At 61.1% G+C, this 54,432-nt stretch carries 56 protein-coding genes; 19 read left to right on the top strand and 37 right to left on the bottom strand.

What is annotated here, in order from left to right; genetic code table 11:
• Window positions 1-101: 101 nt before the first annotated feature.
• The 10 genes from hisC to QMX97_RS14950 all read right to left on the bottom strand — a co-directional run bounded on the left by hisC (window position 102) and on the right by QMX97_RS14950 (window position 8,157).
• Window positions 102-1,154: a histidinol-phosphate transaminase gene (hisC, locus tag QMX97_RS14995; RefSeq protein WP_282397152.1), complete on the bottom strand. Its 1,053-nt coding sequence runs from the start codon at window positions 1,152-1,154 to the stop codon at window positions 102-104.
• Window positions 1,155-1,157: 3 nt separating this feature from the next.
• A complete protein-coding gene (hisD, locus tag QMX97_RS14990) occupies window positions 1,158-2,483 on the bottom strand; it encodes a histidinol dehydrogenase (protein ID WP_065900740.1) in 1,326 nt (441 codons plus the stop codon).
• Window positions 2,484-2,611: 128 nt separating this feature from the next.
• Window positions 2,612-3,247 (bottom strand): ATP phosphoribosyltransferase, encoded by a 636-nt coding sequence (hisG, locus tag QMX97_RS14985; RefSeq protein ID WP_003188599.1) that lies wholly within the window; start codon window positions 3,245-3,247, stop codon window positions 2,612-2,614.
• Between the two features lie 232 nt (window positions 3,248-3,479).
• The gene (gene murA, locus QMX97_RS14980) at window positions 3,480-4,745 is read right to left on the bottom strand and encodes a UDP-N-acetylglucosamine 1-carboxyvinyltransferase (protein WP_065900737.1); all 1,266 of its coding nucleotides are present in this window, start codon (window positions 4,743-4,745) and stop codon (window positions 3,480-3,482) included.
• A gap of 23 nt (window positions 4,746-4,768) precedes the next feature.
• Complete coding sequence (locus QMX97_RS14975) at window positions 4,769-5,008, bottom strand: BolA family protein (RefSeq protein WP_017845972.1); 240 nt, start codon at window positions 5,006-5,008, stop codon at window positions 4,769-4,771.
• A 114-nt stretch (window positions 5,009-5,122) separates the two neighbouring features.
• Window positions 5,123-5,428 (bottom strand): STAS domain-containing protein, encoded by a 306-nt coding sequence (locus QMX97_RS14970; protein ID WP_106805143.1) that lies wholly within the window; start codon window positions 5,426-5,428, stop codon window positions 5,123-5,125.
• Window positions 5,425-6,072, bottom strand: a complete 648-nt coding sequence (locus tag QMX97_RS14965; RefSeq protein WP_065900730.1) for an ABC transporter substrate-binding protein — start codon at window positions 6,070-6,072, stop codon at window positions 5,425-5,427. Before QMX97_RS14965 ends, QMX97_RS14970 begins: the two co-directional genes overlap by 4 nt.
• 11 nt (window positions 6,073-6,083) lie before the next feature.
• Complete coding sequence (gene mlaD / locus QMX97_RS14960; protein ID WP_003171814.1) at window positions 6,084-6,551, bottom strand: outer membrane lipid asymmetry maintenance protein MlaD; 468 nt, start codon at window positions 6,549-6,551, stop codon at window positions 6,084-6,086.
• Window positions 6,551-7,348 (bottom strand): lipid asymmetry maintenance ABC transporter permease subunit MlaE, encoded by a 798-nt coding sequence (gene mlaE / locus QMX97_RS14955; protein ID WP_060754952.1) that lies wholly within the window; start codon window positions 7,346-7,348, stop codon window positions 6,551-6,553. Before mlaE ends, mlaD begins: the two co-directional genes overlap by 1 nt.
• Window positions 7,348-8,157, bottom strand: a complete 810-nt coding sequence (locus QMX97_RS14950) for an ATP-binding cassette domain-containing protein (RefSeq protein ID WP_065900728.1) — start codon at window positions 8,155-8,157, stop codon at window positions 7,348-7,350. The genes mlaE and QMX97_RS14950 overlap by 1 nt, the downstream gene beginning before the upstream one ends.
• A gap of 311 nt (window positions 8,158-8,468) precedes the next feature.
• On the opposite strand from QMX97_RS14950, the gene QMX97_RS14945 reads away from it, so the two are divergent.
• The 10 genes from QMX97_RS14945 (at window position 8,469) to QMX97_RS14900 (ending at window position 15,533) form a co-directional block, all read left to right on the top strand.
• Entirely contained in the window at window positions 8,469-9,443 is a 975-nt protein-coding gene (locus QMX97_RS14945) for a KpsF/GutQ family sugar-phosphate isomerase (protein ID WP_065900727.1), read from the top strand.
• Window positions 9,444-9,968, top strand: a complete 525-nt coding sequence (locus QMX97_RS14940; RefSeq protein WP_034118123.1) for an HAD family hydrolase — start codon at window positions 9,444-9,446, stop codon at window positions 9,966-9,968.
• A gap of 8 nt (window positions 9,969-9,976) precedes the next feature.
• Complete coding sequence (gene lptC, locus QMX97_RS14935; protein WP_065900725.1) at window positions 9,977-10,549, top strand: LPS export ABC transporter periplasmic protein LptC; 573 nt, start codon at window positions 9,977-9,979, stop codon at window positions 10,547-10,549.
• A complete protein-coding gene (gene lptA / locus QMX97_RS14930; protein WP_282397151.1) occupies window positions 10,536-11,111 on the top strand; it encodes a lipopolysaccharide transport periplasmic protein LptA in 576 nt (191 codons plus the stop codon). The genes lptC and lptA overlap by 14 nt, the downstream gene beginning before the upstream one ends.
• Complete coding sequence (gene lptB / locus QMX97_RS14925) at window positions 11,111-11,836, top strand: LPS export ABC transporter ATP-binding protein (protein ID WP_016974288.1); 726 nt, start codon at window positions 11,111-11,113, stop codon at window positions 11,834-11,836. Before lptA ends, lptB begins: the two co-directional genes overlap by 1 nt.
• Window positions 11,837-12,034: 198 nt before the next feature.
• Window positions 12,035-13,528, top strand: a complete 1,494-nt coding sequence (locus tag QMX97_RS14920; protein WP_065900722.1) for an RNA polymerase factor sigma-54 — start codon at window positions 12,035-12,037, stop codon at window positions 13,526-13,528.
• Between the two features lie 75 nt (window positions 13,529-13,603).
• Window positions 13,604-13,909 (top strand): ribosome-associated translation inhibitor RaiA, encoded by a 306-nt coding sequence (raiA, locus tag QMX97_RS14915; protein WP_003171804.1) that lies wholly within the window; start codon window positions 13,604-13,606, stop codon window positions 13,907-13,909.
• A 10-nt stretch (window positions 13,910-13,919) separates the two neighbouring features.
• Window positions 13,920-14,384 (top strand): PTS IIA-like nitrogen regulatory protein PtsN, encoded by a 465-nt coding sequence (ptsN, locus tag QMX97_RS14910; RefSeq protein WP_065900720.1) that lies wholly within the window; start codon window positions 13,920-13,922, stop codon window positions 14,382-14,384.
• A 2-nt stretch (window positions 14,385-14,386) separates the two neighbouring features.
• Complete coding sequence (gene rapZ, locus QMX97_RS14905; protein ID WP_065900719.1) at window positions 14,387-15,244, top strand: RNase adapter RapZ; 858 nt, start codon at window positions 14,387-14,389, stop codon at window positions 15,242-15,244.
• A 16-nt stretch (window positions 15,245-15,260) separates the two neighbouring features.
• Window positions 15,261-15,533: an HPr family phosphocarrier protein gene (locus QMX97_RS14900; protein WP_016974292.1), complete on the top strand. Its 273-nt coding sequence runs from the start codon at window positions 15,261-15,263 to the stop codon at window positions 15,531-15,533.
• 87 nt (window positions 15,534-15,620) lie between these two features.
• On the opposite strand, the gene QMX97_RS14895 is transcribed toward QMX97_RS14900, so the two are convergent.
• The 6 genes from QMX97_RS14895 to pmbA all read right to left on the bottom strand — a co-directional run bounded on the left by QMX97_RS14895 (window position 15,621) and on the right by pmbA (window position 20,889).
• A complete protein-coding gene (locus QMX97_RS14895; protein ID WP_065900716.1) occupies window positions 15,621-16,514 on the bottom strand; it encodes a ZIP family metal transporter in 894 nt (297 codons plus the stop codon).
• Window positions 16,515-16,548: 34 nt separating this feature from the next.
• A complete protein-coding gene (locus tag QMX97_RS14890) occupies window positions 16,549-17,160 on the bottom strand; it encodes a superoxide dismutase (RefSeq protein WP_065900714.1) in 612 nt (203 codons plus the stop codon).
• 1 nt (window position 17,161) lies between these two features.
• Window positions 17,162-17,605 carry a hypothetical protein gene (locus QMX97_RS14885; RefSeq protein ID WP_065900711.1) on the bottom strand — a complete coding sequence of 148 codons (444 nt, stop codon included), beginning with the start codon at window positions 17,603-17,605 and terminating at the stop codon, window positions 17,162-17,164.
• 27 nt (window positions 17,606-17,632) lie between these two features.
• A complete protein-coding gene (locus QMX97_RS14880) occupies window positions 17,633-19,009 on the bottom strand; it encodes a class II fumarate hydratase (protein WP_282397150.1) in 1,377 nt (458 codons plus the stop codon).
• Window positions 19,002-19,397: a FagA protein gene (locus tag QMX97_RS14875; RefSeq protein WP_282397149.1), complete on the bottom strand. Its 396-nt coding sequence runs from the start codon at window positions 19,395-19,397 to the stop codon at window positions 19,002-19,004. Before QMX97_RS14875 ends, QMX97_RS14880 begins: the two co-directional genes overlap by 8 nt.
• Window positions 19,398-19,542: 145 nt before the next feature.
• The gene (pmbA, locus tag QMX97_RS14870; RefSeq protein WP_282397148.1) at window positions 19,543-20,889 is read right to left on the bottom strand and encodes a metalloprotease PmbA; all 1,347 of its coding nucleotides are present in this window, start codon (window positions 20,887-20,889) and stop codon (window positions 19,543-19,545) included.
• Window positions 20,890-20,997: 108 nt separating this feature from the next.
• On the opposite strand from pmbA, the gene yjgA reads away from it, so the two are divergent.
• On the top strand, window positions 20,998-21,519 hold the full coding sequence (yjgA, locus tag QMX97_RS14865) for a ribosome biogenesis factor YjgA (RefSeq protein WP_065900703.1): 522 nt from the start codon (window positions 20,998-21,000) through the stop codon (window positions 21,517-21,519).
• 45 nt (window positions 21,520-21,564) lie between these two features.
• On the opposite strand, the gene tldD is transcribed toward yjgA, so the two are convergent.
• The 8 genes from tldD to mreB all read right to left on the bottom strand — a co-directional run bounded on the left by tldD (window position 21,565) and on the right by mreB (window position 32,799).
• Complete coding sequence (gene tldD / locus QMX97_RS14860; protein ID WP_282397147.1) at window positions 21,565-23,007, bottom strand: metalloprotease TldD; 1,443 nt, start codon at window positions 23,005-23,007, stop codon at window positions 21,565-21,567.
• Between the two features lie 16 nt (window positions 23,008-23,023).
• On the bottom strand, window positions 23,024-23,872 hold the full coding sequence (locus QMX97_RS14855; protein WP_106805147.1) for a carbon-nitrogen hydrolase family protein: 849 nt from the start codon (window positions 23,870-23,872) through the stop codon (window positions 23,024-23,026).
• A gap of 48 nt (window positions 23,873-23,920) precedes the next feature.
• Window positions 23,921-27,736 carry a YhdP family protein gene (locus tag QMX97_RS14850; RefSeq protein ID WP_282397146.1) on the bottom strand — a complete coding sequence of 1,272 codons (3,816 nt, stop codon included), beginning with the start codon at window positions 27,734-27,736 and terminating at the stop codon, window positions 23,921-23,923.
• Between the two features lie 76 nt (window positions 27,737-27,812).
• Window positions 27,813-29,270, bottom strand: coding sequence for a ribonuclease G (gene rng, locus QMX97_RS14845; protein WP_010213134.1), 1,458 nt, complete (start codon window positions 29,268-29,270; stop codon window positions 27,813-27,815).
• A 71-nt stretch (window positions 29,271-29,341) separates the two neighbouring features.
• The gene (locus tag QMX97_RS14840) at window positions 29,342-29,938 is read right to left on the bottom strand and encodes a Maf family protein (RefSeq protein WP_282397145.1); all 597 of its coding nucleotides are present in this window, start codon (window positions 29,936-29,938) and stop codon (window positions 29,342-29,344) included.
• A 51-nt stretch (window positions 29,939-29,989) separates the two neighbouring features.
• Window positions 29,990-30,478 carry a rod shape-determining protein MreD gene (gene mreD / locus QMX97_RS14835; RefSeq protein WP_003171788.1) on the bottom strand — a complete coding sequence of 163 codons (489 nt, stop codon included), beginning with the start codon at window positions 30,476-30,478 and terminating at the stop codon, window positions 29,990-29,992.
• Window positions 30,479-31,621 (bottom strand): rod shape-determining protein MreC, encoded by a 1,143-nt coding sequence (gene mreC, locus QMX97_RS14830; protein ID WP_201146303.1) that lies wholly within the window; start codon window positions 31,619-31,621, stop codon window positions 30,479-30,481.
• Window positions 31,622-31,761: 140 nt separating this feature from the next.
• Entirely contained in the window at window positions 31,762-32,799 is a 1,038-nt protein-coding gene (mreB, locus tag QMX97_RS14825) for a rod shape-determining protein MreB (RefSeq protein ID WP_002555108.1), read from the bottom strand.
• Between the two features lie 210 nt (window positions 32,800-33,009).
• On the opposite strand from mreB, the gene gatC reads away from it, so the two are divergent.
• The 6 genes from gatC (at window position 33,010) to QMX97_RS14795 (ending at window position 38,222) form a co-directional block, all read left to right on the top strand.
• A complete protein-coding gene (gatC, locus tag QMX97_RS14820; RefSeq protein WP_282397144.1) occupies window positions 33,010-33,297 on the top strand; it encodes an Asp-tRNA(Asn)/Glu-tRNA(Gln) amidotransferase subunit GatC in 288 nt (95 codons plus the stop codon).
• A gap of 16 nt (window positions 33,298-33,313) precedes the next feature.
• Window positions 33,314-34,765, top strand: a complete 1,452-nt coding sequence (gene gatA, locus QMX97_RS14815; protein ID WP_065900689.1) for an Asp-tRNA(Asn)/Glu-tRNA(Gln) amidotransferase subunit GatA — start codon at window positions 33,314-33,316, stop codon at window positions 34,763-34,765.
• A 10-nt stretch (window positions 34,766-34,775) separates the two neighbouring features.
• Entirely contained in the window at window positions 34,776-36,221 is a 1,446-nt protein-coding gene (gene gatB, locus QMX97_RS14810; RefSeq protein ID WP_106805151.1) for an Asp-tRNA(Asn)/Glu-tRNA(Gln) amidotransferase subunit GatB, read from the top strand.
• A 144-nt stretch (window positions 36,222-36,365) separates the two neighbouring features.
• Window positions 36,366-36,737 carry a septal ring lytic transglycosylase RlpA family protein gene (locus QMX97_RS14805; RefSeq protein ID WP_106805152.1) on the top strand — a complete coding sequence of 124 codons (372 nt, stop codon included), beginning with the start codon at window positions 36,366-36,368 and terminating at the stop codon, window positions 36,735-36,737.
• Between the two features lie 58 nt (window positions 36,738-36,795).
• Window positions 36,796-37,842 carry a calcium/sodium antiporter gene (locus QMX97_RS14800; RefSeq protein WP_177343924.1) on the top strand — a complete coding sequence of 349 codons (1,047 nt, stop codon included), beginning with the start codon at window positions 36,796-36,798 and terminating at the stop codon, window positions 37,840-37,842.
• Entirely contained in the window at window positions 37,839-38,222 is a 384-nt protein-coding gene (locus QMX97_RS14795) for a carboxymuconolactone decarboxylase family protein (RefSeq protein WP_065900684.1), read from the top strand. Before QMX97_RS14800 ends, QMX97_RS14795 begins: the two co-directional genes overlap by 4 nt.
• A gap of 799 nt (window positions 38,223-39,021) precedes the next feature.
• On the opposite strand, the gene QMX97_RS14790 is transcribed toward QMX97_RS14795, so the two are convergent.
• From QMX97_RS14790 to kdgD, 5 genes are all read right to left on the bottom strand, one after another.
• Window positions 39,022-39,963, bottom strand: coding sequence for an AEC family transporter (locus QMX97_RS14790; RefSeq protein ID WP_021491890.1), 942 nt, complete (start codon window positions 39,961-39,963; stop codon window positions 39,022-39,024).
• 187 nt (window positions 39,964-40,150) lie between these two features.
• Complete coding sequence (gene garD, locus QMX97_RS14785; RefSeq protein WP_106805154.1) at window positions 40,151-41,704, bottom strand: galactarate dehydratase; 1,554 nt, start codon at window positions 41,702-41,704, stop codon at window positions 40,151-40,153.
• An 11-nt stretch (window positions 41,705-41,715) separates the two neighbouring features.
• On the bottom strand, window positions 41,716-43,080 hold the full coding sequence (locus QMX97_RS14780; RefSeq protein WP_065900680.1) for an MFS transporter: 1,365 nt from the start codon (window positions 43,078-43,080) through the stop codon (window positions 41,716-41,718).
• 181 nt (window positions 43,081-43,261) lie between these two features.
• A complete protein-coding gene (locus QMX97_RS14775; protein ID WP_065900678.1) occupies window positions 43,262-44,707 on the bottom strand; it encodes an aldehyde dehydrogenase family protein in 1,446 nt (481 codons plus the stop codon).
• Between the two features lie 54 nt (window positions 44,708-44,761).
• Window positions 44,762-45,673: a 5-dehydro-4-deoxyglucarate dehydratase gene (kdgD, locus tag QMX97_RS14770; RefSeq protein WP_034102171.1), complete on the bottom strand. Its 912-nt coding sequence runs from the start codon at window positions 45,671-45,673 to the stop codon at window positions 44,762-44,764.
• A gap of 245 nt (window positions 45,674-45,918) precedes the next feature.
• Here kdgD and QMX97_RS14765 point away from each other — a divergent pair, with 245 nt between their 5' ends.
• Complete coding sequence (locus QMX97_RS14765) at window positions 45,919-47,076, top strand: phospholipase (protein ID WP_262135817.1); 1,158 nt, start codon at window positions 45,919-45,921, stop codon at window positions 47,074-47,076.
• A gap of 128 nt (window positions 47,077-47,204) precedes the next feature.
• Here the strand turns inward: QMX97_RS14765 and QMX97_RS14760 are convergent, their stop codons facing one another.
• From QMX97_RS14760 to rplM, 8 genes are all read right to left on the bottom strand, one after another.
• On the bottom strand, window positions 47,205-47,954 hold the full coding sequence (locus QMX97_RS14760) for a FadR/GntR family transcriptional regulator (RefSeq protein ID WP_025856285.1): 750 nt from the start codon (window positions 47,952-47,954) through the stop codon (window positions 47,205-47,207).
• A 158-nt stretch (window positions 47,955-48,112) separates the two neighbouring features.
• A complete protein-coding gene (locus tag QMX97_RS14755) occupies window positions 48,113-48,532 on the bottom strand; it encodes a ClpXP protease specificity-enhancing factor (RefSeq protein ID WP_065900671.1) in 420 nt (139 codons plus the stop codon).
• Between the two features lie 17 nt (window positions 48,533-48,549).
• A complete protein-coding gene (locus QMX97_RS14750; RefSeq protein ID WP_010213164.1) occupies window positions 48,550-49,167 on the bottom strand; it encodes a glutathione S-transferase N-terminal domain-containing protein in 618 nt (205 codons plus the stop codon).
• 146 nt (window positions 49,168-49,313) lie between these two features.
• On the bottom strand, window positions 49,314-50,093 hold the full coding sequence (locus QMX97_RS14745) for a cytochrome c1 (RefSeq protein ID WP_282397143.1): 780 nt from the start codon (window positions 50,091-50,093) through the stop codon (window positions 49,314-49,316).
• Window positions 50,093-51,304: a cytochrome bc complex cytochrome b subunit gene (locus QMX97_RS14740; protein ID WP_065900667.1), complete on the bottom strand. Its 1,212-nt coding sequence runs from the start codon at window positions 51,302-51,304 to the stop codon at window positions 50,093-50,095. The genes QMX97_RS14745 and QMX97_RS14740 overlap by 1 nt, the downstream gene beginning before the upstream one ends.
• On the bottom strand, window positions 51,304-51,900 hold the full coding sequence (petA, locus tag QMX97_RS14735) for a ubiquinol-cytochrome c reductase iron-sulfur subunit (RefSeq protein WP_065900662.1): 597 nt from the start codon (window positions 51,898-51,900) through the stop codon (window positions 51,304-51,306). Before petA ends, QMX97_RS14740 begins: the two co-directional genes overlap by 1 nt.
• A gap of 266 nt (window positions 51,901-52,166) precedes the next feature.
• On the bottom strand, window positions 52,167-52,559 hold the full coding sequence (gene rpsI / locus QMX97_RS14730; RefSeq protein ID WP_002555064.1) for a 30S ribosomal protein S9: 393 nt from the start codon (window positions 52,557-52,559) through the stop codon (window positions 52,167-52,169).
• 14 nt (window positions 52,560-52,573) lie between these two features.
• Window positions 52,574-53,002 carry a 50S ribosomal protein L13 gene (gene rplM / locus QMX97_RS14725; RefSeq protein WP_003171742.1) on the bottom strand — a complete coding sequence of 143 codons (429 nt, stop codon included), beginning with the start codon at window positions 53,000-53,002 and terminating at the stop codon, window positions 52,574-52,576.
• A 248-nt stretch (window positions 53,003-53,250) separates the two neighbouring features.
• Here rplM and QMX97_RS14720 point away from each other — a divergent pair, with 248 nt between their 5' ends.
• Window positions 53,251-54,291, top strand: a complete 1,041-nt coding sequence (locus QMX97_RS14720; RefSeq protein ID WP_101266500.1) for an NADP(H)-dependent aldo-keto reductase — start codon at window positions 53,251-53,253, stop codon at window positions 54,289-54,291.
• Window positions 54,292-54,432: the final 141 nt, after the last annotated feature.

The following is a 54,432-nucleotide window of genomic DNA, read 5'->3' as shown; positions in this document are numbered from 1 at the left end:
GGCTTGCTCGCGAAAGCGCAGTGTCAGTCGACAGCTATGTGACTGATACAACGCCTTCGCGAGCAAGCCCGCTCCCACATTTTTTTAAGCCTCAGTGTGGCTTAGAGCTCGCCCAACGCATCAATCAGCGCCTGGTTCTGCTCCGGCGTACCGATGCTGATCCGCAGGAACTGGGCAATCCGCTCCTGCTTGAAGTGCCGCACGATCACGCCCTGCTCACGCACCTTGGCGGCAAGACCCGCCGCGTCGTGCCGTGGGTGACGCGCAAAGATGAAGTTGGCCGCTGACGGCAACACCTCAAAACCCTTCTCCTCCAATTGAGCGACCAGCTTGTTACGGCTATCGACAACCAATCGGCAGGTCGCCTCGAAGTACTCACGGTCCTCGAACGCCGCCGCCGCGCCGACAATCGCCAGGCGATCCAGCGGATAGGAGTTGAAGCTGTTCTTGACCCGCTCCAGCGCTTCGATCAGGTCCGGGTGGCCCACGGCCAGGCCCACGCGCAAACCGGCGAGTGAGCGCGATTTGGACAGGGTCTGCGTCACCAGCAGGTTCGGGTAGCGGTCCACCAGGCTGATGGCGGTTTCACCGCCGAAGTCGATATAGGCTTCATCGACCACCACCACCGAGTCCGGGCTGGCCTTGAGGATCTGCTCCACCGCGTCCAGCGCCAGCACGCAGCCGGTCGGCGCGTTCGGGTTGGGGAAGATGATCCCGCCGTTGGGCCTGGCGTAGTCCGACACGCGGATCTGGAACTGCTCGTCCAGCGGCACCGGGGCGGACTTGATGCCATAAAGGCCGCAGTAGACCGGATAGAAGCTGTAGCTGATATCCGGGAACAGCAGCGGCAGATCGTGCTGGAACAGGCCATGGAAAATGTGCGCCAGGACTTCGTCGGAACCGTTGCCAAGGAACACCTTGCCGGCGTCGATCCCGTAATACTTGGCCACCGCCTGCTTGAGCAGGTCGCTGTTGGGGTCCGGGTACAGGCGCAGGTTGTCGTTCAACTCGGCTTGCATCGCGGCGAGCGCCTTGGGCGACGGGCCGTAGGGGTTTTCGTTGGTGTTGAGCTTGACCAGCCTGGTCAGCTTGGGCTGTTCGCCAGGCACGTAAGGCACCAGGTCCTTGACGAAGGGGCTCCAGAATTTGCTCATGTCTCAGTTCCCCTGCTTGTCTTCAAGGATGCGATATTCGGCGCTGCGGGCATGCGCGCTGAGGGATTCACCACGGGCCAGCACCGACGCGGTCTTGCCCAGCTCGGAAGCGCCTTGTGGCGAGCAGAAGATGATCGACGAACGCTTCTGGAAGTCATACACCCCAAGCGGCGAAGAGAAACGCGCGGTGCCCGAGGTCGGCAACACGTGGTTGGGGCCCGCGCAGTAGTCGCCCAGGGCTTCGCTGGTGTGGCGGCCCATGAAGATCGCACCGGCATGACGAATCGATGGCAGCCAGGTTTGTGGGTCGGCAACCGACAGCTCCAGGTGCTCCGGCGCAATGCGGTTGGCCACCTCGATAGCCTGTTCCATGTCACGCACCAGGATCAGCGCGCCACGGCCATTGATCGACTTCTCGATGATCTCGGCGCGCTCCATGGTCGGCAGCAATTTATTGATGCTGGCGGCTACCTTGTCGAGGAATTCGGCGTCGGGGCTGACCAGGATCGCCTGGGCGTCTTCGTCGTGCTCGGCCTGGGAGAACAGGTCCATGGCAATCCAGTCCGGATCGGTCTGGCCATCACACACCACGAGGATTTCCGACGGGCCAGCGATCATGTCGATACCGACCTGGCCAAACACGTGGCGCTTGGCCGTGGCTACGTAGATGTTGCCCGGACCGACCACTTTGTCGACTTTCGGCACGCTCTCGGTGCCGTAGGCCAGCGCGGCAACAGCCTGCGCGCCGCCGATGGTGAAGACGCGGTCGACCCCGGCGATGCAGGCCGCAGCCAGCACCAGCTCGTTGATTTCGCCGCGCGGGGTCGGTACCACCATGACCACTTCGGTCACGCCCGCCACTTTGGCCGGGATCGCGTTCATCAGCACCGACGACGGGTACGACGCCTTGCCGCCCGGCACGTACAGGCCGGCACGGTCCAGTGGCGTGACCTTCTGGCCCAGCACAGTACCGTCAGCTTCGGTGTAGCTCCAGGAATCCTGCTTCTGCTTTTCGTGGTAGCTGCGCACCCGCGCTGCGGCGACTTCCAGGGCTTCGCGCTGCGGCGCAGTGATGCGCGTCAGGGCCAGTTCGAGGCGTTCGCGCGGCAGGATCAGGTCGGCCATGGACTTCACGTCCAAGCCGTCGAACTGGCGGGTGAAGTCCACCAACGCCGCGTCACCCCGTTCGCGCACGGCCTTGATGATGTCGAGCACACGCTGGTTGACCGAATCGTCGGACACGCTTTCCCAGCTCAGCAGATGATCCAGATGATGGGCGAAATCCGGGTCGGCAGCGTTGAGTCGGGCAATTGCAGTGGACGTGGTCATAGCGAGGGCCTCAATAGAATTGGCAAAAACTCAGGCGCCCTAAACTAGCAGTCGTTTCCGCTTGGGCACCTGAGAATTCTGGCTATGAGGCGGATAGACGGGCGCAGCCTTCCGGCTACGCGGGTGAGTCAACCGCGGTGTCGAGACTCCACTGCCTTGCGCAGGGTGTCGATCAACGCCTGGATACGGGCGTGCTGCATTTTCATCGAGGCTTTGTTGACGATCAGGCGAGAGCTGATGTCGGCAATGAAATCCTGCGGCTCCAAACCGTTGGCGCGCAGGGTGTTGCCGGTGTCGACCACGTCGATGATCTTGTCGGCGAGGCCAATCAGCGGCGCCAGCTCCATCGAGCCGTAGAGCTTGATGATATCGACCTGGCGGCCTTGCTCGGCGTAGTAACGCTTGGCGACGTTGACGAACTTGGTGGCCACTCGCAGGCGCCCCTTGGGCTCGACGTCACCGACACGGCCGGCAGTCATCAGCTTGCACAGGGCAATGCGCAGGTCCAGCGGCTCGTACAGGCCCTGGCCACCGTATTCCATCAGCACGTCTTTGCCGGCGACACCCAGGTCGGCCGCGCCATGTTCCACGTAGGTCGGCACGTCGGTAGCCCGCACGATCAACAGGCGCACGTCGTCCTGGGTCGTGGGGATGATCAGCTTGCGGCTCTTGTCCGGATTCTCGGTCGGCACGATGCCCGCTTCAGCCAGAAGCGGCAAAGTGTCGTCAAGGATGCGGCCCTTGGACAGTGCGATGGTCAACATGGGAAACGTCAGTCCTTCATCAGGCTATTGCGGTCCGGTCACAAACGGCGCCAGACACAGATCGAGGCCATTACAGCCTCGATTTGAAACAAACCATTTAACAACAAAGACCTTCCCGTGGCGAGGACGCTTGCTCGCGCCGGGGCGCGAAGCGGCTCTGGAAATGGGACTGCCGCGCAGTCCAGCGGGAGCAAGCTCCCTCTCCACAGTGAAGGTGTTTGCAGTGCCGGGACTAGCCCGGTACGCGGCGGATTTTCGCGCCGAGCATCTGCAGCTTTTCTTCGATGCACTCGTAACCACGGTCGATGTGGTAGATGCGGTCGATCAACGTGTCACCTTCGGCGATCAGCGCCGAGATCACCAGGCTGGCCGAAGCGCGCAGGTCGGTCGCCATCACTGGCGCGCCCTTGAGCTTCTCGGTGCCGGTAACGATAGCGGTGTTGCCTTCGACCTGGATCTTCGCGCCCATGCGGTGCAGTTCGTACACGTGCATGAAGCGGTTTTCGAAGATGGTCTCGATCACGGCACCGGTACCTTCGGCAATCGCGTTCAGGGAGATGAACTGCGCCTGCATGTCGGTCGGGAACGCCGGGTACGGAGCGGTACGCACGTTCACGGCTTTTGGCCGCTTGCCATGCATGTTCAGCTCGATCCAGTCGGCACCGGTAGTGATTTCAGCACCGGCTTCCTTGAGTTTTTCCAGCACGGCTTCAAGGATGGTCGGATCAGTGTCCTTGACCTTGACGCGACCACCGGTGACGGCAGCGGCAACCAGGTAGGTACCGGTCTCGATGCGGTCCGGCATCACCTTGTAGGTGGCCGAATGCAGGCGCTTGACGCCTTCGATGGTGATGGTGTCGGTGCCGGCGCCGGTGATGTTGGCACCCATGGCGATCAGGAAGTTGGCCAGGTCGACCACTTCCGGCTCGCGCGCGGCGTTTTGCAGGACGCTGCGACCGTTGGCCAGGGCAGCCGCCATCATGATGTTCTCGGTACCGGTCACGCTGACGGTATCGAAGAAGAAATTGGCACCGCGCAAGCCGCCTTCCGGCGCCTTGGCCTTGATGTAGCCGCCTTCGACGTCGATGGTTGCCCCCATGGCCTCGAGGCCACGGATGTGCAGGTCAACCGGACGCGAGCCAATCGCGCAACCGCCAGGCAGGGCTACTTCAGCTTCGCCGAAACGGGCAACCATCGGGCCCAGCACCAGGATCGACGCACGCATGGTTTTCACCAGTTCGTACGGAGCGATCAGGGTCTTGATGGTGCGCGGGTCGATTTCAACGGCCAGTTTCTCGTCGATCACCGGCTCAATGCCCATGCGACCGAACAGCTCGATCATGGTGGTGATGTCATGCAGGTGCGGCAGGTTGGCCACGGTCACCGGGCCATCGCACAGCAGGGTCGCTGCCAGGATCGGCAAGGCGGAGTTTTTCGCACCGGAGATGCGGATCTCGCCATCAAGGCGGGCACCGCCGGTAATAATCAATTTATCCATAAGAATCTCGACGCCTTGGGGGCTCAGGTGCGCTCGGCCCAGGCCGCGCGGCTGAAAAATTTCATAGTGACCGCGTGGATGCTGCCATCGGTGATCCACGGGTTCAAATGGGCATAGACCTGCTGTTGACGCTTGACCGGGCTCAATGCCGCCAGTTCATCGCTAATCACGTTCAGCTGGAAGTTGCAGCCTTCGCCTTCAACTTCTACGTTCGTTTCCGGCAGCTTTCCTTCAAGGAAGCTTTTAACTTCTAGGGCCTGCATGCTCAACCTCTATCGGCGCCCAGTGCGCACGGGTCGCACATCATACAAAAAAGCCCCGCACCTGCGAACCCCGCATAGCAGGACTCTGACGGGGGGCTTCTTTAATAATGTGTATTAAGGATGCGCCAACAGTTCGGTCAAACCGGAAACTTCGGCAATTTCACGCATGTCTTCGGGCAATGCACGGATGCTGACCGGCTTTTTGGCCGCCTCTGCATCGCGCATGAAGCACAGCAGCAACGACAAACCGACACTGCTGGACTTGGTCACCGCCGAACAATCCAGCACCAGCGCAGGCGCGGTGCTGGTCTTGATCAGCGCCTGGCCCTGCTTGCGCAGGTCAGGCCCGGTGCGGTAATCCAGCACGCCGCTGATGAACAGCTCGCCAGCGTCGCCGAGACGAACAGCCGACTCGGTCATTGCGCGGGCTTCCCGGCGGCTTTGTCGGTCTCTTCCTTGGCCTTGGCGACTTCACCGGCCCAACCATTGATGGTTTTGTCCAGGTCGTTGCCATTGCGCTGCATCGCGTCAGCGAACTGGTCACGGAACAGCTTGCCGATGTTGATACCGTTGATGATCACGTTGCGCAGTTTCCACTCGCCGTTGACCTTCTCCAGGGTGTACTGCACAGGATAGACCGCGCCGTTGTTGCCCTTGACGGTCATGCCAACGCTGGTGCGATCGCCCGACTCATCCTTGGCTGGATCAACGGTGATGCCCTGGTTGTTGTACTCAAGCAGTGCATTGCCGTAGAACTGGAACAGGCCTTTCTTGAAGTTTTCCTGGAACGTCTGCATCTGCGCAGGCGTCGCCTTGCGCGAATACTTGACGGTCATGATGCTGCGCGAAATACCTTCGGCGTCGACGACCGGGCCGACGATGGTGTTGAGCGCGTCGTAGAACTTGCTGGGATCCTGCTTGTACTGCTCTTTATGGGCAGTCAGGTCGGCCAGCATCTTGTTGGTCGTGTCCTGCACCAGATCGTGCGCAGAACCCGCCGCGTTAGCCATCAACGGCAGCGCCGCCAGCAGTACCAGGAGGCCACGTCGCAAGGTAGAGATCATGTACAGATTCCTCATTTGGCGTCTTTATTGACCGTATTGAGCAGGAATTTACCGATCAGGTCTTCAAGTACCAACGACGACTGTGTGTCGTGGATTGTCGAGCCATCCTTGAGCAAGGCTGTTTCCCCGCCCACGCTGACACCGATGTACTTCTCGCCCAGCAGACCCGCAGTGAGGATAGATGCAGTGGAGTCGGTCGGCAGATTATCTACCTTCTTGTCCAGCTGCATCGTCACTCGACCGGTGAAGCTGTCGCGATCCAGATCGATTGCCGTGACCTTGCCGATGGTGACACCGGCCATGGTCACTTTAGCTCTGACAGTCAAACCGGCGATATTGTCGAAGTACGCGTAAAGTTTATAAGTGTCGGCGGTGGGGCTCGCCGAAAGACCACTGACTCGCAGGGCCAGCAACAATAAAGCCAGGATGCCAGCCAGCAAGAAAAGGCCGACACCGATTTCCACAGTGCGGTTTTGCATCAGAAATCTCCAAACATCAAGGCGGTCAAAATGAAGTCAAGGCCCAGTACCGCCAGCGAGGCGTACACAACGGTCTTGGTGGTGGCGCGACTGATCCCTTCTGAAGTGGGCTCACAGTCGTAGCCTTGGAATACGGCGATCCAGGTCACTACAAAGGCGAAGACGATGCTTTTTATGATGCCGTTGAGCACGTCGCCGCTGAAGGTCACGCTGTTCTGCATGTTGGCCCAGTAGGAACCGTCATAGACGCCCAGCCAGTCCACCGCCACCCATGAACCGCCCCAGATACCCACCACGCTGAAGATCATCGCCAGCAATGGCAGGGAAATGAAGCCGGCCCACAGGCGCGGGGCAACAATGTACTTGAGTGGGTCCACGCCGATCATTTCCAGGCTGGACAACTGCTCGGTGGACTTCATGTTGCCGATTTCAGCCGTCAGCGCCGAACCCGCACGCCCCGCGAACAGCAGCGCGGTGACCACCGGCCCGAGTTCACGCAGCAACGTCAGGGCAACCATCTGCCCTACCGCCTGCTCCGAACCGTAGCTGGAGAGGATATTGAAGCCCTGCAGCGCCAGCACCATGCCGATGAACACACCGGAGACCACGATGATCACCAGGGACATGACGCCCACGGCATGCAGTTGCTTGACCAGCAGGCCAAAGCCGCCACCGATGCCGCCGCGACCGAGCAAGGCGTGGAACAGGAAAATCGTCGAGCGGCCCAGGACTTCGACAATGTCGATGCCGGAGCGACCGAAAAGGCGGACCTTTTCGATAAGAGATGTCTTGCGCATCAGCGCTTCCCCAGAAGATCTGAGCGGTAATCCGCTGCCGGAAAGTGAAAAGGCACCGGGCCATCGGGGTCGCCGGTCATGAATTGGCGAATGCGCGGATTGTCTGCGTTCATCAGTTCTTCTGGCGTGCCCTGGCCCAGTACCTGGCCATCGCCAACTACATAGAGGTAATCGGCAATGCTCGCGGTTTCTGCAAGGTCGTGGGACACCACGATGCTAGTGATGCCGAGGGCGTCGTTGAGCAGGCGAATCAGGCGTACCAGCACCCCCATGGCAATCGGGTCCTGGCCGACGAAGGGCTCGTCGTACATGAGGATCTGCGGATCGAGGGCAATCGCGCGCGCCAGGGCGACCCGGCGCTTCATGCCGCCGGACAGTTCGTCGGGCATCAGGTCGATGGCACCGCGAAGGCCGACGGCCTGCAGTTTCAGCAACACGATGTCACGAATCATTTCGTCAGACAGCTGCGTATGCACCCGCAGCGGAAAGGCCACGTTCTCGAACACATCGAGGTCGGTGAACAGCGCGCCGCTCTGGAACAGCACACCCATGTGCTTGCGCGCATCGAACAGATCGCTGCGCGACAGCGTCGGCAGATTCTGGCCGTTGACCCACACTTCGCCGGCGCTGGGACGCAATTGCATGCCCATCAGGCGCAACAGGGTGGTCTTGCCGCAACCGGAAGGCCCCATGATGCCCGTGACCTTGCCGCGGGGAATGCGAATATCGACGTTCTCAAAGATGCTGCGCGTCCCGCGCTTGAAGGTCAGTCCCTTCAGCTCGACCGCGTAGGCGTTATCGGCACTCATCTAAACTCCTTGGGATGCAGCCTCTCACTCAGACACCACGCTTGCGACAAACGTTTGCAACGATTGCGCAATTGATAGCCACATGGGCTGGGCGGACCGAACTGGCGGCGAACTATATCACTGCTGGTACAACGCGCCCAAGGCCGGAACTGCGCTTGTTCAGATTGGGGACAGCGAAAAAACGTTGCCGGCTGTGTTACTGAAGAAGGAATCTCAGGCATCAGGTGAATAAAGCCTGACGAACTTGCGTGAGGGAATCGATCATTACCGTTATAATCGCCGACTTTTCGTCAGGCTATACGATTTCAGACATGAGCCAATCCAGCGACCTTATTCAATCCGCACAACGCACCATCCGCCTAGAGCTTGAAGCCGTGGAAGGCTTGCTGGCGCATATCGACGCGGATTTCGTACGCGCTTGCGAGATGATTCTGGCCAGCAAAGGCCGCGTTGTCGTGGTCGGCATGGGCAAATCAGGTCACGTCGGCAACAAGATCGCCGCGACCCTGGCCAGCACCGGGACCACCGCATTTTTCGTGCACCCGGCCGAAGCCAGCCACGGCGACATGGGCATGATCACCAAGGATGACATCATCCTGGCACTGTCCAACTCCGGCACCACCAACGAAATCGTGACCCTGCTGCCGCTGATCAAGCGCCTGGGCATCCAGATGATCAGCATCACCGGCAATCCGGAGTCGACGCTGGCCAAGGCCGCCGAAGTGAACCTCAATGTTCACGTGGCCCATGAAGCCTGCCCGCTGAACCTGGCGCCGACCTCCTCCACCACCGCTGCCCTGGTGATGGGCGATGCGCTCGCCGTGGCATTGCTGGAAGCACGTGGTTTTACCGCGGAAGACTTCGCATTTTCCCACCCAGGCGGCGCCCTGGGCCGGCGCCTGCTGCTCAAAGTGGAAAACGTCATGCATTCGGGCGATGAATTGCCCCACGTCCCGCGCGGCACTCTGCTGAAGGACGCGCTGATGGAAATGACCCGCAAGGGCCTGGGCATGACGGTCATCCTGGAAGCCGACGGGCGCCTGGCCGGGGTCTTCACCGACGGCGACCTGCGCCGCACCCTGGACCGCACTATCGACATCCATACAGCGACCATCGATGCCGTGATGACGCCCCATGGCAAGACCGCGCGCCCGGACATGCTGGCCGCCGAAGCCCTGAAGATCATGGAAGACCACAAGATTGGCGCACTGGTGGTGGTCAATGCCGACGACCGCCCGATCGGCGCCCTGAACATGCACGACTTGCTGCGTGCAGGAGTGATGTAAATGACCAGCGACCTGTTGCAACGCGGCAAAAACATCAAGCTGGCGATTTTCGACGTTGACGGCGTGCTGACCGATGGCCGCCTGTACTTCCTCGAAGACGGCAGCGAATTCAAGACGTTCAACACCCTCGACGGCCAAGGCATCAAGATGCTGATGGCAGCGGGCGTGCAAACCGCGATTATCAGCGGCAGAAAGACTCCCGTTGTGGAACGTCGCGCACAAAACCTGGGGATTCCTCACCTGTATCAGGGCCGCGAGGATAAACTGGTGGTCCTGGACGAGCTTCTTGGCCAACTCAACCTAAGCTATGAGCAGGTCGCTTACCTGGGCGATGACCTGCCTGACCTGCCGGTCATTCGCCGAGTGGGCCTGGGCATGGCCGTCGCCAATGCGGCGGCCTTTGTCCGCGAGCACGCCCATGGCATCACCACCGCGCGTGGTGGCGAAGGTGCCGCCCGCGAGTTCTGCGAGCTGATCCTGCGTGCCCAGGGCAGCCTTGAAGCGGCCCACGCCGCCTACTTATAGAGCGTTTTATGCTGAGTAAAAAGATTCGCAACTTCCTGCTATTCGGGGTCATCGCCGCGCTGTTCCTGGCGGTGGGCTACTGGAATATCAGCCCGGAGCGCTTTCTCGACCAGCCTGCTGCGCAGGTCGACGAAGGGGCTATCGACTACTACGCCATCAATGCCAAGAGCGTGCAGTTCCTGCCCGATGGCAAGGTGCAGTACGAGATGACGTCGGACAAGGTCGAGCATTTGAAGGCCACCGAAGTGACCCTGCTGACCAACCCGGACATGAACATCTACCGTGGCACCGAGTTTCCATGGCACGTCACCAGCAAGCGTGGCGAGGTCAACCCGGACGGCACCCAGGTAGAACTGATCGACTCGGTACGTGTTGCACGCACCGATGCGAAAAACCGCGACACCGTGATTACCAGCAGTCGCATGACCGTATTCCCGCAGAAGCAATATGCGCAGACCGAGCAAGACGTTAGAATCGACGGCGCTGGCGGTGTATCGACTGGCAAGGGAATGAAAGCGTATTTGAAAGAAAGCAGGATACACCTGCTATCGAACGTAAGAGGACAGTATGAGGCTCGTTAAAACTCTCCCTATTTTGCTCGGTCTGGGCGCAGCACTGGGAAGCGTGAGCGCCTGGGCTCTGCCGAACGATAGCCAGCAACCGATCCACATCTCGGCCGACGATGCGCAGCTGGATGACAAGCAAGGCGTCGCCACCTACACCGGCGCCGTGATCATCATCCAAGGCTCGATGAAGATCACCGGCAACACGGTGACCCTGACTCGCACCCAATCCGGCGACATTGACGTGGTGACGTCAGTGGGCAACCTGGCTTACTTCGAACAGAAGCAGTCCGCGACCGATACCGGCCCGATGAAAGGCTATGGCAAGACCATCCAGTATCACGCCCAGCAGAATCGCATCGTGCTGATCGACCAGGCCAAGGTGCTCAGCCCCGACGGCAACTCCACGGAAGGTGAAAAGATCACCTATGACACCGTGAAGCAGGTCGCCAACGCCGGCCGCGCCACGGGCAGCAAGCTCAGCGCACCGCGTCCACGCATCGACATGGTTATCCAGCCGAAGAAGAAAGACGGCGCTGCCCAGCCTGCGCCTAAACCCGATGCGAAGAAGGCGAACTAATGGCAACCCTGAAAGCCCAGCATCTGGCCAAGGCTTATAAAAGCCGCCAGGTCGTGCGCGACGTCAGCCTGTCGATCGACAGCGGCCAGATCGTCGGCTTGCTCGGCCCCAACGGCGCCGGCAAGACCACCTGCTTCTACATGATCGTCGGCCTGGTCCAGGCGGACCAGGGTCGCGTCCTGATCGACGACCTCGACGTCAGCCACCAGCCGATGCACGGCCGCGCCCGCGCGGGCATCGGCTATCTTCCGCAAGAAGCGTCGATCTTCCGCAAGCTGTCGGTTTCCGACAACATCATGGCGATCCTCGAGACCCGCAAAGAACTCGACCGTGACGGCCGTCGCAAGGAGCTGGAAAGCCTGCTGCAGGAATTCCATATCAACCACATCCGCGACAACCTCGGCATGAGCCTGTCCGGTGGTGAGCGTCGCCGCGTGGAAATCGCCCGGGCGCTGGCCACTGCACCCAAGTTCATCCTGCTGGACGAACCGTTTGCCGGTGTCGACCCGATCTCGGTGGGTGATATCAAGCAGATCATCCACCACCTCAAGGCCAAGGGCATTGGCGTGTTGATCACTGACCACAACGTCCGTGAGACCCTCGATATCTGCGAAACCGCGTATATCGTCAACGATGGCCAGCTGATCGCCGAAGGCGACTCCGCCACTATCCTGGCCAACGAACTGGTCAAGGAAGTGTACCTGGGTCACGAGTTCCGCCTGTAAGCCTGCCTGTTTGAAAAAGGCGGTGGCAGGCCGTTCGCCAAGGTGCGCGGGAGTCAATGAAAACCTCCGGATTTTTATTGTTACCGCGCTCTAGGCAAAGCCCCCGATATCAGGCATATAATTTGCTTATGTTTGGCGCTCACGCGCCCTGTCGTGGATGGCGCATTGCGCCGGCGAATAAGGTGTTAAGCCCCTGCCATGAAACCATCGCTAGTCCTGAGAATGGGCCAGCAGCTGACGATGACACCGCAGCTGCAACAGGCCATCCGCCTGCTCCAATTGTCGACCCTGGACCTGCAACAGGAAATCCAGGAGGCCCTGGAGTCCAATCCGATGCTCGAACGCCAGGAAGAAGGCGACGACTTCGATAATGCAGACCCGCTGGCCGACAACATCGAGCAAAAACCCAATTCCGACGTGCAGGAACCCTCCTACCAGGAAACCGCCCCAACGGTGGATAACCTTGAGGAAGGCGACTGGAACGAACGCATCCCCAACGAACTTCCCGTGGACACCGCCTGGGAAGACGTCTACCAGACCAGCGCCAGCAGCCTGCCCAGCAACGACGATGACGAATGGGACTTCACCACGCGCACCTCAGCCGGCGAGAGCCTGCAGAGCCATCTGCTGTGGCAACTGAACCTGGCGCCGATGTCGGACACCGATCGCCTGATCGCCGTGACCCTGATCGACTGCATCAATAACCAGGGTTATCTGGACGAAACGCTCGAAGAGATCCTCGAAGCCTTCGATCCGGAGCTGGATATCGAGCTGGACGAGATTGAAGCCGTCCTGCACCGCATCCAGCAGTTCGAGCCCGCCGGCATTGGCGCGCGCACCCTCAGTGAATGCCTGTTGCTGCAACTGCGCCAACTGCCAGCCAAGACCCCTTGGCTGGTCGAGGCCCAGCGCCTGGTGACCGACTATATCGACCTGCTCGGCAGCCGCGACTACAGCCAGCTGATGCGCCGCATGAAGCTCAAGGAAGACGACCTGCGCCAGGTCATCGAACTGGTGCAGAGCCTCAACCCGCGTCCGGGCTCGCAGATCGAGTCCAGCGAAGCCGAATACGTGGTGCCTGACGTGATCGTGCGCAAGGACAACGAGCGCTGGCTGGTGGAGCTGAACCAGGAATCCGTGCCACGCCTGCGGGTCAACCCGCAATATGCCGGTTTTGTGCGCCGCGCCGACACCAGCGCCGACAACACCTTCATGCGCAACCAATTGCAGGAAGCGCGCTGGTTCATCAAGAGCCTGCAAAGCCGCAACGAAACCCTGATGAAAGTCGCCACCCAGATCGTCGAGCATCAGCGCGGCTTCCTGGAATATGGCGACGAAGCAATGAAACCGCTGGTCCTGCACGACATCGCCGAGGCGGTGGGCATGCATGAATCGACGATCTCGCGGGTGACCACGCAAAAATTCATGCATACCCCACGCGGTATATATGAGCTGAAATACTTTTTCTCCAGCCATGTCAGCACCTCTGAAGGCGGCGAATGCTCGTCCACGGCGATTCGCGCGATCATCAAAAAACTGGTTGCCGCGGAAAATCAGAAAAAGCCGTTGAGTGACAGCAAGATCGCTGGTTTACTGGAGGCACAAGGCATTCAGGTCGCCCGTCGAACCGTCGCCAAGTACCGCGAATCCCTTGGGATCGCGCCTTCCAGCGAGCGAAAGCGTTTGATGTGACGGGCGGGCCAAAGCGTTCCAGTGGCAGGCACCCCGGCCTGCCGCTTTATGCACTGGCAACGAAGGAGAAGCTGTATGCAAGTCAACATCAGTGGACACCAGCTGGAAGTCACCAAGCCCCTGCGTGAGTACACCGAGAGCAAGTTGAACAAACTTGCGGGGCATTTTGACAAGATCACCAACGTGCAGGTCATCATGGAGGTCGATAAGCTCAAGCAGAAAATCGAGGCCACCCTGCACGTACCGAATGCCAAGCTCGTCGCCAATGCGGAACATGAGGACATGTACGCGGCGATCGACTCGCTCTACGACAAGCTGGACCGCCAACTCATAAAGCATAAGGAAAAGAATCTGCACCTGATGCAAGGTACAGGTCGTTAACTCTCCCCCCATGATCCGACTTGAAACCATCCTGACCCCCGGCCGTTCCCTCGTGAACGTGCCGGGCGGCAGCAAAAAGAAAGCCCTCGAAGAAATTGCCAAACTGATCCATGGCCAAGTGCCTGAATTGGATGAGCAAGTTGTCTATGAGTCGCTGATCGCCCGTGAAAAACTGGGTTCGACCGGTTTTGGTAACGGCATCGCCATTCCACACTGCCGCCTGCAAGGCTGTGAAACACCTGTCAGCGCCTTGCTGCACATGGAAAAACCTATCGATTTCGACGCCATCGACGGCGCCCCGGTCGACCTGCTGTTTGTACTGCTGGTCCCACAGGCTGCCACCGATGCGCACCTGGAGCTGCTTCGGCAGATCGCCAGCATGCTCGACCGCAAGGAAGTACGCGACAAACTGCGCAGCGCTGCCACCAGTGAGGCGCTCTATCAGGTTGTCCTGGATGAACAAAACGGGCAGTAATCATGCGTTTGATCATCGTCAGCGGCCGCTCCGGCTCGGGTAAAAGCACCGCCCTCAATGTTCTTGAGGACAACGGTTTCTATTGCATCGACAACCTGCCCGCCGGCCTGCTGCCGGAATTGGCGGAACGTGCGTTGATCCACACCGAACTGGCGCAACCCCTGGTCGCTGTTTCGATTGACGCCCGCAACCTGCCCAGCCACCTTGAGCGCTTTCCGCAATTGCTCGAGGAAGTGCGCGCCAAACACATTCATTGCGATGTGCTGTACCTGGACGCCGACGAAGAGACGCTGCTCAAGCGCTTCTCCGAAACCCGCCGACGCCACCCGCTCAGCAGCCCTCATCGCTCGCTGGCTGAAGCCATCGAAGATGAGACCAAGTTGCTGGGGCCGATCATCGACCTCGCCGACCTCAAGATCAACACCACCAGCCTCAACCTGTACCAGCTGCGCGATGCCATCAAGCTGCGCCTGCTGAATCAGCCGGAGCCTGGCACCGCATTTCTCGTGGAGTCTTTTGGCTTCAAGCGGGGCATGCCGGTGGACGCCGACCTGGTGTTCGATGTGCGTTGCCTGCCCAACCCCTACTGGAAACCGGAACTGCGTGATCAGTCCGGGCTGGATCAGCCGGTGGCCGATTACCTGGCAGCGCAGCCGGATGTGGAGGAGATGTTCCAGGACATCTCCAGCTACCTGCTCAAATGGCTGCCGCGCTTTGCCGCGAGCAACCGCGCCTATGTCACCATCGCCATCGGCTGCACCGGCGGCCACCACCGCTCCGTCTACCTGACCGAGCGCCTGGGCCAGGTGCTGCAACAAACCCTCAAGAACGTCCAGGTTCGCCACCGCGACCTTAGCTGAAAGGAACACCCCCGCGATGCCCGCTCTGGAAATTGAAATCATCAACAAGCTGGGCCTGCACGCCCGCGCCTCGGCCAAATTCGTCGGTGTTGCCGGGCAGTTTCCCTGTCAGATCCGCGCCGGGCGCACCCCGGAATCCATGGTCGACGGCAAGAGCATCATGGCCATGATGATGCTGGCTGCCGGCAAGGGCACCAAGATTCATCTGAAGACCGAAGGTGAGCAGGAAGACGAAGCAATGGCCGCACTGGTGGCATTGATCAATAACTTCTTCGACGAAGGCGAATAACCTTCCGTAGGAGCCCGGCTTGCCGGCGATAGCATCCTTCAAGACCGCGACCGAGCGCCGGCGAGCCGACGCCTAACCGGGAGCGGTTTACCCCAGGGCTGTATCCATCACCATCATCAAGCAGAACCCGATGCACAATCCCAGGCTGGCGAGCTTCTCATGACCATTGCGCCGCGACTCCGGGATCACTTCGTGGGTCACCACCAACAGCATCGCGCCAGCAGCCAGGGCCAGGCCCAACGGCAACAGCACCTCGGCCAAACTCACCAGCCATGCGCAAAGCACTGCAAATACCGGCTCCACCAAGCCTGACGCGGCTCCGATCAGGAAGGCCTTGACCCGCGACATCCCGGCCCCGGCCAATACCAACGCAATCACCAGCCCTTCGGGCACGTCCTGCAAGGCAATGCCCATGGCCAAGCTGTCGGCGTCCGGCATGCCGCCGCCGGCGGAAACGCCCACCGCCATGCCTTCCGGAATGTTGTGGGCAATAATGGCAAACACGAACAGCCAGATGCGCGGCGGGATCACCGGGTTGTCCGGCGTGCCCACCAACATTTCCGGGCTTGCGCCGGAGACCTTGCGGTCAACCAGATACAACCCGAATGCACCCAGCATGATGCCGAAGCTGATCAAGCCACTGGCGCCCCAGGGCGAGAGCCCGAGGCCTTCAGCCGCGGCAATGCCCGGCACGATCAGCGAAAACGCCGTCGCCGCCAGCATTACCCCGGCGCCAAAGCCCAGCAATGTATCGCTCAACGCCACCGGCATCCGCCGAATCACCAACACCGGCACCGCGCCGAGTGCCGTGCCGAGTGCACAGATTGACCCGCCCTGCAGGGCGCGCAAGATACGCGGCTCCAGGTCCAGCCAGGCCAGCCCATGGGCCACCAACAATGCAGTACCTGCCAATAGCAGCAGCGAGCCAAACGCATAACGAAACATTCGTCCGCTGCTGATCGCCAGTGTTTGCGTGCCCATAGTCGGCCTTAGATCGGGTTATGAAGGGTGAAGATCAGGCCAGGGCGGCCTGATAGCGCGCGGCAACTTCCGGCCAGTTAATAACACTGTAGAAGGCATTGATGTATTCCGGGCGACGGTTCTGGTACAGCAGGTAGTAAGCGTGTTCCCAGACGTCCAGGCCCAGGATCGGCGTATTGCCGTTCATCAGCGGGCTGTCCTGGTTACCACTGCTTTCCACCACCAGGGTCTTTTGCGGTGTCACGCTCAGCCAGGCCCAGCCACTGCCGAAACGCGTCAACGCGGCTTTGGTGAACGCCTCCTTGAAGCTGTCGAAACCGCCCAGTTGCTCGTCGATGGCCTTGCCCAGCGCGCCTTCTGGCTTGCCGCCGCCCTTGGGCGACATCACCGCCCAGAACAACGAGTGGTTGGCGTGGCCACCGCCTTGGTTGATGACCGCCGCACGCAGTTTTTCCGGCAGTTGTTGCACGCTGGAGACCAGTTTCTCTACCGGCCAGCCGGCGAACTCAGTGCCCTCGACCGCAGCATTGAGGTTATTGATGTAGGTCTGGTGGTGCTTGGTGTAGTGAATCTCCATGGTTTGCGCATCGATATGCGGTTCCAGGGCATCGTAGGCGTAAGGCAGGGCAGGTAAGGTGTAGGACATTTCAATGTGCTCCGTAATAAGGACTATTGCGAGTCGACGCATCCGAGGGCGCCGCCGTGCTGCCCAGCAGCCGATGAGTACGCGGGTACTCGCCGTGGTCGCTGATGAAATTCAACAGCTCGACGTAGGTCTTGCTGCTCTGGCGCAGGGCCGCTTCACGCAATTGCGGGCTCAGGCGCGGGTCCTGCATGGTCTGCAAGAGGCGCTGGTGGATCGCGCAAAGGTATTCGGCGCTCTCCTCCGGCTGGTTCAGGCGCAGGTGCAGGTCCGCCAGGTTGTGATGGGAAATGACGCAAGCCGCCACCGCTTCGTCGGCATCCGCCCAGCGCTCGAACAACACCTGAGCCAGGGCCAGGGCCTGTAGATAGGCCTCGCGAGCGTCTACCAGCTCGCCCTGCATAAAGCAGCGATTGGCCCGTTCGATCGTGCGTTTCCAATGCTCCATGGTGAGCCTCCAAAGCAGTGTCGGTGATTACACGCCGCCGGCCGTGAGCTTTTCCGGGTCCAGCAGGACCTCCAGTTGGCTGCGCGGCAAGTCGGTGTGCTCGAGGGCGACATCAATCACCGGGCGGCCTTGCTGATAGGCCTTCTTGGCGATTTCAGCGGCCTTTTGGTAACCAATGATCGGGTTGAGTGCGGTGACCAGGATCGGGTTGCGCGAGAGCGCTTCCTTGAGCTTGGCTTCGTTGACCTTGAAGCTGGCGATGGCCTTGTCCGCCAACAGGCGACTGGAATTGGCCAGCAGTTCCAGGCTGCTGAGCAGGTTCTGCGCGATGATCGGCAACATCACGTTCAGCTCGAAATTGCCCGACTGGCCGGCGATGGTGATCACACTGTCGTTGCCGATCACCTGCGCGGCGACCATCGCAGTCGCTTCCGGGATCACCGGATTGACCTTGCCGGGCATGATCGACGAGCCAGGCTGCAGGCCCTCCAGTTCGATTTCACCGAGGCCGGCGAGCGGGCCGGAGTTCATCCAGCGCAGGTCATTGGCGATTTTCATCAGCGAGACGGCAACGGCTTTCAACTGGCCCGAGACGGCGACGGCGGTGTCCTGGGAGCCAATCAACGCGAACAGGTTCTTGCCCGGGGTGAACTTCACACCGGTCAGGCTGCTCAGTTGCTGGCTGAAGCGTGCAGCAAATTCCGGGTGCGCATTGATCCCCGTGCCCACCGCCGTACCGCCCTGGGCCAGGGCCTGCAGGCTCGGCAGCAGGTCCTGCAAATGACCGATATTGGCCTTGAGCTGCTGCGCCCAACCGTTGAGCACCTGGCTCATGCGCACGGGCATGGCGTCCATCAGGTGAGTACGGCCGGTCTTGATGAACGGATGGACTTCTTCGGCCTTCTGCTCGATCACCTGTACCAGGTGCAGCAGTGCCGGCAATGTTTGCTCGTGCAGCACCAGCGCGGCGCTGACGTGGATCGTGGTCGGGATGATGTCGTTGCTGCTTTGCCCGCAGTTGACGTGATCATTGGGATTGACCGCTTCGCCGAGCAAACGGCTGGCGAGGGTCGCGATCACTTCGTTGGCGTTCATGTTGGAGCTGGTGCCGGAACCGGTCTGGAAGATGTCCACCGGGAAGTGCTGCATGAAATCGCCTTCGAGCAAGCCCTGGGCGGCATCGACGATGGCCTTGCCCTGCCCTTCGCTGATTTGCTTGAGGTCGACGTTGACCTTGGCGGCCGCCGTCTTGGCCAGGATCAGGGCGCGGATGAACTGCGCCGGCATACGCTGATGGCTGATCGGAAAGTTGTTCACCGCACGCTGGGTTTGCGCACCGTACAAGGCCTCGGCCGGTACCTGCAGTTCGCCCATGCTGTCGCGTTCGATACGGGTGTTACTCATCGTTAGATCCTTGCACCAGGTCGGAGTGAGAAATAGACGGCAGCAATTCGCAGGTCGCCAATTGCCAGGCAAAGGTCTGCCAGCGCTTGAGGCGGCAGGCACAGCGGGAGAGTTTTTCCAGGTCGCGCAGCGGGCGCCAGGCCTGGTCCAGGCACAGGGATCGCCAGTGCCAGGGCAAGGCGATATCGCTGGCGGTGTCGATCAGCAGCCGGAATGACGTTTCAGCGATCGTCCACGGATGGATGGCCGTGCAACACGCCAGGTATCGCCCTTCATTGAGGTAATGTTCGATCAGGCGAGGTTCATTCGGATCCAGGCCACAGCGAATCTGACGACTCATCCAGCGCCAGCTCTCCAGGTACGGATCCTCATGCAGGACAGAACTCATGATCCACACTCATTCGGTAATGATATTTATTATTAAATGATATTGAGAATCAACGCAATGGCGGCGGAGTAATCGACCTGTCAGGCAGGCATAAAAAAAGCGCGCTATCCGTGGGATAACGCGCTTTGGTTGAACCTCGCTACGGTCAGCTGCCGGCGACGGTCATCCGTTCGATCAATACCGAACCCGTGCGAATGTTGCTGCGCAGTTCCAGATCATTGCCGACCGCAACGATCTGCTTGAACATGTCGCGCATATTGCCGGCAATGGTGACTTCCTGGACGGCAAATTGAATCTCGCCGTTTTCGACCCAGAACCCCGCCGCACCGCGCGAATAATCCCCGGTGACCATGTTCAAGCCCTGGCCCATTAACTCGGTCACCAGCAGGCCACGGCCCATGCGCCGCAACAACGCCGCCTGGTCTTCGTCGCCGTGGGTGACGAACAGGTTGTGCACGCCACCGGAGTTGGCAGTGCTCGGCAGGCCGAGTTTGCGGCCCGAGTAGGTGCCCAACACGTAGGACACCAATTCACCTTTCTCGACGAACGGCTTGGCATAAGTCGCCAGGCCATCGCCGTCGAACGCCGAACTGCCCATGGCCCGCATCAGGTGCGGACGTTCGTCGATGGTCAGCCACTCCGGAAACAGCTGCTGGCCGATCGCGCCTTCCAGGAACGATGATTTACGGTACAGGTTGCCACCGGAAATCGCCCCCAGGAAACTGCCGAACAAGCCGCCGGCCAGCTCCGCGGAAAACAGCACTGGCACTTCGCACGTCGTCACCGGGCGCGCGCCCAGGCGGCTCGCGGCACGTTGTGCAGCGCGCTGGCCAATACTGGCAGGGTCCGCCAACAAATCGCCCTGGCGGTTCACGTCGTACCAGTAGTCACGCTGCATCTGGCCATTGGCCTCGGCGATCATCACGCAGCTCAAGCTGTGTCGAGTGGATGCATAACCGCCGATAAAACCATGGCTGTTGCCATACACGCGGCAGCCCTGATGGGTGCTCAACGTGGTGCCATCAGCGTTCTTGATGCGGGCATCAGCGTCGAACGCCGCCGCCTCGCAGGTCAGTGCCTGCTCGATGGCTTGCTCGGGGGTGATGTCCCAGGCATGGAACAGATCGAAGTCCTTCAGGTCCTTGGCCATCAGCGCTTTATCGGCCAGGCCCGAGCTTTCATCCTCGGAGGTGTGCTTGGCGATTGCCAAGGCGGCGGCCACGGTTTCGCGAATCGCCTCCGGACCACTCGCCGAAGTGCTGGCCGAACCCTTGCGCTGGCCCACGTACAAGGTGATGCCAAAGCCCTGGTCACGGTTGAATTCGACGGTTTCGACTTCCCGCTGGCGTACCGACGTCGACAGCCCCTGCTCCAGCGACACCGCAACTTCACAGGCGCTGGCCCCCTGGCGCTTGGCCTCGGCAAGGATCTGCTCGACTTGTTCCTGCAGTGCCGGTAACGCTTGCGGACCGACGCTTTGGGCTGCACTCATGGTTTTCTCCACTCAAATTCTGCTTTCGGTTAAGGCCATCGAGCGACCGGGCCGGACAAGCGGCCCCCGACTGGTTATCATGGCGGCGTTTCTTTGCGGACTGCCACCATGGTTGATTCTTACGACGACTCCCTCGATGGGGAGAAAAGCAAATCCCAGGTCAAACGTGAGCTGCATGCTCTGGTTGACCTCGGCGAGCGCCTTACGACGCTCAAGCCGGACTTGATTGCAAAACTGCCACTGACCGACGAAATGCGCCGGGCCCTGGCGGATGCGCCCAAGCACACCGCGAATATCGCGCGTAAACGGCACATCTCGTTTATCGGCAAACTGATGCGCGACCAGGACACTGACGCCATTCTGACCTTGCTCGATCAACTCGATGCCTCCACTCGCCAGTACAACGAACGTTTCCATAACCTGGAACGTTGGCGTGACCGCCTGATCTCGGGCGATGACGCTGTACTGGAGAAGTTTGTAGTGGATTATCCGGACGCGGACCGCCAGCAACTGCGCTCCCTGATTCGTCAGGCCCAGCACGAACTGGCGCAAAACAAGGCTCCGGCCACCAGCCGTAAAATCTTCAAGTACATCCGTGAGCTGGACGAGACTCAACGCGGCCTGCGCTGATCCTCTTCCCCGGGTGGCGACCTTCGCCACCCGGCGCTCCACGACTTACGACCCCGTGCCACCCACGGTGATCGCATCAATCTTCAGCGTTGGCTGGCCGACACCCACCGGCACCGACTGCCCATCTTTCCCGCACGTGCCCACGCCGCTGTCCAGCGCCAGGTCGTTGCCGACCATCGACACCTTGCTCATGGCTTCCGGGCCGTTGCCAATCAACGTTGCCCCCTTGACCGGCGCGGTAATCTTGCCGTCTTCGATCAGGTACGCCTCGCTGGTGGAGAACACGAACTTGCCACTGGTGATATCCACCTGGCCGCCACCGAGGTTGGCGCAGTAGATACCGCGCTTCACCGAGGCGATGATTTCCGCCGGATCGCTTTCGCCACCGAGCATGTAGGTGTTGGTCATGCGCGGCATTGGCAGGTGCGCATAGGACTCGCGACGGCCGTTACCGGTGCGCGCCACGCCCATCAGGCGGGCGTTGAGCTTGTCTTGCATGTAGCCCTTGAGCACGCCGTTTTCGATCAGGGTGGTGCACTCGGTCGGAGTGCCTTCGTCGTCGACACTCAGCGAGCCACGGCGACCGGACAGGGTGCCGTCATCGACAATCGTGCACAGCTTGGACGCGACCATCTCGCCCATGCGCCCGCTGTAGGCGGAGCTGCCCTTGCGGTTGAAGTCGCCTTCCAGGCCATGACCGACCGCTTCGTGCAGCAACACACCGGACCAGCCCGACCCCAGCACCACCGGCAACGTGCCGGCCGGCGCCGGAATCGCCTCCAGATTGACCAGCGCCTGGCGCAGCGCCTCACGGGCATACCCCATGGCGCGGTCATCGGTGAGGAAATAACGATAGTCGGTACGCCCGCCGCCGCCATGGCCGCCGCGCTCGCGACGGCCGTTCTGCTCGACGATCACACTGACATTGAACCGCACCAGCGGGCGCACATCCGCCGCCAGGCCACCGTCGGTGGAGGCCACCAGGATGCGCTCCCACACACCGGCCATGCTCACGGTGACTTGCTGGATACGCGGGTCGAGGGCGCGGGTGGCCGCATCGATACGCTTGAGCAAATCGACTTTTTCCGCGCGGCTGATCACTTCCAGGGGGTTATCCGGCGCATACAATTGCGCCACATCCTGGGTGCTGAACGCCTGCACGGTGCCGTTCTGGCCGGCGCGGGAAATCGAACGCGCAGCACGCGCGGCCAGGCCGAGGGCCTCCAGGGTGATTGCGTTGCTGTAGGCGAAGCCGGTTTTCTCACCGGACTGCGCACGCACGCCCACGCCTTGGTCGAGGTTGAAACTGCCTTCCTTGACGATGCCATCTTCCAGCGCCCAGGACTCGGAAATCTGCCCCTGGAAATACAGGTCGGCGGCGTCGATGCCGGGCCCGGCCAGATCGCCGAGCACGGTTTGCAGACTTTCGATGGTCACGCCACCGGGTGCCAGGAGGTGTTCACTGACTGAGGACAACAACTCGCTCATAGGTTTGGCCTTAAATTCATCGTTCTGAAGCAGGTCGCTGCGCGCCCTGCGAGAAAAAGCGCCGATGGTTGACCACCGGCATGCGCGCCCGTATCGACGCCTGTTCACTGCTGTCGCGTGCGGCCAGCAACACCGCTTCGCCTTGATCCTGTTGTGTCAGCACACGCCCCCACGGGTCGACGATCGCCGCGTGGCCGTAAGTTTCCCGAGGGCCCGGATGTACGCCCCCCTGGGCTGCCGCCAGCAAGTAGCACTGGGTCTCGATGGCGCGTGCGCGAATCAGCACGTCCCAGTGCGCGGCGCCGGTCACTGCGGTGAAGGCCGAGGGCGCCGTAATCAATTCAGCCCCCGCCGCACGCAACTCGCTGTACAACTCCGGAAAGCGCAGGTCGTAGCACACGGTCAGGCCCAACCGGCCCACCGGCGTATCCGCCACCACCACGTTGCCACCGAAAGCATAGTCGTCGGATTCGCGATAACGACCCCGGGCATCCGCCACATCCACATCGAACAGGTGCAACTTGTCGTAGCGGGCAACGATCTCGCCCTGATCATCGATCAGCAGCGAGCAGGCATTGACCTTGGCATCCGGATGGTCCCTGGGCGGCAACGGTACAGTGCCGGCCACTATCCATAAGGTGAGGTCGCGGGCGGTCTGTTTCAACCATGGCAGGATCGGGCCTTCACCCAATGCCTCGGCGCGACCGATAGCGGCCACGTCGCGGCGGCCCATGGCGGCAAAGTTTTCCGGCAATACCGCCAGTTTCGCACCGCCTGCCGCCGCTTGCTCCAGCAAACGCCGGGCCTGGGCGAGATTGGCCAGCACATCACTCTGGCTGACCATTTGAATTACCGCAAAGGACATGGGCCGCTACTCCATAGAAGGCATGCGGCCATGCTACTCCACAGGCTCTCAGTTTGGTTTTTCAAATGGCTTGTCGAAGGTGATTTTTGGATCCTTCCACGGGCCTTCCACCTTGTATTGCACGCTGGCAAAGCGCGCCACACGGTCGCCGATCAGCTTGTCGATCAGGAACAACGCGCCGCCAATGGCCGGCGCCCCCACGATCAGCGCAGCAATCGGCAGGTTATTGGTGACGGGCAGGGTCACCAGCAACTTGGCGTCGACCCGATCGGCCACCAGGTCCAGGGTGCCGTTGAGCTCCAGGTTGGTCGACGGCCCGGTCATGGTGATGGGCTCACGGGTCACGAACACGCCATTGCTGGCGGCCAACAAGCCTTTGACCCGGTCATAGCTCAGGCCTTTGCCGAGCAGGTCGGAGAAGTCCAGGCGCAAACGGCGGCCGATGGAGTTGAAGTTAAGCAGGCCGAACACCCGCAGCGCCTGGGCGCCGCCTTCCACTTCAACGAACTGGCCGCTGCGGAAAGCCGCGTCCAGGCTGCCGGAGAAACGCTTCGGCCCGACATAAGCCGGCGAGCCGGGCCAGCGACCGTCCACATCCAGGTGGAAGTCCTTGCTGGTGACCGTCGGCGCGTAGCCCCAGCCCTTGAGCACATCACCGATGTTCTTGCCATCCAGGCGGCCCTTGTACCAGCTGCCGCTGGCTCCCGGCGCACCTTCCCAGCCACCGGCGCCCTTGAGCTGCATGCCCTTGAGCCCCAGGTCCAGGTTGTTGAAGGCGAGGCCCTTGGCGGTCGGACGGATTTTCAGTGACCACGCCCCGACAAGGTCGGGCCCTTGGAACAGTTGATCAATCGCAATATCCAGGGCCGGAATGTCCTTGGGGTCGACGTCGGCCAATGGGTCCGGGGCGTTCTCGTCGGCCTGCACCGTCGGGTCCACCGCCGGCAGTTTCACGTATTGCAGGTTGACCGCAATCGGAGCGCCCTTCGCGTCCGGTAGGTTCACCGTGCCTTTGGCTTGCTGGCTGTCGAGCTGCAGGCCCCAGGCGGCAGGCTTGCGGTCCAGTTGCAGGCTGACCTGATCAAACTGGGTGCCAAAGCCGGTCAGTTTGCCCACCTTGAAGTCTGCGCCGCTGAGCAATTGCTTGGCGCTGCCGCCCGGGTCCTTGCCCGCATAGCGGTCGACCAGTTTTTTCCACGGGTCGATATCCAACTCGGAGAGCACACCGCGAATCCGCAGGCCCTTGCCTGCGGGCAGCACCGCATCGCCATCGCCGAGGAACAACTCGCCGCGCCCGTCATTGAATTTGTCCGGCGGCGCGGCAAAGGTAAAGTTCGCCAACTCGCCATAGTCAAACCAGTAGCGCCGCTCGGCACCCTGCAAGGTCATGCGGAACGTGCTGTCGCGGCCCTGGCTGGCCGGCATGCCGAACGGAGCCGGCAGGTCCACCGCCACGCCCTTGAGGTTGGAACTGACCATCAACTGGCTGTCGGCGCCGTCCAGGTTGACCTGCAGCTGGTACGGGATATCCCCGGATACCGGCAATGGCTGGCTGATTTTCAGCCAATCGGTCAGCCGCTTGACCGTGACCTGCCCCTTGGCCGTCACACGGGTGCTGATACTACCCGGCTTGCCATCGGCGAAAATCTGCGCGGTGATCGGCCGGTCAAACGCCTGCGCCGTGATGTTCTGGCCGCTCAGGCCCTTGGCACTGTCAAAACGGAAATCGCCCTTGAGCTGGGTCAGGTCCAGGGTCGGCTCAGCCAATTGCAGGCGCGCCTTGTCGGTCTGGAAATCCACCACGATCTTGGGCTCGGTGCCCTTGGCCAATGGAATATCCAGGTCGAGCTTGCCTTTCAGGTCGCCCTCGCCTTTCCAGCCGGCAAAGGTCGATGCCGTACCGATCGGAGCTTCCTGCAGGATCTTCAGGCCATCGCCAAGCCCGCCGGCAAATTCGCCGGTGAGCAACAGGTGGCTGTCCTTGCCCTCAGGCGCGTGCGGAATATTGACGTAGACGTCCTTGACCTTGGTGTCGAGCAGTTGGCCCTTGCTGGCCAGGATGCGCACCCCGCTCTCTTCGACGAACACTTCGCCCTTGACCTTGCTCACATGCGGCCAGCCAGGCTGGAACGCCAGCTCGGCGTCGTGCACCTTGAAGAACAGGCTGATGTTGCGTGAAGCCGGCAATGCGTCGTGGTTCAGCGAACCCTGGTACTGGAAGAAACCCTGGTCGACCGCGCCCTTGAGAATCGCCGTGCGCAGCCATTCGTCCAGGGCCGGGCTCAGCACCGCGGGCAAATACTTGGGGGTGAAACGCCCATCGCCGTCGACCATGCCGACCCGCAGATCCATGTAGTCTTCCTGGGCATGGTCGAAATGCAGGCGAATCAGGAAATCCGCTGCGATCTTGCCTTCCTCACCCAGCACCTTGATATACGGGGCGATCAGGGTGAAACCCTGCTTGTCGAGTTTCCAGGTCAGGCGTGCATTGGCCTGGAGGTACTGCCAGGACTTGGCGAAAATCGGGTCGAGGTGCAGGGAAAAGTCCTTGCTGTCCATGCGCAGCTCGCCATGGCCCAAGTCACCGCTGATGCTGCCGGACACGTTGCGCGCAGCCGGCGCGCCGAAGTACGCATCAAAACCCACACGTTCGAGATTGGCGGCGAAGCTGACCTTCTGGTCGGTGCTGTCCTGGGGACGGAAATCCACCAGCACATTACGCAGCAAGCCGGTGGCCTTGAGGTGTTCGATAGTCTTGGCGAAGCCTTCGGGCAGCGGCGCCAGGGCATTCAACAGTGGGGTGATCGGCGTGAGGTCCAGGCGGTCAGCCTGCAGCTTCCAGACCTCCTGCGCGGTGTCGGTGGGCAGGCTTTGCTGCAGCTGCAGGCGCGACTCCCAGCGGGTGTCCCCCAGGTTCATGGCCAGCGAGTCGAACAACACCTTGAGACCGCTCTCGCTGCGCTGCACGTACGCTGTCAGCGCGAGGTTTTCGATATGCACGGGCTTGCGGTCGGCGTAGCTGCCCTTCACCTGTGGCGAATTAAGGCGCACCACCGCGCTCTGCACGGTGCGCTGGCCCCAGCTCAACCAGAATTCGCCGCCGGCCTTGAATTGGGTGAGTTTCCACTGCTGGGTCAGCCGGGCCGGAATCCACTTGGCCCAGTCGCTTTGTGGCAGGCTCAGGTAGGCATCGACGGCACCGTCTTTCCACTGGCTCGCGCGAATGCGACTGCGCAGGCTCAGGGCCAGCGGTTGGCCGTCGGGCAGTGTCAGGCGGGCATCCAGGCGCTGGCGTGTGGCCCCCGTGTGCAGGCTCAGGCCCACGTACGTCAGGGTCAGCGATGCCTGGCCGTACGGCTGCAACGTGACCTGGCTGTCGAGCAAAGACACGCGCTTGACCCTCTGCATGCGCGTGAGCACCTGCTCCGGGTCCAATGGCTGGTCATCCTGCACCGGCAAGCCTTGCAAGGCCCAATGGCCGTCCTTGTCTTCCTTGACGCTCAATTGCAGGCCACTGACTTCCAGATGGGCAATACGCACTTCGCGCGCCATCAGGCTGGCCCAGAGGTCCGGCACCACTTCGACCTGGTCCAGGCGCAAGGCACTGCTGCCCTCGCCGACCATCACGTCATGGGCCAGCAGCACCGGCGCAAAACCGCTCCAACGCCCTTCGAGGCTGCCGATCTGCAGCGGCATGTCCACCGCAGCCTGGGCCTTGGCTTCAATTTCTGCGCGGTATTCAGCCACCAACGGGGTCAATTCACGACCCAGGCTCACGTACACCGCCGCCAACACCAGCAGCAAAGCGCACAGGCCCAGGCCCCAACGGGTCAAAGCGGCAAAAAAGCGTATCAGACGCTCCATGTCAGGCGACCCTCAAGGCAGTAGACGGACAGCAGATCAAGGTCTGCAGGCCTCGTAAAAAGAAAACGATTGGGGATCAGAGCAGCACCACGTCGTATTGTTCCTGGGAATACATGGTTTCAACCTGGAAGCGGATCGTGCGCCCGATAAAACCTTCCAGTTCTGCCACGTTGCCGGACTCCTCGTCGAGCAACCGGTCGACCACTTTCTGGTTGGCGAGCACTCTATAGCCTTCGGCCTGGTAGGCACGCGCCTCCCGTAGGATTTCGCGGAAAATCTCGTAGCAAACCGTTTCCGGGGTCTTCAACTTGCCGCGCCCCTGGCAGCTGCTGCAAGGCTCGCACAGCACTTGCTCCAGGCTTTCGCGCGTGCGTTTGCGGGTCATCTGCACCAGGCCCAGCTCGGTAATGCCGATGATGTTGGTCTTGGCGTGATCGCGTTCCAGCTGTTTCTCCAGGGTGCGCAACACCTGGCGCTGGTGCTCTTCGTCTTCCATGTCGATGAAGTCGATGATGATGATGCCGCCCAGGTTGCGCAGGCGCAGTTGACGGGCAATCGCGGTGGCCGCTTCGAGGTTGGTCTTGAAGATGGTTTCTTCGAGGTTGCGGTGACCGACAAACGCCCCGGTGTTGACGTCGATGGTGGTCATGGCTTCCGCCGGGTCCACCACCAGGTAGCCGCCCGACTTGAGCGGGACCTTGCGTTCCAGGGCTTTCTGGATTTCGTCTTCGACGCCATACAGGTCAAAGATCGGCCGCTCGCCCGGGTAATGCTCCAGGCGGTCGGCAATTTCCGGCATCAATTCGGCAACAAATTGCGTGGTTCGCTGGAAGGTTTCCCGCGAGTCGATGCGAATTTTCTCGATCTTCGGGCTGACCAGGTCGCGCAAGGTCCGCAGGGCCAGACCGAGGTCTTCGTAGATAACGCTGGGCGCACCGATGGTCTTGATCTGCGCGCCGATCTGGTCCCACAGGCGTCGCAGGTAGCGGATATCCATGAGGATTTCATCGGCACCGGCGCCTTCGGCAGCCGTGCGCAGGATAAAACCGCCGGCTTCCTTGATACCTTCGGCCGCCACACAGTCGCTGACCACCTTTTTCAGGCGCTCGCGCTCGGCTTCGTCTTCGATCTTCAGGGAAATGCCGACATGCGCGGTACGCGGCATGTACACCAGGTAGCGCGACGGGATCGACAGCTGGGTTGTCAGCCGTGCGCCCTTGGAGCCGATGGGGTCCTTGGTGACTTGCACCACCAGGCTCTGCCCTTCGTGCACCAGGGCGCTGATGCTTTCGACTGCCGGGCCCTCGCGCAGGGAAATTTCCGAGGCGTGGATAAACGCAGCACGGTCCAGGCCGATGTCGACGAATGCGGCCTGCATCCCCGGCAGTACTCGCACCACCTTGCCCTTGTAGATATTGCCGACGATCCCGCGCTTCTGGGTGCGCTCGACGTGCACTTCTTGCAGAACACCGTTCTCTACCACCGCCACGCGCGATTCCATCGGCGTGATATTGATCAGAATCTCTTCACTCATGGCTGGGTCTCGTTCAGGCATTTTCACAATAGTGACCGATCGCTTAAGGCTGGGCGCGCAATTAAAGGCGTTCAGCGCGCGGTAAGGTGTTGCCAACAGGGTATGCCGAATTCGGCGAGCAGTTGCGCGGTTTCGCACACCGGCAGGCCCACCACGGCGGAATAACTGCCATTGAGACCGGCAACGAACACCGAACCCAGGCCCTGGATAGCATAGCCGCCCGCTTTGTCCTGGGGTTCGCCACTGTGCCAGTAGGTTGTAGCCTCTTCGACAGAAATCCCGCGAAACCGTACGCGACTGCTTACACAGTGGGTTTCGCAGCGCTGGCCGTCAGTCAGGGCAATGGCGGTCAGCACTTCATGCTCACGCCCCGCCAGGGCCATCAGCATCGCCAGCGCGTCGGCCTGGTCTACCGGCTTGCCGAGGATCTTGCCGTCCACAATCACGGCGGTATCGGCGCCCAGCACACAAGCGCCGGCGGTGTGTTCAAGCGCAGCAAAACCCGCCGCTGCCTTGCCGCGAGCGAGACGCTCGACGTAGGCAACGGCGGTTTCGTTGGTAAGAGGGGTTTCATCAATGGCGGCGCCGACCACGGTGAAAGGCACACCGATCTGGGTCAGCAGTTCACGCCGCCGCGGGGAGCCCGAGGCCAGGTAAAGCGAATTCATTGCAGACTCTCCCTGTAGAGTTCGATAACCAGGCAGAGCCTCGCAATCCATTCAATTGATTTTATAGCGACGACGTAACCCACGCAGGCCGAAACTGATCCATGGCCACAACAAGGCGCTGACCAGGGCCGGCAGCACCAGTGCCAGGGTTGGCTGGCGATTGCCGGTCAGGGCACTCAGCCAGAGTTGCACCAGTTGCGCCAGGCCGAAGATCACCAGGATCACCAGGCATTGCTGCCACATGGGAAACATGCGCAGGCGTTGCTGCAACGACAGCACCAGGAAAGTGATCAGCGTCAGGATCAAGGCGTTCTGGCCCAGCAAGGTGCCATACAGCACATCTTCCGCCAAGCCCAGAAACATGGCCGTGACCATGCCGACTTTGTGCGGCAGGTTCAGCGACCAGAAAGCCAGCAACAACGCCAGCCAGAGCGGACGCAGGATTTCCATGAATTGCGGCAGTGGCGAAACACTGAGCAACAAGCCGATGGCGAACGTCAGCCAGACGATCCAGCCATTGCGCGAATGAGTACCGGCCATTTATTCCTCCCTCTGCCGTGTGGTCGCCGGAGCGGTGGTCGCTGGGCGGGCGGCCGGTGCCGTCACGGGCGGCTTGGTCGCCGGTGCAGCAGCTGGCGTTGACGCAGGGGGTTTGGTCGCCGCCGGTTTAACCGGGTGCGCGGTGTGCGTCGCGGGCTTCACGGCGGTCGCCACAGGTGCTGCAGCTGGGGCCACCGCGGGCGTAACCGGTGCAGCAGCGGCAGGCTTGGGCACGGTCGCAGGAATGATGGGCGTGGTGCCGTTCTTCTTGTCTTCCGCTTCCTGGGCCTGGGCAGCTTCGTTGGCGCGCTCTTCCGGGGTACGGTTGTCACTGAACACCAGCAGCAGGTAGCGGCTGCGGTTCAAGGCGGCAGTCGGCACCGCGCGCACAATGGCGAAGGGCTGGCCGGAATCGTGGATCACTTCCTTGACCGTCGCCACCGGGTAACCCGCCGGGAAGCGCTGGCCCAGGCCGGAACTGACCAGCAGGTCGCCTTCCTTGATGTCGGCCGTATCGGCGACGTGGCGCAATTCCAGACGTTCCGGGTTGCCGGTACCGCTGGCAATCGCGCGCAGGCCGTTACGGTTGACCTGCACGGGGATGCTGTGGGTCGTGTCCGTCAGCAACAGCACCCGCGAGGTGTAGGGCATCAACTCGACCACCTGCCCCATCAGGCCACGCGCATCGAGCACCGGCTGACCGAGCACCACGCCATCGCGCTCACCTTTGTTGATGATGATGCGGTGGGTAAAGGGGTTGGGGTCCATGCCGATCAACTCGGCCACTTCGACCTTTTCGTTGACCAGTGCGGAAGAGTTGAGCAACTCGCGCAGCCGAACGTTCTGCTCGGTGAGGGCCGCGAGCTTTTGCATGCGCCCCTGCAACAGCAGGTTTTCGGTCTTGAGTTTTTCGTTCTCGGCGACCAGCTCGGTGCGGCTGCCGAATTGGCTGGCCACGCCCTGGTACAGACGTTGCGGCAGGTCGGTGATCCAGTATGTCTGCATCAACACCAGCGACATCTGGCTACGCACAGGCTTGAGCAGTGCAAAGCGGGCATCGACCACCATCAGCGCGACCGAAAGCACGACCAGCACCAGCAGGCGCACGCCCAATGAGGGGCCTTTGGCGAAAAGCGGTTTAATAAGCCGCTCCTCCCAGGCAAATGTTCTCTTTATTCATACGGCATCTAACCGGCCTGGATGCAGATTGAAGAAGATAAACGCCAACAGGCAGCACTGCAAAGTGCTGCCTGCGGGCGAAACATGGGCAAACCAGCAAACTCTTATTCGCTGGAGAGCAGGTCCATGGTGTGTTTATCCATCATTTCCAGTGCACGGCCACCGCCACGAGCGACGCAGGTCAGCGGGTCTTCGGCAACGATCACCGGCAGGCCGGTTTCCTGGGCCAGCAGCTTGTCGAGGTCGCGCAGCAAGGCGCCACCACCGGTCAGCACCAGGCCACGCTCGGCGATGTCGGAAGCCAGTTCCGGCGGCGATTGCTCCAGGGCGCTCTTCACAGCCTGAACGATGGTGGCCAGGGACTCTTGCAGAGCTTCCAGCACTTCATTGGAGTTCAGGGTGAAGGCACGTGGAACGCCTTCGGCCAGGTTGCGACCGCGAACATCGACTTCGCGAACTTCGCCGCCCGGGTAAGCGGTACCGATTTCCTGCTTGATGCGCTCGGCGGTGGATTCGCCGATCAGGCTGCCGTAGTTGCGACGCACGTAGGTGATGATCGCTTCGTCGAAGCGGTCGCCGCCAACCCGTACGGATTCGGCATACACCACACCGTTCAGGGAGATCAGGGCGATTTCAGTGGTACCGCCACCGATATCCACCACCATCGAACCGCGGGCTTCTTCAACCGGCAGGCCGGCACCGATCGCAGCGGCCATTGGCTCTTCGATCAGGAATACTTCGCGGGCACCGGCACCGAGCGCCGATTCACGGATGGCACGACGCTCCACCTGGGTGGACTTGCATGGAACGCAGATCAGCACACGAGGGCTGGGCTGCAGGAAACTGTTTTCGTGAACCTTGTTGATGAAGTACTGCAGCATCTTCTCGCAGACACTGAAGTCGGCGATCACGCCGTCTTTCATCGGACGAATGGCAGCAATATTGCCTGGTGTACGGCCGAGCATGCGCTTGGCCTCGGTGCCAACGGCAACGACACTTTTCTGATTACCATGGGTCCGAATGGCCACAACCGATGGCTCATTCAGGACGATACCGCGCTCGCGCACGTAAATAAGGGTGTTGGCAGTGCCCAGGTCAATGGAAAGATCGCTGGAAAACATGCCACGCAGTTTCTTGAACATGGGAAAGGGACCCTAGGCAACGCGTGGGTAAAAAAGTGCGGCAAACTCTAACAACGACAGGGATTTTGGGCAAGGCGCCAATGTGCTAAATTGGCCGACTTTCTGTGCACCAACCCCCACAATCGCGGCCGTAAGACCGTAGAAATGCGGTAGTGTTCCGACAATCTAACACACGGACAGCCTCCGTTCTGTTTTCCACTGGAGATTCCCATGGCGCTTGAACGCTCCGACGTGGAAAAAATCGCTCATCTGGCCTCGCTTGGCCTGAATGAAGCCGATCTTCCACAGACCACCGCAGCCCTGAACAGCATTCTCGGGCTGGTTGACCAAATGCAGGCCGTGAACACCGACGGCATCGAGCCCCTGGCTCACCCGCTGGAAGCCAGCCAGCGCCTGCGCGCAGACGTCGTGACCGAGAGTAATAATCGCGAGGCCTACCAGTCCATCGCGCCAGCGGTCGAAAACGGCCTGTACCTGGTTCCGAAAGTCATCGACTAAAGGGAAAGAGCCTGCAATGCATCACATGACTCTGGCCGAGATCGCCCGCGGTCTCGCCGATAAAAAGTTTTCTTCCGAAGAGCTGACCAAGACCCTGCTGGCGCGCATCGCCGAGCACGATCCAAAGGTCAACAGCTTCATCAGCCTCACCGAGGAACTGGCCCTGAGCCAGGCCAAGGCCGCCGACGCACGTCGCGCCAACGGTGAGAACGGTGCCCTGCTGGGCGCGCCGATCGCCCACAAGGACTTGTTCTGCACCCAGGGCATTCGCACCAGCTGCGGCTCGAAGATGCTCGACAACTTCAAGGCGCCCTACGACGCCACCGTGGTGTCCAAGCTGGCTGCCGCCGGGGCCGTGACCCTGGGCAAGACCAACATGGACGAATTCGCCATGGGCTCGGCCAACGAGTCGAGCTACTACGGCGCGGTGAAAAACCCATGGAACCTGGAGCACGTGCCCGGCGGTTCGTCCGGTGGTTCGGCTGCGGCCGTGGCGGCTCGCTTCCTGCCGGCTGCCACCGCCACCGATACCGGCGGCTCGATCCGCCAGCCGGCGGCCTTCACCAACCTCACCGGACTGAAACCGACCTACGGTCGTGTTTCCCGCTGGGGCATGATCGCCTACGCATCCAGCCTCGATCAGGGCGGCCCCCTGGCTCGCACCGCCGAAGACTGCGCGATTTTGTTACAAGGCATGGCAGGCTTCGATAAACAGGACTCCACCAGCATCGATGAGCCGGTGCCGGACTACAGCGCCAGCCTCAATACCTCGCTCAAGGGCCTGCGCATCGGCGTGCCGAAGGAATACTTCAGCGCCGGCCTCGACCCGCGTATCGCCGAGTTGGTGCACAACAGCGTCAAGGAGCTGGAAAAGCTCGGCGCCGTGATCAAGGAAATCAGCCTGCCGAACAACCAGCACGCGATTCCTGCGTACTACGTGATCGCGCCCGCTGAAGCCTCCTCCAACCTGTCGCGCTTCGACGGCGTGCGTTTTGGCTATCGCTGCGAAAACCCGAAAGACCTTACCGACCTGTACAAACGCTCGCGCGGCGAAGGCTTCGGTGTCGAAGTACAACGCCGGATCATGGTCGGTGCCTACGCGCTGTCGGCCGGTTACTACGATGCGTACTACCTCAAGGCGCAAAAAATCCGTCGCCTGATCAAGAACGACTTCATGGCGGCCTTTGAAGAAGTCGACGTCATCCTCGGCCCAACCACGCCCAACCCGGCCTGGAAGATCGGCGCCAAGACCGGCGACCCGATCGCCGAATACCTGGAAGACCTGTACACCATCACCGCCAACCTCGCGGGCCTGCCGGGCTTGTCCATGCCCGCCGGTTTCGTAGATGGCCTGCCGGTCGGCGTGCAACTGCTCGCCCCGTATTTCCAGGAAGGCCGCCTGCTCAATGTGGCGCACCAGTACCAGTTGCACACCGACTGGCACACCCGCACCCCTACCGGCTTCTGAGGAGAACACTATGCAATGGGAAGTTGTGATCGGGCTGGAGATTCATACCCAGCTCGCCACCCAATCGAAGATTTTCTCCGGTAGCGCCACCACGTTTGGCTCCGAGCCCAATACCCAGGCCAGCCTGGTCGACCTGGGCATGCCCGGTGTCCTGCCGGTGCTGAACCAGGAAGCGGTGCGCATGGCGGTGATGTTCGGCCTGGCGATCGACGCCGAGATCGGCCAGCACAACGTGTTCGCGCGCAAGAACTACTTCTACCCGGACCTGCCCAAGGGCTACCAGATCAGCCAGATGGAATTGCCGATCGTCGGCAAGGGCCACCTGGACATCCCGCTGGAAGACGGCACCATCAAGCGTGTCGGCGTAACCCGCGCGCACCTGGAAGAAGACGCCGGCAAGAGCCTGCACGAAGAGTTCCCGGGCGCTACCGGTATCGACCTGAACCGCGCAGGCACACCGTTGCTGGAGATCGTGTCCGAGCCGGACATGCGTAGCGCCAAGGAAGCCGTGGCCTACGTCAAGACCATCCACGCGCTGGTGCGCTACCTGGGCATCTGCGACGGCAACATGGCCGAAGGTTCGCTGCGTTGTGACTGCAACGTGTCGATCCGGCCCAAGGGCCAGGTCGAGTTCGGCACCCGTTGCGAGATCAAGAACGTCAACTCGTTCCGTTTCATCGAGAAGGCGATCAACAGCGAAGTGCGTCGCCAGATCGAGCTGATCGAAGACGGCGGCAAGGTCATCCAGCAGACCCGCCTGTACGACCCGAACAAAGACGAAACCCGCGCCATGCGCAGCAAGGAGGAAGCCAACGACTACCGTTACTTCCCCGATCCGGACCTGTTGCCGGTCGTCCTTGAAGATTCGTTCCTCAACGACATCCGCGCCACGCTGCCGGAATTGCCGCAGCAGAAACGCGAGCGCTTCCAGGAGCAGTTCGGCCTGTCGGTCTACGATGCCAGCGTCCTGGCTTCCAGCCGTGAACAAGCCAACTACTTCGAGAAAGTCGTAAGCATCGCCGGTGACGCCAAGTTGGCGGCCAACTGGGTGATGGTTGAGCTGGGCAGCCTGCTGAACAAGCAAGGCCTGGAAATCGACGAAGCGCCGGTGTCCGCCGAGCAATTGGGCGGCATGCTGCTGCGCATCAAGGACAACACCATCTCCGGCAAAATCGCCAAGACCGTGTTCGAAGCGATGGCCAGCGGTGAAGGCAGCGCCGACGAAATCATCGAGAAACGTGGCCTCAAGCAAGTCACCGACAGCGGCGCGATCTCGGCCGTGCTGGATGAAATGCTGGCGGCCAACGCCGAGCAGGTCGAGCAGTACCGTGCGGCAGACGAAGCCAAGCGCGGCAAGATGTTCGGTTTCTTTGTCGGCCAGGCCATGAAAGCCTCCAAGGGCAAGGCCAACCCGCAACAGGTGAACGAATTGCTGAAGAGCAAGCTCGAAGGCTGACACGTGCAGGACCCGGCTTCTGTGGGAGCCGGGCTCGCCCGCGATGCAGGCGCCTCGGAGCATCAGTTACACCGGGGTGAAGCCATCGCAGGCAAGCCAGCTCCCACGCAAGCCAACTCCAACATTTGTAATGGGACTCCTTGCATGAAGCGTCTACTCGGCCTGCTGGCCCTGTTCTCCCTACTGGCCGGTTGCGCCAGCGGCATCATCAACCCCAACGGCTACGACGAAACCGGCACCGCCTCCTATTACGGCGCCAAACACCATGGCAACAAGACCGCCAGCGGTGAACCCTTCAACCAGAACGCCCTGACCGCGGCCCATCGGCAACTGCCCTTCGGCACCCAGGTCAAGGTCACTAATCTGGACAACGACAAATCCGTCGTGGTCCGCATCAACGATCGCGGCCCGCATACGCGTGGGCGCTTGATCGACCTTTCACGCAAGGCTGCCGAACAACTGGGCATGCTCGGCAGTGGCACTGCGCGCGTGCGCGTGCAAGCCATGAGCAACTGAAGGCGCAGCCGTGGCCATTTTCGGATTGACCGCCCTCTCGCCCTGGAGCCTGCTCGAACTGGTCAGCGGCCTGCTGCTGCTGATCGTCGGCGCCGAGGTCCTGGTGCGCGCCGCCGTGCGCCTGGCCGCGAGCCTGAAAGTGCGGCCGCTGATTATCGGCTTGAGCATCGTCGCCTTTGGCAGCAGTGCGCCACAGATGACCGTCAGCCTGCAGGCCACCCTGGCCGGCAACACCGATATCGCCGTGGGCAGCGTGATCGGCAGCAGTATCTTCAACATCCTCGTGACCCTGGGCCTGTCGGCGCTGATCATTCCCCTGCGCGTCTCACGCCAACTGGTGCGCGTGGATATCCCGGTGATGATCCTCGCCGGGCTGCTGGTATTCACCCTGGCGGCCAATGAAGAACTGACACCCGTCGACGGCTTGTGGTTGCTGTTGGCGCTGGTCGCCTACCTGGGCGTGCTGCACTACCAGACGCGCCATTCCCGCCGCCCGCGCACCCTCGACACCGTGGCCCGCGCGCCGTGGCTCAGCAGCGTTCTGCTGATGCTCGCAGGCCTGCTGGTGCTGGTCCTGGCCGGGCACTTGCTGCTGGGCGCGGCGGTGGATGTGGCAGCGGACCTGGGCCTCTCGGAACGCATCATCGGCCTCACGCTGATCGGCGTCGGTACCTCGCTGCCCTGCCTCGCCACCTCACTGATCGCCGCCCTGCGGGGGCAGCGGGAAATTGCCGTGGGCAACGTGATCGGCAGCAACCTGTTCAACCTGCTGGGCGTGCTGGGGATCACCGCCCTGCTCGCGCCCTCGCCGCTGTCGGTGTCGCCCAATGCATTGGATTTCGACCTGCCGGTGATGCTCGGTGTAGTGGTGCTGTGCCTGCCGGTGTTCTACACCGGTTATCGCGTGACCCGCGCCGAAGGCCTGGTGCTGCTGGGCCTGTACCTGGCGTACGGGCTGCACGTGATGTCGTTCACCACCGGAATGCCCCTCGCCAACAAGCTTGAACAACTGATGTTGTATTACGTCCTGCCAGTGCTGGTGGCTTTCCTGTTGTTCAGCACGCTGCGAGCCTGGCGCCGCCAACACAAGAGGGATTCGCAATGACCGATCAGAAAAAGCCCGGGGTTGAGATGCGTCGCCAGGTGATGGGCGATGTGTTCGTCGACCGTGCCCTGGGCAACGCCACCGAGTTCACCCAACCGCTGCAGGATTTCGTCAACGAGCATGCCTGGGGCAGCGTGTGGAACCGCGAAGGCCTGCCGCTGAAGACCCGCAGCCTGATCACCCTCGCCGCCCTGACTGCGCTCAAGTGCCCCCAGGAACTCAAGGGCCACGTGCGTGGCGCGCTGAACAATGGCTGTACCGTGGAGGAAATTCGCGAAGCACTGCTGCACTGCGCGGTGTACGCCGGCGTCCCGGCGGCGATTGATGCGTTCCGCGCGGCGCAGGAAGTGATTGAGGCGTATCAGGCCGATCAGCCGTGACGGCGAGCTAGCTTTCGCAGGCAAGCCAGCTCCCACATTTGATCTCCATATGCCCAGGTGCCTGAGCCATACCTCAACTCCTGTGGGAGCGGGCTTGCTCGCGAAGGCAGTGTGTCAGTTGATGCATTCGTTGCCTGACCCACCGCTTTCGCAGGCAAGCCAGCTCCCACATTTGATCTCCATATGCCCGAGTGCCTGAGCCATACCTCAATTCCTGTGGGAGCGGGCTTGCTCGCGAAGGCGGCCTGTCAGCTGATGCATCGTTGCCTGACCCACCGCTTTTGCAGGCAAGCGAGCTCCCACACTTGGTCTCCATATGCCCGGGGGCCTGAGCCATACCTCAATTCCTGTGGGAGCGGGCTTGCTCGCGAAGGCGGTGTGTCAGTTGATGCATTCGTTGCCTGATACGCTGCTTTCGCAGGCAAGCCAGCTCCCACATTTGATCTCCATATGCCCGAGTGCCTGAGTCAAACCTTGAACCCCCTGTGGGAGCGGGCTTGCCCGCGAAAGCGGCCTGTCAGCTGATGCACTCGTTGCCTGACCCACCGCTTTCGCAGGCAAGCCAGCTCCCACATTTGATCTCCATATGCCCGGGTGCCTGAGCCATACCTCAATTCCTGTGGGAGCGGGCTTGCTCGCGAAGGCAGTGTGTCAGCTGATGCATTCGTTGCCTGACCCACCGCTTTCGCAGGCAAGCCAGCACACACATTTGATCTCCATATACCCGGGGCCTGAGCCATACCTCAATTCCTGTGGGAGCTGGCTTGCCTGCGATTGGCCCTCAAGAGCCCTGCAACCTTCAGATCCACCCCCCCGCCTGCAACACGAAAATCCCGATATTGGTGGTCACCGCCGCCATCAGCGTGGTGATCACGATAATCGCCGCCGCCAGCTCATGATTGCCCTCGGCCGCCCGGGCCATGACAAAGCTGGCCGCTGCGGTGGGCGCGCCGAAGTACAGGAACAAGATCCCCAACTCCGGCCCGCGAAAGCCCAGCAACCATGCCCCCAGCGTCGCCACCACGGGCAAGCCGATCATCTTCACCAGACTCGCACTCAGCGCCATGCTGCCGCTTTTGCGCAAAGCCGCCAGCGACAGGGTGCCACCGATGCAGATCAGCGCCAGGGGCAGGGTCATGTCCGCCAGGTACTGGCCCGACGACTCCAGCCAACCCGGCAGGCCAATCTGGAACACCGCGAACGGCGTGGCGGCGATCACGCTGATGATCAGCGGGTTGGCCACCACACTCTTGCAGATGCTCCACGGGTCGGACTTGATCACCGGGCTGTACACCGCCAGCACGATGGTCGACAGGGTGTTGTAGAACAGGATCACCAGCGCCGCGAGAATCGCACCGAGGGAGATACCGTAGTCGCCGTACATGCTGGCGGCCAGCGCCAGGCCGATCACACCGTTATTGCCGCGAAACGCGCCCTGGGTGTAGATGCCACGGTCTTCACGCGGGCAGCGAAAAATCGCCCAGCCCCAGGCGAGGGCAAAGCTCAACAGCGTGGCGACAGCGAAGTAGATCAGCAGGCCCGGCTTGAGCGCCGAGTGCAGGTCGGCATGCAGGATGCCAAGAAACAGCAGCGCCGGCATGGTGACGTTGAACACCAGGGACGAGGCCGTGTGGATAAAGTTGTCGTTGATCCAGTTGACGCGCTTGAGCAACACCCCCAGAAACAGCATGGCAAACACCGGCGCGGTGATGGTGAGGGTGGTGAGGAAAATTGCCAGCATGCCGGGGAGAACCTTGGTGAGCGTCGTCAGGTGGCTAATGATAAGCCAGTACGAACCGGTTCGTCTGGTTGACACTCGCTCAATGTGAGAGCCGGCTTGCCTGCGATGGCGGTGTGCCAGGCGTTACGTCGGTTACTGATACACCGCTATCGCAGGCGAGCCAGCGCCTACAAGGTCCGCGCCAGTCTCAGGTAATCGGCGCGGGGTTGAACAAGGTGATGTCGTTATGCAGCTTATGCTGCTCGGCCCACGTCTGCTTCTTGCCGCTGGCCACATCCAGGTAGAAATGGAACAACTCCCAGCCCAGCTCCTCGATGGTCGCGCGCCCGGTGGCGATGCGCCCGGCGTCGATATCGATGAGGTCCGGCCAGCGCTGTGCCAGCTCCGTACGTGTGGAAACCTTCACCACCGGCGCCATCGCCAGCCCATACGGCGTGCCGCGTCCGGTGGTGAACACATGCAGGTTCATCCCCGCCGCCAGTTGCAAGGTGCCACAGACAAAGTCGCTGGCCGGTGTCGCGCAGAAGATCAGGCCCTTGCTCTTGAAGCGTTCGCCCGGACCCAGCACGCCGTTGATCGCGCTGCTGCCGGACTTGACGATAGACCCCAGGGACTTCTCGACAATATTCGACAACCCACCCTTCTTGTTACCCGGCGTGGTATTGGCGCTGCGATCTGCCTCGCCCTTGGCCAGGTAGCGGTCGTACCAGTCCATTTCCCGCACCAATTCCTCAGCGACTTGCCGGGTCTGCGCGCGGGAGGTCAGCAGGTAGATCGCGTCGCGCACTTCGGTGACTTCGGAAAACATCACCGTCGCCCCGGCCCGCAACAACAGGTCCGACGCATACCCCAGCGCGGGGTTGGCGGTGATGCCGGAAAACGCATCACTGCCGCCGCACTGCATGCCCAGGATCAACTCGGATGCCGGCACGGTTTCGCGGCGGCGCTGGTCGAGCTTTTTCAAACGGGTTTCGGCCAACGCCATGATCTGCTCGATCATCTCGGTAAAGCCGTGGCTGGAATCCTGCAATCGATACAGCCACGGCTCGCTCAGGTCGACGGAGCTGTCGTTGTCGTGCATCACCTGCCCGGCCTGCAATTTCTCGCAGCCCAGGCTGATCACCAGGGCTTCGCCGCCCAGGTTCGGGTTGCGTGCCAGATTGCGCACCGTGCGGATCGGGATGTAGGCATCCGTCGCGGTGATGGCCACGCCACAGCCGTAGCTGTGGGTCAGCGCGACCACGTCATCCACGTGTGGGTACTTGGGCAGCAACTCGTCCTTGATGCGCTTGACCGCATGGTCCAGCACACCGGTCACGCATTGCACCGTGGTGGTGATGCCGAGGATATTGCGCGTGCCCACGGTGCCGTCGGCATTGCGGTAGCCCTCGAAGGTAAAGCCTTCGAGGGGTGCCTGGGTTTCGGGCACATCGGTGGACAGCGGCAGGCTGTCCAGCGGCGGCGCGGTCGGCATGCGCAGTTGATCTTCCTGGACCCAACTGCCGCGCGGAATCGGCGCCAGGGCGTACCCGATGGTCTGGCCGTAGCGAATAATCTGACCGCCCTCGGGAATATCTTCCAGGGTCACCTTGTGGCTCTGGGGGATGAAATCCACGGTCACCAGGCCGTCCGGGAACTCGGTCCCGGCCGGTACGCCCTGGTCATTGACCACGATCACCACATTGTCGCGCTCGTGCAAACGAATCGAGCGCGGCGAGTCGGCATGTTCAATCAACTGCATTACATCGCCCCTCAGGAATGCGCTTCGGTAAGGTTAGTCAACTCAGGCCCTTTGCTTGGCGGCTCCTTGAGTACCACACGTTTGATCGGACCCACGATCACCAGGTAGCTGAACACCGCCAGCAGCGCGTTGGCGCCCACAAACACCAGTGCCCACTTGAACGAGCCGGTGGTGCTGATGATGTAGCCGATCACGATCGGCGTGCTGATCGACGCCAGGTTGCCAAACATGTTGAACAAGCCGCCACTGAGCCCGGCGATTTGTTTCGGCGAAGTGTCGGACACCACCGCCCAACCCAGTGCGCCAACGCCTTTGCCGAAGAAGGCCAGGGCCATGAAGCCCACCACCATCCATTCGATGTCCACGTAGTTGCACGCCACGATGCTGGAAGACACCAGCAACCCGCCAATGATCGGCGCCTTGCGCGCGAAGGTCAGCGAGTGGCCCTTGCGCAACAGGTAGTCGGAAATCACCCCGCCCAGTACCCCGCCGATAAAGCCGCAGATCGCCGGCAGCGAAGCAATGAAACCGGCCTTGAGAATGGTCATGCCGCGGTCCTGCACCAGGTACACCGGGAACCAGGTCAGGAAGAAATAGGTGATGCCGTTGATGCAGTACTGGCCCAGGTACACGCCGAGCATCATGCGGTTGGTCAGCAGTTGGCGGATGTAATCCCACTTCGGACCGTCAGTTTTCTTACCCTTGACCTTGTCCTGGTCCATATCGACCATCGCGCCGTTGGCGGCGATGTGATTGAACTCGGCCTCGTTGATCATCGGGTGCTGGCGTGGGCTGTGGATAACTTTGAGCCAGATCAGCGAGAACACGATGCCGATCCCGCCCATCACGATAAACACGTGCTGCCAGCCGAAGCTGTAGACGATCCAGCCCATCAACGGCGCGAACAGCACCGTGGCGAAGTATTGCGCCGAGTTGAAGATCGCCGAAGCCGTGCCGCGCTCGGCGGTGGGGAACCAGGCCGCGACGATTCGCGCATTGCCGGGAAAGGACGGCGCTTCGGCCAGGCCCACCAGGAAGCGCAGCATGAACAGCGCAACCACTGCGGTGGAGACGCCGAACTCACCGACATAGCCTTGCAGCACGGTGAACAGTGACCAGGTGAAAATGCTCAGGGCATAGACTTTTTTCGAGCCGAACCGATCCAGTAGCCAGCCGCCGGGGATTTGCCCGGCCACGTAGGCCCAACCGAATGCGGAGAAGATATAACCGAGGGTGACCGCGTCGATGCCGAGGTCTTTTTGCAGGCTGGAGCCGGCGATAGCGATGGTGGCCCGGTCGGCGTAGTTGATCGTGGTCACCAGGAACAGCATGAGCAGGATCAAATAGCGGACGTGGGTCGGCTTGGTCGCTTGCATGTAGAAGTACTCCCACTAATTATTTTTTTTGCGGGTAATGGTCTATTTGTCGGTGGGACCGCTTTCATGTGGGAGCCGGGCTTGCCCGCGATACAGGCACCTCGGTGTGTCAGGCACACACCGGTGATGCTATCGCAGGCAAATCAGCTCCCACACAAAGCAGGCGCCACGGTGTCGCGTATTACGAACCGATGTAGCTGGTTTTCACCACGGTGTAGAACTCTTGCGCGTAGCGACCCTGCTCGCGCGAACCATAGGAGGAACCTTTGCGGCCACCGAACGGCACGTGGTAATCCACGCCGGCGGTCGGCAGGTTGACCATCACCATCCCGGCCTGGGAGTGGCGCTTGAAGTGATTGGCGTACTTCAACGACGTCGTGGCGATGCCCGCCGACAAGCCGAACTCGGTGTCGTTGGCCATGGCCAGCGCCGCCTCGTAGTCCGCCACGCGCACCACGTTGGCCACTGGGCCGAAGATTTCTTCACGGCTGATGCGCATGGCGGCTTCGCTGTCGGCAAACAGCGTCGGCGCCAGGAAGTAGCCTTCGGTGTCACAAGTGACCAGGCCGCCACCGCTGACCAGCCGCGCGCCTTCGCTCTGGCCGATGTCGATGTACTTGAGGTCCTGGTCCAACTGGGCCTGGGACACGACCGGGCCGATATCGGTGCCGCTTTTGAGGGCGTGGCCGACCTTGATCGACTTCATGCGCTCGGCCATGGCCGCGACGAACTGGTCGTGAATCCCGGCGGTCACGATCAAGCGGCTCGAGGCCGTGCAACGCTGGCCGGTAGAGTAGAACGCACTCTGCACCGACAGCTCGACCGCCTGCTTGAGGTCGGCGTCGTCGAGAATGATCTGCGGGTTCTTGCCGCCCATTTCCAACTGCACTTTGGCCTGGCGCGACACGCAGCTGACGGCGATCTGGCGACCTACGCCGACCGAACCGGTGAAGCTGATGCCATCGACTTTCGGGCTGTTGACCAGCACGTCGCCGACCACGCGGCCGCTGCCCATCACCAGGTTGAACACACCGGCGGGGAAGCCTGCGCGAGAGATGATTTCGGCCAGGGCCCAGGCGCAGCCCGGTACCAGCTCAGCCGGCTTGATCACCACGCAGTTGCCGTAGGCCAGGGCCGGGGCGATTTTCCAGGCGGGGATCGCAATCGGGAAGTTCCACGGGGTGATCAGGCCGACCACACCCAGGGCTTCACGGGTAACTTCGACGTTGACGCCCGGGCGTACCGACGGCACGTAGTCACCGGACAAGCGCAGGCATTCACCGGCGAAGAATTTGAAGATGTTACCGGCGCGAGTCACTTCGCCAATGGCTTCGGGCAGGGTCTTGCCCTCTTCCCGGGCCAGCAAGGTGCCGAGTTCTTCACGGCGGGCGAGGATTTCGCTGCCGACTTTATCCAGCGCGTCGTGACGCGCCTGGATCCCGGAAGTGGACCAGGCCGGGAACGCGGCGCGGGCGGCGTCGATGGCAGCATTGACTTGGGCTACGTCAGCCTTGGCGTATTCGCCAATGACATCAGACAACTCCGACGGGTTGAGGTTAACGCAGTAGTCGGCACCGGCCACCCACTGGCCATTGATGTAGTTTTCATAACGCTGAGCTTGGGACACAAATCTTCTCCTGACGCAAAAGGCCGCTGATTACTCAGCGGCCTTGTAGATAAGTTATTGCGCGCCTTGCTTGTCGATCAGCGCGGCCAGGGCTTCGTATTCTTCCGGCAGCAGGTCGGTCAGCGGCGTGCGCACCGGGCCGGCGTCGTAGCCAGCGATTTTCGCACCGGCCTTGACGATGCTCACCGCATAGCCCGCCTTGCGGTTGCGGATGTCCAGGTACGGCAGGAAGAAGTCGTCGATGATCTTGGCGACGGTGGCGTGATCGTCCTTGGCAATGGCGTGGTAGAAATCCATCGCGGTCTTCGGAATGAAGTTGAACACCGCCGAGGAGTACACCGGCACGCCCAGGGCCTTGTAGGCAGCGGCGTAAACCTCTGCAGTCGGCAGGCCGCCCAGGTAGCTGAAACGGTCACCGAGACGACGGCGAATCGACACCATCAACTCAATGTCGCCCAGGCCGTCTTTGTAGCCGATCAGGTTCGGGCAGCGCTCGGCCAGGCGTTCCAGCAAAGGCGCAGTCAGGCGGCAGACGTTGCGGTTGTAGACCACCACGCCGATTTTGACCGACTTGCACACTGCTTCGACGTGGGCGGCAACCCCGTCCTGGCTGGCTTCGGTCAGGTAGTGCGGCAGCAGCAGCAGGCCTTTGGCGCCAAGGCGCTCGGCTTCCTGGGCGTACTCGATGGCCTGGCGAGTCGAACCGCCCACGCCCGCGAGGATCGGCACGCTGGTGGCGCAGGTATCAACGGCGGTCTTGACCACCTGGGAATATTCGCTGGCGGCGAGGGAGAAAAACTCACCGGTACCACCGGCGGCGAACAAGGCAGTGGCGCCGTACGGGGCCAGCCATTCCAGACGCTTGATGTAGCCCGCCTGGTGGAAGTCACCCTGGGCGTTGAAATCGGTCACCGGGAAAGACAGCAGACCGTGGGAGAGGATGGACTTCAGTTCTTGTGGATTCATTATTCGAACACCCTGGGCGAAAACTTTCGATGGAAAGGTTGTTGTTGGTTTTGATGATGTCGTACGTCATCGTACAACTATAAATAATTTCGTCAACTGCAATTCATCGCCGTGGTGCACGTGCGGGTGGGCGACACCTCATGCAAAGGCGTTCTTGACGTAGGAATTTATTCCTCTATGCTCGAGATAGCTGTATATACATACAGTTATTACGGAAGATTCCTACGACATAGCAAGGAGCTAACATGTCAGGTCCAGAACTCGCAGCACCCGAAAAGAACCCTCCTACCCTGCGCTTCGAAGGGGGTGAACACACCGCCATCGGCGACGACACCCTGTTGCGCTTTGCCAAGGACGCCCCGGCGATTCCTGCGCGACAGGTCGAGTTGCACCTGCCCAACGGGCTGGCCCTCACCTACGGCCAAGTGATCGCCCTGGGCGGCGACTTTTATGGCATTCCCGGCCAACCCATCAGCGACGGCGCCTCCCCCGCCGAGCGCATCCAGCGCTTTACCGCCGCGTTCAACTCCCTGGCCGTGTTGCCCGCTTCACGCGAGGAAGCGCACAAGATCCTCGCGGTCATGCAAAAGGAAATCAACGCGGTCAACCAGGCGATCAAGGACGGCAAGCAAGCCCATGAAGCCTATGACGCGCTGGGTGATACGTTGTCCGAGGAATGGAACCGCATTACCGGCGGCGGCAGCGCGGTGTCGGCGCTGATTCCCCTGGGGCGCTATTTGAAACTGGCGGCGGACAATGCCGACCACTTCGGCGAATGGGCGCTCTCGGCGTACCTGGCAGGCCATACGGCCGCGCTGCAGCAAGCCGTCGTGGCGCATCAGACCGGCACCGACCAGGCGCTGGAACTGGCGTATGCGATGAACAGTTTTGCCGATCACTTCCTGACCGACCTGTTTTCCGCCGGGCACCTGCGTGTGCCGCGCAAACAGCTGGCCGCCGTGGTCACGCCGGGGGAGTTGGGTTCGCTGATCAGCCGCTTCATGCACGATGAAGACAGCAAGTTCGGCCTCAAGGTACGCAACGCCATGGGCGACCAATGGCACGCCTATGGGGACAAGCGCTACTTCGACGCCATCGACGCGGACAATCGGCTGCAGGTCAAACGCGCGGTACAGGCCTCGGCTGATGAAATCTTCGCGACCTTTATCAGCGGCGTGGCGCCCTCCCCGGCCACCTTCAAGGCGCCGCTGTATGTGCCGGACCTGAATGCCGCGCAGAACCCGGCGAACAACTTCTCGCCGCTGTTCAAGGTGGAGGGAGACAAGGTGCTGCGGCGCAAGGATGTGAATGACCTGAACGACAGGCACTGGACCAATGATTGGTGGGGATGGAGTACGTACCTGCTGCTCAAGGACTACAAGCCCAACCAGCCCGCAAGCTAAGTACACGCATTGCTCCAGACAATGGAGATCAACTGTGCGAGCTGGCTTGCCAGCGATGGCGGAGTGTCAGTCAAACCTTACTGGCTGATACTCCGCTGGCGCCGGCAAGCCGGCGCCTAAAGGACCCTTCAGCCGCGCTGCGCTTCTGCCTCTTCGTGGGCATGGCGCAGCCGCTCACGGCTATTGGTCAGGTGCAAGCGCATGGCCGCCCGCGCCGCGTCCGAATCCTGGCGCGCAATCGCCTCATAAATCTCTTCGTGCTCGCGGCTCAGGCGACTCATGTAGTGCTGCTGGTCATCGTGGGCCAGGCGCGCCGAATTCAGGCGGGTACGCGGAATGATGCTGGTGCCCAGGTGGGTCATGATGTCGGTGAAATAGCGGTTGCCGGTGGACAACGCGATTTCCAGGTGGAAGGCGAAGTCTGAGGCGACCGCATCGCCGGCGTGCGCGGCGCTTTCATTCAGGGCGTCGAGGGCGGCGCGCATGGCTGCCAGTTGCTCGTCGCTGCGGCGCAATGCGGCCAGGCCAGCGGATTCGACTTCCAGGCTGATACGCAACTCGAGAATCGCCAGCACATCACGTAGGGTCACCACCGTGGCCGGGTCGATGCGAAAGCCGCTCGGGCTTGGCGTATCGAGCACGAAGGTGCCGATGCCATGCCGGGTTTCCACCTGCCCCGCCGCCTGCAAGCGCGAGATGGCCTCGCGCACCACGGTACGACTGACACCATGGGCGTCCATGATGGCCGACTCGGTGGGCAGCTTGTCACCGCGCTTGAGCTGGCCGTCACGGATCTGCTCGGACAACACCGTGACCAATTCCTGGGCAAGGCTGCGACGCTTGCGGGGAAGACGAGGGGCGGTGTTGGCGTTTTCCATGATGGATCATCTTTCTCGGTGAGCTTGAGCACGCATCATAGCCCATGGCGGTTGTACGATCACCGTCCTGTCACGACTTTCATCCATATCCTGCGCGCAAAAAAATGCCCCGACACAGGTCGAGGCATTTTCCCGGCTCATCCGAAGATGAAAGCCGCTTACTTCACCACTTTCAGGCTCGGCCGACCGCTTGGACGCGGTGGCTCGGCATCCGGTGGCGGCACATCATCACCGTCTTCGCTTTCGATCGCTTCGTCATCCTCGAAAGGCGACTCCAGATCGAACACCATGCCTTGGCCATTTTCCCGGGCATAGATCCCGAGGATGGCGCCAATCGGCACGAACAGCGTGTGCGGCACACCGCCGAAACGCCCTTCGAAACTGACCGCTTCATTGTCCATGTGCAGGTGGCGCACGGCACTCGGTGATACGTTCAGCACAATCTGTCCATCACTGGCAAAACCCTGCGGTACCTGAACCGCAGGAAATTCGGAATTGACCAGCATGTGCGGGGTGCAATCATTGTCCACAATCCACTCATAGAGCGCGCGGACCAGGTAGGGTCGACTGGAGTTCATCAGCGGCTCCTTAAGCCTTAGCGCATATCGCGTTCGACACCAGACAGACTCGCCTGGAAAGCCTCACGCGCAAACTGGCGCTCCATGTAATCAAGCAACGGCTTGGCCGGCCGTGGCAGTTCAATGCCCAGGATCGGCAAGCGCCAGAGTATGGGTAATAGGCAGCAATCCACCAGGCTTTGTTCCTCGCTGAGGAAAAAAGGTTTGTCGGCGAACAGCGGCGAAACACCGGTCAGGCTCTCACGCAATTCCTTGCGTGCCTGCACCCGAGCGGCTTCTTTGCTACGTGTATCCAGGATCACATCCACCAGCCCGCACCAGTCACGCTGGATCCGATGGATCAGCAGGCGGCTGTTGGCACGCGCTACCGGGTACACCGGCAGCAAAGGCGGATGAGGGTAACGCTCATCCAGATATTCCATCACCACAGTCGACTCCCACAACGCCAGGTCACGATCGACCAGGGTGGGCAAGCTGCCGTAAGGGTTCACTTCGATCAGTTTCGGCGGCTGACGGCCCGCCTCCACACTGATGATCTCGGCGCTGACACCCTTCTCTGCGAGCACGATACGTACTCGGTGGGAATAGTGGTCGGCGGGGTCGGAGTAACAGGCCAACCGGTTGGTCACGCCCATGGCGGTCCTCCTCGCTTGTTGAAATTATCGAAAGCTCAAAAACGAGCGCGCCCAGGGAGCATCTCTGTAGTGGGAGTTACCCGATCACTACGTGTTCAGAGATGCCGCTGGGCGCGCAAGATTAACAGCAATTGCTTACGGTTGGATCAATGCACATCCTTCCAGTATTCGCGTTTGAGCAGATAGGCGAATACGAAGAAGAAGGCCAGGTACAACAATACATAGGTACCAATGCGCTGGTGCTGCAGTTTGACCGGGTTGGCCGAGTAGGCCAGGAAGGTCACGAGATTCTTGATCTTCTCGTCGAACTGCTCGTCAGTCAGTGCACCGGGGGTGTCTATCTTCAGTTGATCGCACGCCTCATGCGTCAGCGGCGTGCCGGTCAACGGATCGTATTGCTTCTTGCCGTCTTCAACGACCTGGACCTGCTTGCATCCTACCACTTGCTTGCCTTGCAGGCTGACCAGAACGTTAGGCATACCGACGTTCGGGAATACCCGGTTGTTCACGCCCCAAGGGCGCGTCGGGTCTTCATAGAACGATTTCAGGTAGCCGTAGAGCCAGTCGGTGCCACGAACGCGCGCCACCAGGGTCAGGTCAGGCGGTGCAGCACCGAACCAGGCCTTGGCGTCTGCAGGCTGCATGCCGATGTTCATGTGGTCGCCGATCTTGGCGCCGGTGAACACCAGTTTTTCCAGCATCACTTCGTGGGGAATCCCCAAGTCATCGGCAACACGCTCATAGCGCTGGAACTTGGCGCTGTGGCAGCCCATGCAATAGTTGGCAAACGTACGGGCGCCGTCTTGCATGGCGGCTTTGTCCGAGACGTCGATATCGACCGATTCCAGCTCCGGACCACCGTGCTCGGCAGCGAAGGACAGTAGCGGCAGGGCCGCAAGCATCAATGCAACGAATAACTTTTTCATCAGCCAGTCACCCTTTCCGGAACCGGTTTGGTCTTCTCGAGCCGGGTGTAGAACGGCATCAGAATGAAGTAGGCGAAGTACAGGAAGGTGCAGACCTGCGACAGCAACGTCAGCTGCGGTGTCGGCGCCTTGACGCCCGTCCAGCCCAGCAGCACGAAGCAGATGCAGAACACCCACAGCCAGATCTTGCTCAGCCAGCCCTTGTAGCGCATGGACTTGACCGGACTACGGTCGAGCCAGGGCAGCACGAACAACAGCGCGATCGAAGCCCCCATGGCAACCACACCCATGAGCTTGTCGGGGATCGCCCGCAAAATGGCGTAGAACGGCGTGAAGTACCAGACCGGTGCAATGTGCTCCGGCGTCTTGAACGCGTTGGCCTGTTCGAAGTTGGGTTTTTCGAGGAAATACCCGCCCATTTCCGGGAAGAAGAACACGATCGAGCAGAAGATGAAGAGGAACACCACCACACCGACGATATCTTTCACGGTGTAGTACGGGTGGAAGGGAATGCCGTCCAGGGGTACGCCGTTTTCGTCTTTATGCTTCTTGATGTCCACACCGTCCGGGTTGTTCGAACCCACTTCGTGCAGCGCCAGGATATGCAGCACGACCAGGCCGAGAATCACGATCGGCAGAGCCACGACGTGCAACGCGAAGAAGCGGTTCAAGGTGATGCCGGAGATCAGGTAGTCACCCCGGATCCACTGCGTCAGGTCGTTGCCGATCACCGGGATCGCACCGAACAGCGAGATGATCACCTGGGCGCCCCAGTACGACATCTGGCCCCATGGCAGCAGGTAGCCCATGAAGGCCTCCGCCATCAGCGCCAGGTAGATCAGCATGCCGAAGACCCACACCAGCTCACGAGGCTTCTGGTACGAACCGTAGAGCAAACCACGGAACATGTGCAGGTAGACCACGATGAAGAACGCCGACGCGCCAGTGGAGTGCAGCAGGCGCAGGATCGAGCCGTACTCGACATCGCGCATGATGCCTTCAACGGAGGCGAAGGCTTCTTCGGCTGACGGCGTGTAGCTCATCGTCAGCCAGACACCGGTGACCAGCTGGTTGACCAGCACCAGCAGGGCCAGGGAGCCGAAGAAGTAGAAGAAGTTGAAGTTTTTCGGAGCGTAATATTTGCTGAGATGGTCTTCCCACATCTTGGTGGCAGGAAAACGCGCATCCACCCAATCCATGAACTTGCTCATCAGGCTTTCTCCCCCTCGTCGACGCCAATGACAATGATGCTGTCAGTCTCGTAGTGATGTGGCGGAACTGGCAGGTTCAGTGGTGCGGGTTGTGACTTGTAGACGCGGCCAGCGAGGTCATAGTGAGAACCGTGGCAGGGGCAGAAATAGCCGCCGACCCAGTCCTTGCCCAGATCCGCAGGCGCCACTTCCGGGCGGAAGGTGGGGGAGCAACCCAAGTGGGTGCAGATACCGATCAGCAGCAGAATCTCAGGCTTGATCGAACGCATTTCCTTATCGACGTAGGCGGGCTGGTCGGAATTCTTCGAATCGGGATCAGACAAGCGATCTTCGATTTTCTTCAGATTCCCCAGGATCTCCTCAGTACGACGAACAATGAAGACCGGCTGACCGCGCCACTCAGCAATCATCTGCTGGCCTGGGTCGATCTTGCTGACATTCACTTTCACCGGTGCACCTGCGGCTTTCGCCTTGGCACTGGGAAACCATGACCCCACGAACGGGACCGCAGCCCCCACCGCTCCTGCAGCACCCACCACGGATGTGGCTGCTACCAAGAAGCGACGCCGGCCTGCATTCACGCCGTCATTGCTCATTCAGTCCTCTCCCATCAGCTTTTTGGCCTGTTAAATCAGGCGTCTACTAAGTGTTGAATCTTTACTTATAAAAATTTTGCCGAATGGTAATGAAAAGCCCCACGTATGACAAGGGAATTGCCCGGGCCTCCGCCTCCAGGCCTTGTAGTATAGGGGGTCTACGGATGTGGCAAGTTGTCACGCGCAAATTTGTGCATAAATCGCAGGCAATAAAAAACGCCCAGCTCCGTGAGGAGGCTGGGCGTTTTTGTGGAACGTAAAGCGAATTAACGCTTCGAGTACTGCGGACGCTTACGCGCTTTACGCAGACCGACTTTCTTACGTTCAACTTCACGGGCATCGCGAGTTACGAAGCCAGCTTTGCGCAGAGCGCCACGCAGGGTTTCGTCGTACTGCATCAGAGCGCGAGTGATACCGTGGCGGATTGCGCCAGCTTGACCACTTACACCGCCACCGATAACGGTGACGTAGATGTCGAACTTTTCAACGGTCTCGGTCAGTTCCAGCGGCTGACGAACTACCATGCGGGCAGTTTCGCGGCCGAAGAAGTTGTCCAGGGAGCGGTTGTTGATCGAGATGTTACCAGTGCCCGGACGCAGGAAAACGCGTGCGGTTGCGGTTTTGCGACGGCCAGTGCCGTAATTTTGAGTCGCCGACATAATGAACTATTCCGTTAAAACTTCAGTTCTTGGGGCTGCTGAGCAGCATGAGGGTGTACAGCGCCCGCATAGACTTTCAGCTTGCGAAACATATCGCGACCCAGTGGGCCCTTCGGCAGCATGCCTTTGACCGCGATTTCGATCGGGGCTTCAGGCTTCTTGGAAATCAGGCCTTCAAAGTTGGAAGACTTGATACCGCCTGGGAAACCGGAGTGACGGTAGTACATTTTGTCTTGCGCTTTGTTGCCGGTAACACGAACCTGCTCAGCGTTGATGATCACGATGTAGTCACCGGTGTCAACGTGAGGGGTGTACTCAGGCTTGTGCTTGCCACGCAGACGGCTGGCGACTTCAGTGGCCAGACGACCCAGGGTCTGACCAGCGGCGTCGACGACAAACCAGTCGCGCTGAACTGTTTCCGGTTTTGCAGTAAAAGTTGTCATTCTTTAATAGCCTCAGGGGCCGCCCTGTAAATTAGACGGCGGATCTTACTGAATAGTGCGTACTTTGACAAGTCAAAGGCAGCCGGATACAGACGCTATCGGGGGCTCGGGTCGGCGCGTCCGTTCAACGGCAAGATTCTTCGGCAGGCGGCGCATCACTTCCACTGCAGAAAGAGGTGGGCAATTATGCAGATTGCGAAAAAAAATTCAACCTGCTTTTATGATTGTTTTCCCCGAAGGAGTACCCGATGGATTATCGACAGCTGGGCCGCACCGATCTGAACGTGAGCGCGATCGCCTTGGGCACCATGACCTGGGGTGAGCAGAACAGCGAGGCAGAGGCCTTCGCTCAGATCGAACGGGCCAAGGCCGCGGGGATCAACTTCCTCGACACGGCGGAAATGTACCCGGTACCGCCCAAGGCCGACACCTATGCCACCACCGAGCGTTATATCGGTAATTACTTCAAGAGCCGCGGCGACCGTGCCGACTGGGTGCTCGCCAGCAAGATCGCCGGCCCCGGCAACACCATCGACTACATTCGCGACGGCCACCTGCGCCACAACCGCAAGCACATCGTCGAGGCCCTCGACGCCAGCCTCAAGCGCCTGCAAACCGACTGGATCGACCTCTACCAGCTCCACTGGCCGGAGCGCAGCACCAACTTCTTCGGCCAACTGAGCTACAAGCACAAGGACGAGGACGACCTCACCCCGCTGGAGGAAACCCTCGAAGCGCTGGACGAGCAAGTGAAGGCCGGCAAGATCCGCCACATCGGCCTGTCCAATGAAACGCCATGGGGCACCATGAAATTCCTCGCCCTGGCCGAAGCCCGTGGCTGGACCCGCGCGGTGTCGATCCAGAACCCCTACAACCTGCTCAACCGCAGCTTTGAAGTGGGCCTGGCGGAAGTCGCGATCCGCGAACAGTGCGGCCTGCTCGCCTACTCGCCCCTGGCGTTCGGCATGCTCAGCGGCAAATACGAAAACGGCGCACGCCCGGCCAAGGCGCGCCTGACGGAATACAGCCGCTTCAGCCGCTACTTCAACCCGCAGTCGGAAGCGGCGTGCAGCCGCTACGTGGCACTGGCGCGCGAGCATGGCCTGGACCCGGCGCAGATGGCCCTGGCGTTTGTGACACAGCAGCCATTCGTGACCAGCAACATCATTGGCGCGACAAGTCTGGAGCAGCTGGACAGCAATATTGCCAGTGCCGACCTGAAGCTGTCGAAGGAAGTGCTGGAAGGGATCGAGGCGATTCAGAAGGATCATCCGAACCCTGCGCCTTGATTAATTAACCAGCCCGACACCGCCCCCGTGGCGAGCGGGCTTGCCCCGCGTTGGGCTGCGCAGCAGCCCTGATCCTGCCCCTCCCCCTAGAACGAGGGAGGAGGTTTTGGGGCTGCTACGCACCCCAATGCGGGGCAAGCC

Source organism: Pseudomonas sp. PS01298 (assembly GCF_029959745.1).
GTDB lineage: Bacteria > Pseudomonadota > Gammaproteobacteria > Pseudomonadales > Pseudomonadaceae > Aquipseudomonas > Aquipseudomonas aylmerensis.
This window is presented reverse-complemented; position numbering and strand designations above follow the sequence as displayed.

What these genes read in the sequence shown, in the direction of transcription:
- gatA (WP_065900689.1), top strand. Translation starts at nt 33,314, where the DNA reads ATGCATCACATGACTCTGGCCGAGATCGCCCGCGGTCTCGCCGATAAA.
- QMX97_RS14965 (WP_065900730.1), bottom strand. Translation starts at nt 6,072, where the DNA reads ATGATCTCTACCTTGCGACGTGGCCTCCTGGTACTGCTGGCGGCGCTG.
- rapZ (WP_065900719.1), top strand. Translation starts at nt 14,387, where the DNA reads ATGCGTTTGATCATCGTCAGCGGCCGCTCCGGCTCGGGTAAAAGCACC.
- QMX97_RS14760 (WP_025856285.1), bottom strand. Translation starts at nt 47,954, where the DNA reads ATGGAAAACGCCAACACCGCCCCTCGTCTTCCCCGCAAGCGTCGCAGC.
- QMX97_RS14780 (WP_065900680.1), bottom strand. Translation starts at nt 43,080, where the DNA reads ATGCAAGCGACCAAGCCGACCCACGTCCGCTATTTGATCCTGCTCATG.
- tldD (WP_282397147.1), bottom strand. Translation starts at nt 23,007, where the DNA reads ATGAGCGAGTTGTTGTCCTCAGTCAGTGAACACCTCCTGGCACCCGGT.
- rpsI (WP_002555064.1), bottom strand. Translation starts at nt 52,559, where the DNA reads ATGTCGGCGACTCAAAATTACGGCACTGGCCGTCGCAAAACCGCAACC.
- QMX97_RS14975 (WP_017845972.1), bottom strand. Translation starts at nt 5,008, where the DNA reads ATGCAGGCCCTAGAAGTTAAAAGCTTCCTTGAAGGAAAGCTGCCGGAA.
- ptsN (WP_065900720.1), top strand. Translation starts at nt 13,920, where the DNA reads ATGATCCGACTTGAAACCATCCTGACCCCCGGCCGTTCCCTCGTGAAC.
- QMX97_RS14755 (WP_065900671.1), bottom strand. Translation starts at nt 48,532, where the DNA reads ATGAACTCCAGTCGACCCTACCTGGTCCGCGCGCTCTATGAGTGGATT.
- hisC (WP_282397152.1), bottom strand. Translation starts at nt 1,154, where the DNA reads ATGAGCAAATTCTGGAGCCCCTTCGTCAAGGACCTGGTGCCTTACGTG.
- QMX97_RS14740 (WP_065900667.1), bottom strand. Translation starts at nt 51,304, where the DNA reads ATGAGCAAGTTCATGGATTGGGTGGATGCGCGTTTTCCTGCCACCAAG.
- QMX97_RS14855 (WP_106805147.1), bottom strand. Translation starts at nt 23,872, where the DNA reads ATGTCCTTTGCGGTAATTCAAATGGTCAGCCAGAGTGATGTGCTGGCC.
- kdgD (WP_034102171.1), bottom strand. Translation starts at nt 45,673, where the DNA reads ATGAATCCACAAGAACTGAAGTCCATCCTCTCCCACGGTCTGCTGTCT.
- murA (WP_065900737.1), bottom strand. Translation starts at nt 4,745, where the DNA reads ATGGATAAATTGATTATTACCGGCGGTGCCCGCCTTGATGGCGAGATC.
- mreD (WP_003171788.1), bottom strand. Translation starts at nt 30,478, where the DNA reads ATGGCCGGTACTCATTCGCGCAATGGCTGGATCGTCTGGCTGACGTTC.
- lptA (WP_282397151.1), top strand. Translation starts at nt 10,536, where the DNA reads ATGAGGCTCGTTAAAACTCTCCCTATTTTGCTCGGTCTGGGCGCAGCA.
- hisG (WP_003188599.1), bottom strand. Translation starts at nt 3,247, where the DNA reads ATGTTGACCATCGCACTGTCCAAGGGCCGCATCCTTGACGACACTTTG.
- mlaE (WP_060754952.1), bottom strand. Translation starts at nt 7,348, where the DNA reads ATGCGCAAGACATCTCTTATCGAAAAGGTCCGCCTTTTCGGTCGCTCC.
- gatB (WP_106805151.1), top strand. Translation starts at nt 34,776, where the DNA reads ATGCAATGGGAAGTTGTGATCGGGCTGGAGATTCATACCCAGCTCGCC.
- QMX97_RS14720 (WP_101266500.1), top strand. Translation starts at nt 53,251, where the DNA reads ATGGATTATCGACAGCTGGGCCGCACCGATCTGAACGTGAGCGCGATC.
- QMX97_RS14940 (WP_034118123.1), top strand. Translation starts at nt 9,444, where the DNA reads ATGACCAGCGACCTGTTGCAACGCGGCAAAAACATCAAGCTGGCGATT.
- QMX97_RS14795 (WP_065900684.1), top strand. Translation starts at nt 37,839, where the DNA reads ATGACCGATCAGAAAAAGCCCGGGGTTGAGATGCGTCGCCAGGTGATG.
- QMX97_RS14875 (WP_282397149.1), bottom strand. Translation starts at nt 19,397, where the DNA reads ATGAGTTCTGTCCTGCATGAGGATCCGTACCTGGAGAGCTGGCGCTGG.
- lptB (WP_016974288.1), top strand. Translation starts at nt 11,111, where the DNA reads ATGGCAACCCTGAAAGCCCAGCATCTGGCCAAGGCTTATAAAAGCCGC.
- rplM (WP_003171742.1), bottom strand. Translation starts at nt 53,002, where the DNA reads ATGACAACTTTTACTGCAAAACCGGAAACAGTTCAGCGCGACTGGTTT.
- QMX97_RS14745 (WP_282397143.1), bottom strand. Translation starts at nt 50,093, where the DNA reads ATGAAAAAGTTATTCGTTGCATTGATGCTTGCGGCCCTGCCGCTACTG.
- QMX97_RS14950 (WP_065900728.1), bottom strand. Translation starts at nt 8,157, where the DNA reads ATGAGTGCCGATAACGCCTACGCGGTCGAGCTGAAGGGACTGACCTTC.
- hisD (WP_065900740.1), bottom strand. Translation starts at nt 2,483, where the DNA reads ATGACCACGTCCACTGCAATTGCCCGACTCAACGCTGCCGACCCGGAT.
- raiA (WP_003171804.1), top strand. Translation starts at nt 13,604, where the DNA reads ATGCAAGTCAACATCAGTGGACACCAGCTGGAAGTCACCAAGCCCCTG.
- QMX97_RS14945 (WP_065900727.1), top strand. Translation starts at nt 8,469, where the DNA reads ATGAGCCAATCCAGCGACCTTATTCAATCCGCACAACGCACCATCCGC.
- garD (WP_106805154.1), bottom strand. Translation starts at nt 41,704, where the DNA reads ATGCAGTTGATTGAACATGCCGACTCGCCGCGCTCGATTCGTTTGCAC.
- gatC (WP_282397144.1), top strand. Translation starts at nt 33,010, where the DNA reads ATGGCGCTTGAACGCTCCGACGTGGAAAAAATCGCTCATCTGGCCTCG.
- QMX97_RS14750 (WP_010213164.1), bottom strand. Translation starts at nt 49,167, where the DNA reads ATGGGCGTGACCAACCGGTTGGCCTGTTACTCCGACCCCGCCGACCAC.
- lptC (WP_065900725.1), top strand. Translation starts at nt 9,977, where the DNA reads ATGCTGAGTAAAAAGATTCGCAACTTCCTGCTATTCGGGGTCATCGCC.
- mlaD (WP_003171814.1), bottom strand. Translation starts at nt 6,551, where the DNA reads ATGCAAAACCGCACTGTGGAAATCGGTGTCGGCCTTTTCTTGCTGGCT.
- rng (WP_010213134.1), bottom strand. Translation starts at nt 29,270, where the DNA reads ATGAGTGAAGAGATTCTGATCAATATCACGCCGATGGAATCGCGCGTG.
- QMX97_RS14890 (WP_065900714.1), bottom strand. Translation starts at nt 17,160, where the DNA reads ATGTCCTACACCTTACCTGCCCTGCCTTACGCCTACGATGCCCTGGAA.
- petA (WP_065900662.1), bottom strand. Translation starts at nt 51,900, where the DNA reads ATGAGCAATGACGGCGTGAATGCAGGCCGGCGTCGCTTCTTGGTAGCA.
- QMX97_RS14850 (WP_282397146.1), bottom strand. Translation starts at nt 27,736, where the DNA reads ATGGAGCGTCTGATACGCTTTTTTGCCGCTTTGACCCGTTGGGGCCTG.
- QMX97_RS14895 (WP_065900716.1), bottom strand. Translation starts at nt 16,514, where the DNA reads ATGGGCACGCAAACACTGGCGATCAGCAGCGGACGAATGTTTCGTTAT.
- pmbA (WP_282397148.1), bottom strand. Translation starts at nt 20,889, where the DNA reads ATGAGTGCAGCCCAAAGCGTCGGTCCGCAAGCGTTACCGGCACTGCAG.
- QMX97_RS14765 (WP_262135817.1), top strand. Translation starts at nt 45,919, where the DNA reads ATGTCAGGTCCAGAACTCGCAGCACCCGAAAAGAACCCTCCTACCCTG.
- QMX97_RS14970 (WP_106805143.1), bottom strand. Translation starts at nt 5,428, where the DNA reads ATGACCGAGTCGGCTGTTCGTCTCGGCGACGCTGGCGAGCTGTTCATC.
- mreB (WP_002555108.1), bottom strand. Translation starts at nt 32,799, where the DNA reads ATGTTCAAGAAACTGCGTGGCATGTTTTCCAGCGATCTTTCCATTGAC.
- QMX97_RS14790 (WP_021491890.1), bottom strand. Translation starts at nt 39,963, where the DNA reads ATGCTGGCAATTTTCCTCACCACCCTCACCATCACCGCGCCGGTGTTT.
- QMX97_RS14920 (WP_065900722.1), top strand. Translation starts at nt 12,035, where the DNA reads ATGAAACCATCGCTAGTCCTGAGAATGGGCCAGCAGCTGACGATGACA.
- QMX97_RS14885 (WP_065900711.1), bottom strand. Translation starts at nt 17,605, where the DNA reads ATGGAGCATTGGAAACGCACGATCGAACGGGCCAATCGCTGCTTTATG.
- QMX97_RS14805 (WP_106805152.1), top strand. Translation starts at nt 36,366, where the DNA reads ATGAAGCGTCTACTCGGCCTGCTGGCCCTGTTCTCCCTACTGGCCGGT.
- QMX97_RS14880 (WP_282397150.1), bottom strand. Translation starts at nt 19,009, where the DNA reads ATGAGTAACACCCGTATCGAACGCGACAGCATGGGCGAACTGCAGGTA.
- QMX97_RS14840 (WP_282397145.1), bottom strand. Translation starts at nt 29,938, where the DNA reads ATGAATTCGCTTTACCTGGCCTCGGGCTCCCCGCGGCGGCGTGAACTG.
- yjgA (WP_065900703.1), top strand. Translation starts at nt 20,998, where the DNA reads ATGGTTGATTCTTACGACGACTCCCTCGATGGGGAGAAAAGCAAATCC.
- QMX97_RS14900 (WP_016974292.1), top strand. Translation starts at nt 15,261, where the DNA reads ATGCCCGCTCTGGAAATTGAAATCATCAACAAGCTGGGCCTGCACGCC.